65 protein-coding genes (2 of these 65 cut by a window edge) are annotated in these 56,069 nt (G+C 46.2%); 45 read left to right on the top strand and 20 right to left on the bottom strand.

Annotated elements, in window-relative coordinates; translation table 11 throughout:
• The 7 genes in view from L3Q72_RS19745 to L3Q72_RS19775 are tightly spaced (at most 18 nt apart) and all read right to left on the bottom strand, a layout consistent with a single transcriptional unit that may run on beyond the window.
• On the bottom strand, positions 1-50 hold the 5' end (the start) of the coding sequence (locus L3Q72_RS19745; protein ID WP_275133759.1) for a nuclear transport factor 2 family protein. Its footprint begins 895 nt before the window's first position; the window shows 50 of its 945 coding nt (coding positions 1-50); it begins with the start codon at positions 48-50; its stop codon lies off the left edge, out of view.
• A gap of 17 nt (positions 51-67) precedes the next feature.
• Positions 68-1,087, bottom strand: coding sequence for an ester cyclase (locus tag L3Q72_RS19750; RefSeq protein ID WP_275132266.1), 1,020 nt, complete (start codon positions 1,085-1,087; stop codon positions 68-70).
• The gene (locus L3Q72_RS19755; RefSeq protein WP_275132267.1) at positions 1,084-1,617 is read right to left on the bottom strand and encodes an ester cyclase; all 534 of its coding nucleotides are present in this window, start codon (positions 1,615-1,617) and stop codon (positions 1,084-1,086) included. Before L3Q72_RS19755 ends, L3Q72_RS19750 begins: the two co-directional genes overlap by 4 nt.
• A gap of 18 nt (positions 1,618-1,635) precedes the next feature.
• A complete protein-coding gene (locus L3Q72_RS19760; protein WP_275132268.1) occupies positions 1,636-2,466 on the bottom strand; it encodes a carbohydrate ABC transporter permease in 831 nt (276 codons plus the stop codon).
• A complete protein-coding gene (locus tag L3Q72_RS19765) occupies positions 2,463-3,323 on the bottom strand; it encodes a sugar ABC transporter permease (RefSeq protein WP_275132269.1) in 861 nt (286 codons plus the stop codon). The genes L3Q72_RS19760 and L3Q72_RS19765 overlap by 4 nt, the downstream gene beginning before the upstream one ends.
• A 5-nt stretch (positions 3,324-3,328) precedes the next feature.
• Positions 3,329-4,609 carry an extracellular solute-binding protein gene (locus L3Q72_RS19770; RefSeq protein WP_275132270.1) on the bottom strand — a complete coding sequence of 427 codons (1,281 nt, stop codon included), beginning with the start codon at positions 4,607-4,609 and terminating at the stop codon, positions 3,329-3,331.
• A 15-nt stretch (positions 4,610-4,624) separates the two neighbouring features.
• Positions 4,625-5,713: an ABC transporter ATP-binding protein gene (locus L3Q72_RS19775; protein WP_275132271.1), complete on the bottom strand. Its 1,089-nt coding sequence runs from the start codon at positions 5,711-5,713 to the stop codon at positions 4,625-4,627.
• A 470-nt stretch (positions 5,714-6,183) separates the two neighbouring features.
• On the opposite strand from L3Q72_RS19775, the gene L3Q72_RS19780 reads away from it, so the two are divergent.
• A complete protein-coding gene (locus L3Q72_RS19780; protein WP_275132272.1) occupies positions 6,184-7,170 on the top strand; it encodes a LacI family DNA-binding transcriptional regulator in 987 nt (328 codons plus the stop codon).
• 42 nt (positions 7,171-7,212) lie between these two features.
• Here the strand turns inward: L3Q72_RS19780 and lpdA are convergent, their stop codons facing one another.
• A complete protein-coding gene (gene lpdA / locus L3Q72_RS19785) occupies positions 7,213-8,622 on the bottom strand; it encodes a dihydrolipoyl dehydrogenase (RefSeq protein WP_275132273.1) in 1,410 nt (469 codons plus the stop codon).
• A gap of 654 nt (positions 8,623-9,276) precedes the next feature.
• Here lpdA and L3Q72_RS19790 point away from each other — a divergent pair.
• Positions 9,277-11,139, top strand: coding sequence for an ABC transporter ATP-binding protein (locus L3Q72_RS19790; RefSeq protein WP_275132274.1), 1,863 nt, complete (start codon positions 9,277-9,279; stop codon positions 11,137-11,139).
• Positions 11,140-11,237: 98 nt separating this feature from the next.
• Here the strand turns inward: L3Q72_RS19790 and L3Q72_RS19795 are convergent, their stop codons facing one another.
• From L3Q72_RS19795 to L3Q72_RS19805, 3 genes are all read right to left on the bottom strand, one after another.
• A complete protein-coding gene (locus L3Q72_RS19795; protein ID WP_275132275.1) occupies positions 11,238-12,266 on the bottom strand; it encodes a tyrosine-type recombinase/integrase in 1,029 nt (342 codons plus the stop codon).
• A complete protein-coding gene (locus L3Q72_RS19800) occupies positions 12,266-13,096 on the bottom strand; it encodes an ion transporter (RefSeq protein ID WP_275132276.1) in 831 nt (276 codons plus the stop codon). The genes L3Q72_RS19795 and L3Q72_RS19800 overlap by 1 nt, the downstream gene beginning before the upstream one ends.
• Before the next feature lie 109 nt (positions 13,097-13,205).
• Positions 13,206-13,841: a phage repressor protein CI gene (locus L3Q72_RS19805; protein WP_275132277.1), complete on the bottom strand. Its 636-nt coding sequence runs from the start codon at positions 13,839-13,841 to the stop codon at positions 13,206-13,208.
• Positions 13,842-13,998: 157 nt separating this feature from the next.
• Here L3Q72_RS19805 and L3Q72_RS19810 point away from each other — a divergent pair, with 157 nt between their 5' ends.
• The 27 genes from L3Q72_RS19810 to L3Q72_RS19940 all read left to right on the top strand — a co-directional run bounded on the left by L3Q72_RS19810 (position 13,999) and on the right by L3Q72_RS19940 (position 31,416).
• A complete protein-coding gene (locus tag L3Q72_RS19810) occupies positions 13,999-14,211 on the top strand; it encodes a hypothetical protein (protein ID WP_275132278.1) in 213 nt (70 codons plus the stop codon).
• 124 nt (positions 14,212-14,335) lie between these two features.
• Positions 14,336-14,878: a phage regulatory CII family protein gene (locus L3Q72_RS19815; RefSeq protein ID WP_275132279.1), complete on the top strand. Its 543-nt coding sequence runs from the start codon at positions 14,336-14,338 to the stop codon at positions 14,876-14,878.
• Between the two features lie 10 nt (positions 14,879-14,888).
• Positions 14,889-15,230 carry a hypothetical protein gene (locus L3Q72_RS19820; RefSeq protein WP_275132280.1) on the top strand — a complete coding sequence of 114 codons (342 nt, stop codon included), beginning with the start codon at positions 14,889-14,891 and terminating at the stop codon, positions 15,228-15,230.
• Between the two features lie 89 nt (positions 15,231-15,319).
• Positions 15,320-15,853, top strand: a complete 534-nt coding sequence (locus tag L3Q72_RS19825) for a hypothetical protein (protein ID WP_275132281.1) — start codon at positions 15,320-15,322, stop codon at positions 15,851-15,853.
• Positions 15,850-16,455, top strand: a complete 606-nt coding sequence (locus tag L3Q72_RS19830; RefSeq protein ID WP_275132282.1) for a 3'-5' exonuclease — start codon at positions 15,850-15,852, stop codon at positions 16,453-16,455. The genes L3Q72_RS19825 and L3Q72_RS19830 overlap by 4 nt, the downstream gene beginning before the upstream one ends.
• Positions 16,452-16,691, top strand: a complete 240-nt coding sequence (locus L3Q72_RS19835; protein WP_275132283.1) for a hypothetical protein — start codon at positions 16,452-16,454, stop codon at positions 16,689-16,691. The genes L3Q72_RS19830 and L3Q72_RS19835 overlap by 4 nt, the downstream gene beginning before the upstream one ends.
• Positions 16,688-16,915 carry a hypothetical protein gene (locus L3Q72_RS19840; RefSeq protein ID WP_275132284.1) on the top strand — a complete coding sequence of 76 codons (228 nt, stop codon included), beginning with the start codon at positions 16,688-16,690 and terminating at the stop codon, positions 16,913-16,915. Before L3Q72_RS19835 ends, L3Q72_RS19840 begins: the two co-directional genes overlap by 4 nt.
• Positions 16,912-17,352 (top strand): helix-turn-helix transcriptional regulator, encoded by a 441-nt coding sequence (locus L3Q72_RS19845; protein WP_275132285.1) that lies wholly within the window; start codon positions 16,912-16,914, stop codon positions 17,350-17,352. The genes L3Q72_RS19840 and L3Q72_RS19845 overlap by 4 nt, the downstream gene beginning before the upstream one ends.
• A gap of 8 nt (positions 17,353-17,360) precedes the next feature.
• Positions 17,361-17,684 (top strand): hypothetical protein, encoded by a 324-nt coding sequence (locus L3Q72_RS19850; protein WP_275132286.1) that lies wholly within the window; start codon positions 17,361-17,363, stop codon positions 17,682-17,684.
• On the top strand, positions 17,684-20,359 hold the full coding sequence (locus L3Q72_RS19855; RefSeq protein ID WP_275132287.1) for a replication endonuclease: 2,676 nt from the start codon (positions 17,684-17,686) through the stop codon (positions 20,357-20,359). Before L3Q72_RS19850 ends, L3Q72_RS19855 begins: the two co-directional genes overlap by 1 nt.
• A gap of 13 nt (positions 20,360-20,372) precedes the next feature.
• Positions 20,373-20,618: an ogr/Delta-like zinc finger family protein gene (locus L3Q72_RS19860; RefSeq protein WP_275132288.1), complete on the top strand. Its 246-nt coding sequence runs from the start codon at positions 20,373-20,375 to the stop codon at positions 20,616-20,618.
• Between the two features lie 120 nt (positions 20,619-20,738).
• The gene (locus L3Q72_RS19865; RefSeq protein ID WP_275132289.1) at positions 20,739-21,353 is read left to right on the top strand and encodes a hypothetical protein; all 615 of its coding nucleotides are present in this window, start codon (positions 20,739-20,741) and stop codon (positions 21,351-21,353) included.
• A gap of 278 nt (positions 21,354-21,631) precedes the next feature.
• Positions 21,632-22,819 carry a DNA circularization N-terminal domain-containing protein gene (locus L3Q72_RS19870; protein ID WP_275132290.1) on the top strand — a complete coding sequence of 396 codons (1,188 nt, stop codon included), beginning with the start codon at positions 21,632-21,634 and terminating at the stop codon, positions 22,817-22,819.
• The gene (locus tag L3Q72_RS19875) at positions 22,819-23,757 is read left to right on the top strand and encodes a phage tail protein (RefSeq protein WP_275132291.1); all 939 of its coding nucleotides are present in this window, start codon (positions 22,819-22,821) and stop codon (positions 23,755-23,757) included. The genes L3Q72_RS19870 and L3Q72_RS19875 overlap by 1 nt, the downstream gene beginning before the upstream one ends.
• On the top strand, positions 23,750-24,274 hold the full coding sequence (locus L3Q72_RS19880) for a phage baseplate assembly protein (RefSeq protein ID WP_275132292.1): 525 nt from the start codon (positions 23,750-23,752) through the stop codon (positions 24,272-24,274). The genes L3Q72_RS19875 and L3Q72_RS19880 overlap by 8 nt, the downstream gene beginning before the upstream one ends.
• Positions 24,274-24,471, top strand: coding sequence for a hypothetical protein (locus L3Q72_RS19885; protein ID WP_275132293.1), 198 nt, complete (start codon positions 24,274-24,276; stop codon positions 24,469-24,471). The genes L3Q72_RS19880 and L3Q72_RS19885 overlap by 1 nt, the downstream gene beginning before the upstream one ends.
• Complete coding sequence (locus tag L3Q72_RS19890) at positions 24,468-24,854, top strand: phage GP46 family protein (protein ID WP_275132294.1); 387 nt, start codon at positions 24,468-24,470, stop codon at positions 24,852-24,854. The genes L3Q72_RS19885 and L3Q72_RS19890 overlap by 4 nt, the downstream gene beginning before the upstream one ends.
• Positions 24,851-25,897, top strand: a complete 1,047-nt coding sequence (locus L3Q72_RS19895; RefSeq protein ID WP_275132295.1) for a baseplate J/gp47 family protein — start codon at positions 24,851-24,853, stop codon at positions 25,895-25,897. Before L3Q72_RS19890 ends, L3Q72_RS19895 begins: the two co-directional genes overlap by 4 nt.
• Positions 25,879-26,358, top strand: coding sequence for a hypothetical protein (locus L3Q72_RS19900; protein WP_275132296.1), 480 nt, complete (start codon positions 25,879-25,881; stop codon positions 26,356-26,358). Before L3Q72_RS19895 ends, L3Q72_RS19900 begins: the two co-directional genes overlap by 19 nt.
• Positions 26,355-27,461, top strand: a complete 1,107-nt coding sequence (locus L3Q72_RS19905; RefSeq protein ID WP_275132297.1) for a tail fiber protein — start codon at positions 26,355-26,357, stop codon at positions 27,459-27,461. The genes L3Q72_RS19900 and L3Q72_RS19905 overlap by 4 nt, the downstream gene beginning before the upstream one ends.
• Positions 27,462-28,343 carry a hypothetical protein gene (locus L3Q72_RS19910; protein WP_275132298.1) on the top strand — a complete coding sequence of 294 codons (882 nt, stop codon included), beginning with the start codon at positions 27,462-27,464 and terminating at the stop codon, positions 28,341-28,343.
• A gap of 122 nt (positions 28,344-28,465) precedes the next feature.
• Complete coding sequence (locus L3Q72_RS19915; protein ID WP_275132299.1) at positions 28,466-28,699, top strand: hypothetical protein; 234 nt, start codon at positions 28,466-28,468, stop codon at positions 28,697-28,699.
• A gap of 21 nt (positions 28,700-28,720) precedes the next feature.
• Positions 28,721-29,149 carry a DUF5675 family protein gene (locus tag L3Q72_RS19920; RefSeq protein ID WP_275132300.1) on the top strand — a complete coding sequence of 143 codons (429 nt, stop codon included), beginning with the start codon at positions 28,721-28,723 and terminating at the stop codon, positions 29,147-29,149.
• A 4-nt stretch (positions 29,150-29,153) separates the two neighbouring features.
• Positions 29,154-29,384: a hypothetical protein gene (locus tag L3Q72_RS19925; protein WP_275132301.1), complete on the top strand. Its 231-nt coding sequence runs from the start codon at positions 29,154-29,156 to the stop codon at positions 29,382-29,384.
• Positions 29,385-29,562: 178 nt separating this feature from the next.
• A complete protein-coding gene (locus L3Q72_RS19930) occupies positions 29,563-30,666 on the top strand; it encodes a hypothetical protein (protein ID WP_275132302.1) in 1,104 nt (367 codons plus the stop codon).
• The gene (locus L3Q72_RS19935; RefSeq protein ID WP_275132303.1) at positions 30,663-30,980 is read left to right on the top strand and encodes an STAS-like domain-containing protein; all 318 of its coding nucleotides are present in this window, start codon (positions 30,663-30,665) and stop codon (positions 30,978-30,980) included. Before L3Q72_RS19930 ends, L3Q72_RS19935 begins: the two co-directional genes overlap by 4 nt.
• On the top strand, positions 30,961-31,416 hold the full coding sequence (locus L3Q72_RS19940; protein WP_275132304.1) for a hypothetical protein: 456 nt from the start codon (positions 30,961-30,963) through the stop codon (positions 31,414-31,416). Before L3Q72_RS19935 ends, L3Q72_RS19940 begins: the two co-directional genes overlap by 20 nt.
• Before the next feature lie 39 nt (positions 31,417-31,455).
• Here the strand turns inward: L3Q72_RS19940 and L3Q72_RS19945 are convergent, their stop codons facing one another.
• On the bottom strand, positions 31,456-32,430 hold the full coding sequence (locus L3Q72_RS19945; RefSeq protein WP_275132305.1) for a phage portal protein: 975 nt from the start codon (positions 32,428-32,430) through the stop codon (positions 31,456-31,458).
• Between the two features lie 11 nt (positions 32,431-32,441).
• Entirely contained in the window at positions 32,442-34,199 is a 1,758-nt protein-coding gene (locus L3Q72_RS19950; protein WP_275132306.1) for a terminase family protein, read from the bottom strand.
• 134 nt (positions 34,200-34,333) lie between these two features.
• Here L3Q72_RS19950 and L3Q72_RS19955 point away from each other — a divergent pair, with 134 nt between their 5' ends.
• The 14 genes from L3Q72_RS19955 (at position 34,334) to L3Q72_RS20020 (ending at position 43,577) form a co-directional block, all read left to right on the top strand.
• The gene (locus L3Q72_RS19955) at positions 34,334-35,176 is read left to right on the top strand and encodes a GPO family capsid scaffolding protein (RefSeq protein WP_275132307.1); all 843 of its coding nucleotides are present in this window, start codon (positions 34,334-34,336) and stop codon (positions 35,174-35,176) included.
• Between the two features lie 39 nt (positions 35,177-35,215).
• A complete protein-coding gene (locus tag L3Q72_RS19960; protein WP_275132308.1) occupies positions 35,216-36,250 on the top strand; it encodes a phage major capsid protein, P2 family in 1,035 nt (344 codons plus the stop codon).
• A gap of 111 nt (positions 36,251-36,361) precedes the next feature.
• The gene (locus tag L3Q72_RS19965) at positions 36,362-36,811 is read left to right on the top strand and encodes a head completion/stabilization protein (RefSeq protein WP_275132309.1); all 450 of its coding nucleotides are present in this window, start codon (positions 36,362-36,364) and stop codon (positions 36,809-36,811) included.
• Positions 36,811-37,281, top strand: a complete 471-nt coding sequence (locus L3Q72_RS19970) for a phage tail protein (protein WP_275132310.1) — start codon at positions 36,811-36,813, stop codon at positions 37,279-37,281. Before L3Q72_RS19965 ends, L3Q72_RS19970 begins: the two co-directional genes overlap by 1 nt.
• Positions 37,272-37,802 (top strand): phage virion morphogenesis protein, encoded by a 531-nt coding sequence (locus tag L3Q72_RS19975; protein ID WP_275132311.1) that lies wholly within the window; start codon positions 37,272-37,274, stop codon positions 37,800-37,802. Before L3Q72_RS19970 ends, L3Q72_RS19975 begins: the two co-directional genes overlap by 10 nt.
• Positions 37,802-37,987: a DUF2635 domain-containing protein gene (locus tag L3Q72_RS19980; protein ID WP_275132312.1), complete on the top strand. Its 186-nt coding sequence runs from the start codon at positions 37,802-37,804 to the stop codon at positions 37,985-37,987. Before L3Q72_RS19975 ends, L3Q72_RS19980 begins: the two co-directional genes overlap by 1 nt.
• Positions 37,984-39,117, top strand: a complete 1,134-nt coding sequence (locus L3Q72_RS19985) for a phage tail sheath subtilisin-like domain-containing protein (RefSeq protein ID WP_275132313.1) — start codon at positions 37,984-37,986, stop codon at positions 39,115-39,117. The genes L3Q72_RS19980 and L3Q72_RS19985 overlap by 4 nt, the downstream gene beginning before the upstream one ends.
• A gap of 3 nt (positions 39,118-39,120) precedes the next feature.
• Entirely contained in the window at positions 39,121-39,486 is a 366-nt protein-coding gene (locus tag L3Q72_RS19990; RefSeq protein ID WP_275132314.1) for a phage tail tube protein, read from the top strand.
• Positions 39,487-39,495: 9 nt separating this feature from the next.
• A complete protein-coding gene (gene gpM / locus L3Q72_RS19995; protein WP_275132315.1) occupies positions 39,496-40,206 on the top strand; it encodes a phage terminase small subunit in 711 nt (236 codons plus the stop codon).
• Complete coding sequence (locus L3Q72_RS20000) at positions 40,190-40,477, top strand: phage tail assembly protein (RefSeq protein WP_275132316.1); 288 nt, start codon at positions 40,190-40,192, stop codon at positions 40,475-40,477. Before gpM ends, L3Q72_RS20000 begins: the two co-directional genes overlap by 17 nt.
• A 38-nt stretch (positions 40,478-40,515) precedes the next feature.
• The gene (locus tag L3Q72_RS20005) at positions 40,516-40,623 is read left to right on the top strand and encodes a GpE family phage tail protein (protein ID WP_275132317.1); all 108 of its coding nucleotides are present in this window, start codon (positions 40,516-40,518) and stop codon (positions 40,621-40,623) included.
• A gap of 35 nt (positions 40,624-40,658) precedes the next feature.
• Complete coding sequence (locus L3Q72_RS20010) at positions 40,659-42,554, top strand: hypothetical protein (protein ID WP_275132318.1); 1,896 nt, start codon at positions 40,659-40,661, stop codon at positions 42,552-42,554.
• Positions 42,555-42,681: 127 nt separating this feature from the next.
• The gene (locus tag L3Q72_RS20015; protein ID WP_275132319.1) at positions 42,682-42,903 is read left to right on the top strand and encodes a hypothetical protein; all 222 of its coding nucleotides are present in this window, start codon (positions 42,682-42,684) and stop codon (positions 42,901-42,903) included.
• Between the two features lie 107 nt (positions 42,904-43,010).
• Positions 43,011-43,577 carry an SOS response-associated peptidase gene (locus L3Q72_RS20020; protein WP_275132320.1) on the top strand — a complete coding sequence of 189 codons (567 nt, stop codon included), beginning with the start codon at positions 43,011-43,013 and terminating at the stop codon, positions 43,575-43,577.
• A gap of 8 nt (positions 43,578-43,585) precedes the next feature.
• Here L3Q72_RS20020 and L3Q72_RS20025 read toward each other — a convergent pair whose 3' ends face one another.
• The 4 genes from L3Q72_RS20025 to L3Q72_RS20040 all read right to left on the bottom strand — a co-directional run bounded on the left by L3Q72_RS20025 (position 43,586) and on the right by L3Q72_RS20040 (position 47,861).
• On the bottom strand, positions 43,586-44,437 hold the full coding sequence (locus L3Q72_RS20025) for an HNH endonuclease (protein WP_275132321.1): 852 nt from the start codon (positions 44,435-44,437) through the stop codon (positions 43,586-43,588).
• Positions 44,438-44,470: 33 nt separating this feature from the next.
• Positions 44,471-44,998: a hypothetical protein gene (locus L3Q72_RS20030; RefSeq protein ID WP_275132322.1), complete on the bottom strand. Its 528-nt coding sequence runs from the start codon at positions 44,996-44,998 to the stop codon at positions 44,471-44,473.
• Between the two features lie 366 nt (positions 44,999-45,364).
• Complete coding sequence (locus L3Q72_RS20035) at positions 45,365-46,765, bottom strand: Fic family protein (protein WP_275132323.1); 1,401 nt, start codon at positions 46,763-46,765, stop codon at positions 45,365-45,367.
• Between the two features lie 109 nt (positions 46,766-46,874).
• Positions 46,875-47,861 carry a PstS family phosphate ABC transporter substrate-binding protein gene (locus L3Q72_RS20040; protein ID WP_275132324.1) on the bottom strand — a complete coding sequence of 329 codons (987 nt, stop codon included), beginning with the start codon at positions 47,859-47,861 and terminating at the stop codon, positions 46,875-46,877.
• Positions 47,862-48,083: 222 nt separating this feature from the next.
• On the opposite strand from L3Q72_RS20040, the gene L3Q72_RS20045 reads away from it, so the two are divergent.
• The gene (locus L3Q72_RS20045) at positions 48,084-50,099 is read left to right on the top strand and encodes an EAL domain-containing protein (protein ID WP_275132325.1); all 2,016 of its coding nucleotides are present in this window, start codon (positions 48,084-48,086) and stop codon (positions 50,097-50,099) included.
• A gap of 50 nt (positions 50,100-50,149) precedes the next feature.
• Here L3Q72_RS20045 and L3Q72_RS20050 read toward each other — a convergent pair whose 3' ends face one another.
• The gene (locus L3Q72_RS20050; protein ID WP_275132326.1) at positions 50,150-52,300 is read right to left on the bottom strand and encodes a heparinase II/III family protein; all 2,151 of its coding nucleotides are present in this window, start codon (positions 52,298-52,300) and stop codon (positions 50,150-50,152) included.
• Complete coding sequence (locus tag L3Q72_RS20055) at positions 52,300-54,453, bottom strand: heparinase II/III family protein (RefSeq protein WP_275132327.1); 2,154 nt, start codon at positions 54,451-54,453, stop codon at positions 52,300-52,302. Before L3Q72_RS20055 ends, L3Q72_RS20050 begins: the two co-directional genes overlap by 1 nt.
• Positions 54,454-54,730: 277 nt before the next feature.
• On the opposite strand from L3Q72_RS20055, the gene L3Q72_RS20060 reads away from it, so the two are divergent.
• The gene (locus L3Q72_RS20060) at positions 54,731-55,066 is read left to right on the top strand and encodes a cupin domain-containing protein (RefSeq protein ID WP_275132328.1); all 336 of its coding nucleotides are present in this window, start codon (positions 54,731-54,733) and stop codon (positions 55,064-55,066) included.
• A 32-nt stretch (positions 55,067-55,098) separates the two neighbouring features.
• Here the strand turns inward: L3Q72_RS20060 and L3Q72_RS20065 are convergent, their stop codons facing one another.
• Positions 55,099-56,069 carry the 3' portion of a diguanylate cyclase gene (locus L3Q72_RS20065; RefSeq protein ID WP_275132329.1) on the bottom strand. It continues 874 nt past the right edge of the window, so the window shows 971 of its 1,845 coding nt (coding positions 875-1,845); its start codon lies off the right edge, out of view; the stop codon is at positions 55,099-55,101.

The following is a 56,069-nucleotide window of genomic DNA, read 5'->3' on the forward strand; positions in this document are numbered from 1 at the left end:
CCCAGAATATAATCGGGGAAATCTTTCCACTTTTCATCGAATCCTTTCATCATTTCTCTTTTCCTTACTACTTCTCAAACTGACGATAGCGGGCCTTGTTCAGCTCACGCATACGGGCAAGAACATCCACTCCAAGCTGGGCATAGGCGTGAAGAATGTCCACCAGCACCCAGTTTTCACGAATCATTCCCTTTTCACAGCGCCAGAAGTCCAGACTTCTCAGAGTAATTTCCTTATCAGATGGCGCAATACCCAGCCAGCCGTCGTTAGAAAGTGTCATTGCCATACCCGGCCAGCCGGTAAAGGCAACATAGTTCTGATCCGCAAACAGATAACCGTTATCTTCAATGGTTCTGCGGTTTGGCATCGCCTTTAAGAAGGGGATCTGATGCCAGTTCCGGAAACCGCTTATCCCCCGGCAGGTGCCTATTCCGGAAGGGCCATACCAGCTACATCTTGGGTGCCAGCGTTTCTCCAGCTCCATCGCCTCAACACCGCCTTCTGCAAATCGTGACAGGCCGGTAAGCATATCTTCAACCAGAGTCAGGCTCTGCTGCGCGGTCTCACTGTTGTAGCTCCGGGTAATATTGCCGTCACAGGTTGCCGGGGCCGGCGGGTTCCATTCACGGCCAAGGCTCGGAGCCATAGGCCAGGCGTTCGCCTGCATCATCAGCTCAGGAATATCCCATAATGCCTGCATTTCGGTAATACGACCGTTCTCTATCTTGTAGAACTCATGAAAACGCATGGAGACCTGATGGCCGGTTGGAGGGATATCCAGCCAACTATACATAAAGCCACCTGTGTAATAACCAGCGCAACCAACCCAATCGGCACCATTAGCACTGCCTGCCATGGTGATATAAGTACGCTTTTCCAGATCCGGCATCGCATTACTTAACAGCGCATACACCTCATCCCATAATGCAGAGACACAAGAAAGCGTTTCAAAAGGATAGGCCAGATGAATAGTGGCATCCGGCGCAAACAACTCTTCAACCAGAGCGCGGACTGTATCTGATTCAAAGTCGTACATCGCAGTATTCAGACGGCGAATCAACTCCCGGTTTGATTCGTGAACACTCATTTCATCACCTCTTCGGTGTGCATCAGAGGCCCCTGCTCACTGTCCATTTTCTCCCAACCGTGTCCACCGAACGGGTCAACGCCTAACTGCATCATAATGCTTGGAAAATCCACTGTGACATAATTATCCACGATTTTGCCGTCCACCACTTTCCAGAAATCCATATAACGGATAGTCACCTTCTTTCCCGTCGGCTCAATGCCCATAAACGGACCAGAGTGAATCGCTTCCTGACGACCAAATGCCGCACACCACTGACCCTGAGTCAGGCGGGCCTCATCGATGCAAACCTTATCTGAAAATGCGGCCTGAAATGGCCTTTGCCAGTGCTCCTGAAACTCCTTAAGACCATTTTTAAACCCACAACCTGCATTACCCATCCAGCGGAATGAATCAGCAAAGAAGCGGCCCATATTTTCAATATCATGGTCATTAAGGCCATCCACCATTGAGTCGATCACTGTTAAGGTTTCATCAGTTTTCGACAGATCATTGTCCTTAGTTAAAATTGCCTGTTCCGGACGATTCATAGTAACTCCTGTAAAAAATTATCCCTTCACTGCACCCGCGACTAACCCGGATACGATGCGTTTCTGGAAGACCACAATCAGCGCCACAATCGGCAACGTGATAGAGACTGCTCCTGCGGCACTCATCGACCAGTACTTGATGTCATCGGCACCAAACTGTGAGATGGCTACCGGCATGGTTGAGGCATTGGTTGCCGTCAGGGTCAGCGGGATAAGAAATTCGTTGTAAGCCAACAGGAAAGTAAACAATCCTGTGGTAATAATGCCCGGCCACATCACCGGAACAATTGCCTTGATAAATGATTGGAACTGATTGCAGCCATCCATCATGGCCGACTCTTCCAGTTCCTTCGGAATATTCATGAAGAAGGAGCGCATCATCCAGATGGTGAATGGCTGGTTAATCGCTACCAGAATCATAATCAATACGATATGGGTATCGTACAATCCGACCATACGGGTAAATTCATAGTATGGGATCAGAAATACCGTATGAGGTAACGAACGGAAGACCAGCGCCACCATCAGCAGCCAGAAACCCAGCTTGCCCGGATAACGAGCCAGCGCATAACCGGCAAGGCAACCGATGGAGAGTGAAATCACCACCACGCCAGCCGTCACGATAACCGAGTTCCACAGAAAGGTACTGAAACCAAAATCCAGCCACAGTGCTGCGTAGTTCGCTGCTGTAGGCTCAAAAGTCCAGACCGGCGGTGTTGAAAAAGCGTCTACCGGATTCTTAATGGAGGTCATAATGGTCCAGAAGAACGGGAAAGTGCAGTACACCAGCCAGACCAGCAGCGCAGCGTAAACAAATATCGTTTTTTCCCTCAGCAGTCGTGCAATCATTGGCGAATCCCCTTCTGCTCTTTATAAGTCATGTATAAAAACGGGATCAGAAAGATAAAGATCCCAATCATGGTCAGAACGGAGACCGCACTTCCCTTGGCTACCGCATCCTGAACAATACCGACCCGGTAGTTGTAGTACATCAGGGTTTCAGTGTTATTCAGTCCACCGGTCATAATTGCCACCGCATCAAACAGGCGGTACGCATCCATAATGCAGATCATGGAAACAAACAAGATTAGTGGCTGTATCGCAGGAACCACCACATGTTTGATTTGGTCCCAGCTATGGGCTCCATCAAGCAGAGACGATTCCAGCGTATCCTGCGGAATAGCCTGCAGCCCGGCAAAGAAGACAATGGCGGCGAAAGGCGTTACCTGCCAGATCCCGTAAAGAATAATCAGGGTGCGGGACTCCAGTGTGTCGCTGAACCAGTAAATCTCAATACCCATCAGATTAAGCAGATAGGTAAGGTAGCCAAAATCCTGAAACAGCCAGGAGAAGATCAGCGTCCCCACCACAGGTGTCACCACAAACGGCAGCAGAGTGGCAGCCATAAAGAAGGCGCGGATCCTGCCCTTTAACCGGTTAAGCGCCAGGGCAATAAGAAAGCCGAACACCAGCACACTCAGAGTAACGGTAATGGTATAAACAAAGGTAAATTCAAATGCCAGCCAGAACTCAGGATCCGTAAGAATATCAATATAGTTGTCCAGCCCAACCCAACGCAGATTCCCTTTAAAGTTAAACCGGTACATAGAGAGATAAATGGTCATAATCAGTGGTGCTGTCATCAGCAGCACCATTGAAAAGATGGAGGGACCAGAGAAAGCCAGAAAGCTTCGTAACTTCATCATAAGCCTTACTCCAGGAAGCCCTGTGCCTGCGCTTCTTTGTAATACGCTTTAGCAGCATCATTCAGCACAAGCTTGATTTCCTTCTTACCTCTAAGCGCATCCGGAAGCTTACTGCCAATCTCATTATGTGCCAGAGTAAAGTATGGCTGACTCGGGAACGCCTTCGCACCATTAGCAACCATAGTGCGCATCGCATCCAGATAACGGTACTTTTCACCCTCTACAGAACTTGCTGAATCACGGGTCAAAAATGCCAAGTGACTCGCGCCCTTCATAGAGTCTTTTTTCAGCATTTCCATCAGCACTTTGAAAATAAGTTCACGGTCTTCTTCAACGCGCTTAGGCATTACGTAGCCATCCCAGAAAATACTGGTTGAAGGAATGCTGACAGCACTGGTAGCAGCAGGTGCAGCGGCATATTGAATTTTGCCCACAACCTTTGAGACTTCAGCATTGTCCATCTCTGCGGCACGGGTTGCCCACACATTACCCATCACGGCTTTTTCCTGCTGGAAATTCACCATCACAAGGTCATTTGACATAGAAAGCGCATTAGGAGACATGTACGAAAGCAGTGACTTCAGAATTTCAGCAGCCTTCACACCTTTCTCGCTGTTAAACAGGGGCTTGCCTTGCGCATCAAAGTACTCACCACCCAGTGACAAATAGATATTGGTAAACTCTGTCGCCAGATTCCAGCCCTTACCCATCGCCTGGGAAATAGGATACTTAAATCCTGCTTCCTGCAGTTTTTCTGCATTTGCTAATACATCGGCATAGGTCTTTGGCACACTCAGCGAGTACTTATCCAGAATGTCCTGACGATAGAAGAACTGTTGCATGTTCATTTGCAGGGGAACCGCATAGATTTCACCATCTACGGTTGCCAGATCCCACACTTCCTTTGGAATGTCGCTTAGCTTATATTCATCCCAGTATTTTTTTACCAGATCCGTAATAGGCTGAAGCTGCTCTTTAGCCTGGAACTCATGGAAACTGCTTGCTGAGACCTGGATCAGATCATAAGGCGAGTTACCACGGCGGCTGGAAAGAATAATACGAGCCTGCTCCTGTACTGCACTGCCACTAACCAGTTTGTTCTTCACCTTTAGTGAATCAGATTCACACTCAGCCATCTTGTCAGAGAAGTATTTAAGTACCGGATAGCTGTTGGAAAGCAGTGAAAGTTCACCTTTGGCCTCTACACCAGAAAGGTCACAATTGGCTGCAGCACCGCCAACAAACGCCAGAGAAGTAATCATTGCCAGAAATTGCTTTTTCATCATTTAGTCCCTTAAATGTTAAGCTGTTAATTCAGCCAGCTCAGGAGCAAGCATAAAGTCAATTCGCTGCTCCGATTTCGTGTTAAACAGATAGGTGTGTTCCAGGTTGAACTTGAATCCAATGGGGTCACCGATCTCTGCTTCATAATTTTTATCTGCACGGGCCACCACCAGATTTCCGTTCACCTCCAGAGTGATCAGTGTTGATTCCCCGGTCATTTCTATGGAGTAGACTTTCCCGGTCAGGTTCGCATCATCCAGCGGACACACTTCAATATCTTCCGGACGAACCCCTAAAGTCACCATGGCATTAGAAACGTTGCCCAGCCCCTTTACCTTGCAGTTCTGGCTGCTGAACTTGCCATGATTTACCGAGCCCTCAATAAAGTTCATCGACGGTGAGCCGATAAAACCAGCCACAAACAGGTTGCGCGGGTTGTTATAGATATTCTTTGGCGTGTCCAGTTGCTGGATCTTCCCCTGATAAAGTACTGCAACCCGGTCAGCCAGAGTCATAGCTTCAATCTGGTCGTGGGTAACATAAACTGTGGTACGCTGAAATTCATGGTGCAGGTTTTTCAGCAGAGCACGCATGGAAACACGAAGTTTAGCGTCAAGATTAGATAAAGGTTCATCCATCAGAAACAGGCTTGGCTCACGCACAATTGCACGGGCAAGCGCGACACGTTGTCTCTGACCACCGGAAAGTTGTGACGGCTTGCGCTCAAGCAGATGATCCAGCTCTACACGTTTAGCCGCTTTAATCACCCGTGCATGCAATTCGTCCTTCTCCACCTTCTTCATTTGAAGTGGAAAGGCGATATTTCCATATACTGTTTTTTGCGGGTACAGGCCGTAGTTCTGGAATACCATAGCGATATCCCGATCTCTTGGGTGTGTATCATTCACCCGGCTCCCGTCTATCTCCACATCACCTTCTGTCGGGGTATCCAGACCCGCGATCATTCTCATTGTGGTGGTTTTTCCGCAGCCTGAAGGCCCGAGCAGTACCAGAAACTCTTTGTCTTTAATTTCCAGATTTAGGTCTTCAATAACCTTTGTGCTACCCCAGGTCTTATCAATATTGCGTAATAATATTGATGCCATGTGTGCTCCCTCTACATTTCGCAAATTACTCATCCATGAACTGACTCAGAAACACTCCGGACCGGGTATCAAAACAAGTCATACGATTCGGTGTCACTTCATCGATATACGCCGCCTCTGGCTTTTGCATTCGCATGCAAAACAAAAGCAAACCCTCTACAAGCCTAAGAGCAAGTTGCATACCAATTTAGAGTTAGAGCGACTAAACAGGTACAGTTGTAGCAATAAATCAATCAGTTACGAACTGCAAGCTGAGCCAAAACATTAAGCTGAGAGACTCCGTTTTGCATACGTATGCAAAAATTTATTTGCGTGCACCAGATGAAAGCGTACTTGTTCCGAATTGATGCAAGATTGACCACTTTTTTATGTTCAGCGCACCAAACAGCCCAGCCGGTAAGAAAATCCGCGTCTGGTACTACTCTTGCTATATACCTGCAGATACAAAGAAAACGCTTAACGGAATAATAATGCGACAAGGAAAGATCACTTCGACAGATGTAGCCCGCATGCTGGGTGTATCCCAGTCCATGGTTTCAAGGGCTTTTAATCCCAATGCCAGCATTTCTGATAAGAAAAGAAAGCTGGTGATTGAAGGGGCGCAGAAACTGGGCTATACCCCCAACGCTATGGCCCGAAGCCTGACCTCAAAGCGCTCAGGACTGGTTGCAATAGTGACCGACAGTGAAACGAATCCCATTTATGATGAGATGATCCGTAAACTCTCCTACACCATTCAGGCGAAAGGAGGACAACCTGTGCTCTGTATGGCAGATAACCACAATATGAATACTGCGGTAAATAAAGCCATAGAGTATCAGGTGGACGGACTGATTATCGCCACCAGCCGGATTAAAAACGGGTTGCTGGAGAAATGCCTGGATTACGGTATTCAACTGACCTTTATCAACCAATACCTGAACGGCACAGAAGCAAGCTGCTTCTGTACCGATAACCGGCTAGCCGGTGAACAGATCGCAGATTACCTAACAGAAACCGGCTGCCAGCGAATTGCTTATCTGGCCGGAGACAAAGGCAGCATGGTTAACGAGCAAAGGTGGGAAGGCTTCCGGGACCGCCTTCTTCATCACGGAACCATACCGCCACTTTATATTCCCGGCACCTTCTCTTTTCAGTCTGGCCTAGATACTGCAGCTAAACTGACGGATTACTACAAAGATATTGATGCGGTATTCTGCGCCAACGATATTATTGCTATCGGCCTTCTGGAAGGAATGCGCGGACTCGCTTTAAAACAGCAGCCCGCCGTTATCGGTGTGGATGATATTCCTATGGCCGCATGGCCTACATTCCAACTAACCAGTTACCGTCAACCATTGGAACAGCTTATCGACGAAGCGATAGACCAGCTACTTCACAGGATAGAACTTGAGACGCCGGCAGATATGCAATACCACTATTACACTGGTGAGCTGATTGTGCGGGATACTGCATAAAAGAAGATAGTCAGGGGGTAGGTTCCCCCCTGACGTTAGCGCTTACCTTCTGCGCTGAGGAAGCATATCCGTAACAGAGCCTTCAACCAACTCGGCACCAAAGGCTATCGTTTCTGCCAGCGTCGGATGTGCGTGAATTGTATTAGCAATATCCTTCGCTGTGGCCCCCGTTTCAATGGCTACAGCAACTTCATGGATAAGTTCACCGGCATTTGCTCCGCAAATTCCAGCGCCCAGTACTTTTCCGCTCTCCTTGTCGAACAGCAGCTTAGTCACTCCGTTAGAAGCACCCGCACTTTGTGCCCGTCCGCTCACTATCCACGGCACCTTACCCGTGTCGTAAACAACTCCGGCTGCTTTCGCCTCTTTCTCTGTCAAGCCAACCCAGGCGATCTCCGGACTGGTATAGGCAACTGAAGGAATCGCCGGCGAACCAAAGCCCGCCTCATGCCCGGATATGACCTCTGCTGCGATTTTCGCTTCATGGCTGGCTTTGTGTGCCAGCATAGGACCAGCTACGATATCACCGATAGCAAATATGTTCGCAAGCTTAGTCTGCATCTGATCATTTACCGGAATCAATCCTTTGTCATCGGTTTCAATACCCAGCTCCTCCAGACCGATCTCAAGCGTATTTGGCCTGCGTCCAACCGCCACCAGCACAGCATCATAAATTTCAGGATCAGGCGCTTTTTTCCCTTCCATCGCAACCTTGACCCCTTCTTCTGTTGAAAGCATCTCTGTTACCGAGGTTCTGGTGAAAATGCGGTACTCTTTTTTTAGCTTTTTCACCAACGGCTGAACCACATCCTTATCTGCCGAAGGAATAATCTGATCCAGAGCCTCAACAATAGTGATCTCTGAACCGAGCGCGGAATAGACCTGAGCCATCTCAAGCCCGATGATCCCGCCTCCGACAATAAGCATTTTCTCTGGTACACGGTTAAGTGCTAAAGCATCGGTTGAGTTCCAGATACGCGGATCTTGCGGAGCTATTGGCAGTGAAACTGGCCTGGATCCGGTTGCTATTATTGCGTGATTAAAGGTGACAAGCTGACCGTTCGTTCCTTCAATTCGCAGTGTATTCTGGTCCTGGAAAAATCCCTGCCCATTCACCCGGATAATTTTGCGAGCTTTACACAAGCTGTCCAGTCCGCCGGTCAGGTTACTGATGGTGTTATTTTTGTAGTCACGCAACTTATTCAGATCAACACCAGGCTGAGCAAAACTGATCCCCATCTCTGCCGCTTCACGGGCCTCTTCAAGGATCGCGGCACCATGCAACAGGGTCTTGGAAGGAATACAGCCGACGTTGACACAAACGCCCCCCAGTGTATTTCGTTTCTCAATAAGACAAACTGATAATCCCAGATCTGCTGCACGAAAAGCGGCGGTATAACCTCCCGGCCCACCACCCAGGATAGCCAGATCGACATTGATATTTTCTTTCATTAAATTCTCCGTATTATTGCGGACCTGTTGCTTTACGCTTTGCTCCACCGCACTGGAGTCCCCAGCCTTATGCCCGAAGTGACCATAGTGGTGATGCCAAGATTCCATTTAATCCTTGAGTGGATACCACTACTCTTTATCTGATTCAGCACAGTGAACCAGATAATATGAGCAATTAACGGACTATTTCGCTTCACTATACTTATCAGCCATTGCACGATCAAGAGAAAGTTTCCTATTGGAAACTTAATGTCATTGTGACATTAAACGACGCACCAAAATAGCTCATTCGCACCAACATCGCCTTAACCCTTTACTGTAATTTCATGCAATCACACTAACTCACAAAGCGATATTTCCTATTGGAAACGTAATAAAATCCATCTCAATAGTACAGCTGAAAAATGACGCCTAATCTGGCACATACTCTCTGCGTTTTACGGCTACCTGGAAGTGCAACTGAAGCCATTAGTGATTGTGGGCAAATAACCCATGGATATTTTCTGTTTCGAGCTATGTCTTTTTTGAGAAGATTACGCTAGTGTTTACCCCATATCTGTCCCATCTCACTTCTCTCGCAACCTCCGTCACTTCTTTCAGTGCAGGTGATAAGAATAATATTAATCCGGGGACAGACAGAGTCAGGATCGAACTATGTTATTTAAGTTATTTGAAGGCTTTACCAAAGCCTTCCCGGATCAGGAGCCTACTCAGCCTCCAAAAGGGATTTATGCCTTCTGTCGTCACTACACCAAAGGGTTTGAAATTCCTTTGCTTGTGATGGCGGTAGTCGCCACTATCGCCGCCATTGTTGAAGTGGCACTTTTTGGTTTTATGGGGCAAATTGTCGATCTGTTATCGACCAGTGATCCAAAAACCTTCTTTGCGGAAAACAGCTCAACATTGTGGGGATACGGCATCCTTCTGCTGGTTGTTATGCCGGTTTTGATCACCATCTACTCGCTGACAATTCACCAGAGTCTTCTGGGTAACTATCCGATGTCTGTCCGCTGGATGGCACACCGATACCTGCTGAAACAGAGCCTCTCTTTTTATCAGGATGACTTTGCCGGACGTGTCGCTACCAAGGTGATGCAGACATCACTGGCGGTTCGTGAAACTGTGATGAAGATGCTGGACGTTTTTGTGTATGTAAGTGTTTACTTCACTGCAATCATTGTCATGCTGGCGCAGGCAGACTGGCGATTAATGGCCCCTATGCTTATCTGGCTATTTGCTTATGTGGGTATCCAGATTTACTTTGTTCCTAAATTAAAGCAGGTTTCATCTGAGCAGGCAGAGGCTCGCTCCATGATGACCGGGCGTATCGTGGACAGTTATACCAATATCGCCACGGTAAAACTCTTCTCCCACAGTAAGCGCGAAACCGAGTATGCCGAAGAGGGAATGAACGAGTTTTTAAAAACCGTACACCGCCAGATGAGGCTGGTCACCGGTTTTAATATCAGTGTAGAAATTGCTAACTACCTGCTGGTATTTAGTATCGCCGGTATTTCGATTTTCCTTTGGATGGATAGCCTGATTACTGTCGGCGCTATTGCAATCGCAGTCAGCCTGGCGCTGCGACTTAACGGTATGTCCAAATGGATCATGTGGGAAGTTGGCGGCCTGTTTGAAAATATGGGTACGGTTGTTGACGGTATATCGACCCTGTCCAAACCAGTCAGCATTGAAGACAAACCTGACGCTAAACCAATTGTGGTTGATCAGGGCGCTATCGAGTTCGATAACGTCAGCTTCCATTACGGAGAAAAAGAGAAAGGTGTGCTCAGCAACCTGAACCTGAAGATTAAGCCAGGTGAAAAAGTCGGTCTGGTCGGCCGTTCAGGGGCTGGTAAGTCGACGCTGGTCAACCTTCTGCTTAGATTTCATGACGTAGAAGGCGGACAGGTGAAAATTGACGGGCAGGTGATTTCCGACGTTACTCAGGACTCCCTGAGAAGCAAGATAGGCATGGTAACGCAGGATACTTCCCTGCTGCACCGCTCTATCCGTGAAAACATCCTGTACGGCAAGCCGGATGCAACGGAGGAAGAACTCCTGAAAGCCACCAGACAAGCTCAGGCTCACGAGTTTATTGAAACCCTGTCTGACCCACACGGCAACATTGGCTACGACGCTCAGGTAGGTGAGCGCGGCGTGAAACTTTCCGGAGGCCAACGCCAGCGTATCGCTATTTCCCGCGTTCTGCTAAAAGATGCCCCGCTTCTGATCCTTGATGAAGCCACTTCAGCCCTGGACTCAGAAGTAGAAGCCGCCATTCAGGAAAGTCTGTATGAACTGATGGAAGGTAAAACCGTAATCGCCATCGCGCACCGCTTATCAACTATCGCCGCTATGGACAGACTGATTGTTCTGGACAAAGGCCAGGTAGTGGAAGAAGGTACTCATCAGGAACTGATTAAGGGCGACGGTATTTATGCGCAGTTGTGGGCGCATCAGACGGGAGGTTTTATATCCGAGGAGACAGAAGAAACACAAAAGCCTGTTTTATAAGTACTTTTTAATTTTCAGTTTTTCAAAAAAGCCGAATAAAGGCGACAAAAACCGAGTAAAACCGAGCTTTGTCGCCACTTTGTCGCCATTGATCATGGTTAGTTTTCTAGAGGATTCAGCTCTACTGCCTGGATAAGATGTTCAGGAGCAAAGTGTGCGTAAGCCATTGTCTGTTCAATTTTGCTATGGCCTAAGATTCGTTGAAGAACCAGAATATCGCCACCATTCATCATAAAATGACTTGCAAATGTATGACGTAAAATATGAGTTGCCTGCCCCGATGGTAAGAACTCAGGTAGTGCACGTTTTACGCATTGCCATGCAGCATAATACCGGACATTAAAAACAGCATGACCAGACACAGCCACATTCAGTATTTCATCATGCAGTGCTTTGGATATAGGAACGCTTCTGTTTCTCTTACCTTTGGTATCAGTAAAAGTTAGTTTCTTTGAAGTGATATGGCTTCGTTTAAGGGCTAACGCCTCCCCTACCCGCGCACCAGTTGCCAGGCATATTTTGCAGGCTATCAGTATCTGCTCTGCTTTCGGACTATTGTCCGCTGCAACCTTTTTCAAGAACGGCTTAATTTTATCTTTAGTAAGATAAGCCAGTTCACGTTCAGAAGCTTTGATAAGCTCGATACCAGCAACTGGATTTGGCTGCTTCCATTCACCATATTTAATGAGTGTGTTGAACATAGCCCTAAATGTTTTCAACTCAATATTATGAGTGGCCGGAGAGATCACGATATCTTTCCTGGTTGGGTGATGACTAACCCGGTTAGCCCGGTAGTTCAGATAGTCCTGTGTGGTAAATAACGAAGCAATTGGATTTCCCAACATCTCTACCGTTTTCTTAAGAACTACGTAAGTATTACTGCCGGTTTTAACTGTCTTTCCATGAATAACCCACCAACGCTCAAGCAGTTCTGAAAGCCTGCGATGATCTGGTTTAGCACCTAACCAAGGTTTATCATCAATCTCTTTCATTAAATAACGTTCGAAGGCTACAGCTTCACCCTTGGTAGCAAAGCGTTTTCTTACTCGCTTGCCACTGCGGCCATTTGGGTAGCATTCGCATAGCCATGGCAGTTTAGAACCGTCTTTGAGATTTCGGATAGACATTATCGACTACCCTTTTCGTTATTGCTTTCTTCCACCAACTTCTGTAGCAGTTGTATATCGGTTCGCAACTCTTGCAGTTTCTGGACTTCGTTTCGTAGTTCTTCAACCTCATCTTTTAGATTAGTGATGATATGTTTACTGCGGTCTTCTTCATCCTCTTCAAGGAACCAAGAAGCGACAAACCCGGTAAAAGTACCAAATAGCCCAACACCCGCCGTCATAAGAATGGATGCTATGATCCTACCTTCGTAGGTCACTGGGAAATAATCACCATAACCCACAGTAGTAATTGTCACGAATGCCCACCAAAGGGCATCACTAGCGGAATTGATATTCGCACCATCAACACCCTTTTCCAGTAACAGAATTGCAATAGCACCGAAGATAGTAAGAATGATGGATACCAGAGAGACAAGTGCAAAGGTACCTTCCATTCTTTTCTTGAAGACGAATGAAATAATCACTTTAGTTGAGCGAACAGCCCGAAGTAGCCTGAGAACGCGTACTACTCTGACAATACGACCATATCGAAGCACATCAACCATAGGTATACTGGATAGCAAATCTATCCAGCCCCATTTCATAAACTGGCGTTTGCTTTTGGCGTGCTTTAACCGGATAAAAAAGTCAGCCAGGAAGAATAAACAGATAAAATTATCCGCTTTATTCAATATTTCGTTTATGTCTTTAGGTAGGTCCACAGCAAGTTGGACAAATAGTGCTAACAACACATAAACCGATAGGAACAGAGTAAAGATCTGAAATGGCCCGACTGCATCACCGTCAGTGTTCTTCATCGGTTCATTTGTTCGCTTTGTTGCTTGATTCAACGTTATTACCTCAATTATTTAGGATAAAACTCAGCCTACCCGCACTAATTATTTCAGTGCAGGTACGCATTGACGTTTGGCTCAAGCGAAGAGGTTTAAATCGTAGTTATTATTTTTTATTGATATCCAAAACTACCTTACCAACAACCTTTACACTTAACTCATCCACAGTAAGAGTGGAATTATTAAACGCGATAGCCAGCTGCTTGCCTGGTAGTCTTTGGATTTCGTTTAAAGACAGCAAACCGTCCATATCTATCAGATAAGTACCGCTTACTGCTTGGTTAATTTCTTTATCGATGATAGCGGTAAAGTCTTCAGTGGTGATAGCCATCGGACTGCGAACGCCCTGATCGTTAAGTAGAGTCAGGTCAAAAACCAATGCTTCCTTAGAAACAAGCTTTCCATTATCTAATTTAAAACTTTGAACGCGACAACTCTGTTCTTTACTAGCTTGTTCTAGTGCAACTACTGCATCTTTATCTTTAGAACTGTGGGAAATGAATACTTTCGCCCTATCCTCTTTTGATAAAGCCATCTCTTCAATAGGAATTCCATGAGCTAGATGAAGGCGAACCATAAGCTCATGAGATGTACGATCATGGAGCCGCCATGCGCTAAAAGTAGCCTTAGGGATTCCAAACGTGTCCGACATCTCCAAAAATGTTTTCATCCCAGTAAGCTCTTTGAGTCTTTCCGTAAACTCTTCACCTTTTAAGTAATCAAAGGGGGGCGTCTTTTCCACTTTTATTCACCTGCATAAATAAAAAGCGATATAGATCGCCATTTATGTCTTGATAAAACACTTTTGTCGATCTAATATCTTTCCTGTAGACGAACTTCAAGCCGACCAAAGCCTAAGAAGTCCGAAGAAATAAATCCTAGCGAGGGAGCATAACACTATGTTTTCATTTAATACACCGCCTCTAGTGCCCTTTATGAGGTATGACGAATTCTCTCGCCTTTCTGGTGAGCCCATCGGCACCATTAAGCAAAAGGTTGCCGATGGTATCTACATCGTCAAAAAGAAAGAAAAGACCCGTGAAAAACCTCTGCTGAACATGTATGCCATGCACGAAATGGCTGCGCGTGAAGCTCTTGAGATTCTGGGATAAATCATGCGTCTTCGTCCTTTTCGCCGATTCAGAAAGCATTTCCGTTTCTATATTGAGTCTGTTGCTCTGATAGCCGTCAGTGTCTTTCTGATGATTGTTTAATGTATGAGATTGAGTATTGCGTATGGATAAAAATGACTCAATGTGCGAATTGCGCGAGCTCAAACAGCAATCTTACGATGCTGTTTGTTGTGATTTCGCACTCAACCACAACATGGAAAAACTCGCTCCCCTGATTGGCATCAAAAGCGGAACTATGCTGCGCAACAAGTTAAACCCAGCGCAACCGCATAAGTTAGACCCGATTGATTTGGCACTTTTATGTAAAGCGTCTGGGGATTTCACCATTCTTAATGCGTTATTTGCTGATCTGGGCGTTGTGACGGTACCAATCCCTGAAAAGGGTGACGAAAAAGACCTTTTAGAGAGGGTTCTCTTAAATAGTTCTTACTCTGGAGAGCTCTCTGTCGGTGCACTGGATATGTGCACTACGAAGAATTTACCGCGAAGCCAGAAACGTAAAACTCTGGCGAAGGCACAGGCCGCGTTAGGCAACCTTGTGCTTCTTATCAACGATATCGAAAACCGCACGTCTGGCGCAACTCCATTATTAGGTATGGGTTTGGATTTTCTCGCCAATGGTGCATCTATTCCAGGCATTTCCTAAGGGGATAATTATGACTCAGTTGGCAAGGCAATTAGATAATCAAATACAAGAAACCACACCCAGCGCAGCAGATAGCATTCAGGCAATGCGTTCTCTGTTTGACGGCAGTGCAACACGCAAGGCTATTAAGAAGTTTTATGACTCGCAACCAGATAAAACCCGCGGCCTGATCCTGATTGCAGGCGGTTTGTCCCCCAAGGATTTTCAGCGTTCTTTTGATGATTTTACTGATCTGGAACTGCACAAAATCCGCAAAGGTATGCATTACCTGAAAGATGTCGTTATCAAGTTTGACCGTAAGTTTGGTGATGTTCGCAAGCTGCGTCATTACCAGTTCAGCAGTACCCACTAAATCCCAATGACGTTGTATTGACCTCTTTGGTCACGCCCTCGAAAGGGGGCGGTTTTTTACATCCTGAATTCATGTGTAGGAGCATAAATATGGAAACTAAAACCAACTTAGAGCAGGCAAAAGCCTATTTCGAAAAGGCAGAGCAATGCCTGGATAAAGTCCGTGAAGTTCACGACCATACACTAGCCAGTCAGCGCAAGATTGCCTTTGCTATGAGCTCACTGATCGGTAAGCCAGTCCAGCTACCGGAAGGAAGCTTTGCAGAAGATGTTGTTCAGGCCGTTGAAGAGACCGAAGAGCAGATTCGTCAGCGTCAGGAGATAGAGGTGATGAACACTCTGATGAGTCTGGCACTGATGAATAGAGATGTATTGGAAATTGCTGTCCAGTACACCGCACATGTTCAGTGGTTTGAAGTAGAAGTTCATGAGCTTGTAGAGCCTGAGGTTCGCTTTAGTGAGAGGCATTCCCCTCTGCTTTTAGAACGTATCCGACTGAATGATGAGTTTGCAGATACCCATGGTTCAGCGCTGGATAACCTCTTGATGGTTGAAGACAAACTGATTGATCTGATTGCTGAAGCCCGCGATAAGCAAGAGCAGGAAGGCGAGGTGGCAGCATGAGCATACATGTAATGTTAGATCTTGAAACCATGGGTAACGGCAGCAATGCAGCGATTGTTTCTATTGGTGCGGTGGTATTTAACCCTTTTACGGGTGAACTAGGTGCTGATTTTGAGGAAGTTGTAAACCTAAACAGCTCTGCTTATTACAGCGATATAGACGCTTCAACCGTCACTTGGTGGTTAACACAAAGTGAAGAAGCACGAGCGATATTCCAACGTGATACCAAGAAGTCTTCACTGAAAGATGCACTGTTAGAACTAAACCAGTGGTTTGCTGATTTAGGCGAGTCAAAAGAAATTCAGGTTTGGGGTAACGGTAGCGGCTTCGATAACGTGATCCTGAATAACGCTTTTAAAGCAGTTCGTATTCGTCCTCATATCTCCCACTGGAATGACCGTGATGTAAGAACCATCGTTGAGATGGGCCGCTCCATTCTGACTATCGACCCTAAAACAACCCTTACCCGTGAAGGTACCCACCACTCTGCACTGGATGATGCAATGTTTCAGGCTAAGTACGTTTCGTATATATGGCAGGCGTTGGTCGCAGCAGCTCAGCCAATTCGTATTTTAAATACTGAGGAGCTAGCAGAAGCATGATCAAACATGAATACAACGGCTTGATTGGAGTTGCTGCAATCGCAAAGGCGTATAACTTAAACCAAAACACGCTACAAACCAGACTAAGTAAGGGCTGGAGTTACGAAGATGCTGTAAGGCCAGTTACTCGTAAACTCAAAAAGAAAAATCAGCCTGCGACAACGGAAGTTACAGGGATTCGTTTTCCTGATCGTATGTCTGACAGCTGGCGCATGGCGTTGGGGATGACTGCATGATGTATTCCGCCGTCCGTCTTTGTCCCGATGGCGGAGTTATCCGCCATGAAGAAACTCAGGAAGTCGCCAACGAATTGCTTGGCGATTTCGAATCAATGGATGAGGCCATAACTCAGGCCTGCCAATCTCTGAATTGTACTCACCTACACAACGGCGTGATCTCTAAAGGTCAGTTTAAGGGTGGGTATCTTATTGTCACTACTCAGGAACTGGAGGCCGTATGAAAATAACAACCAAAACCGTAGATAGACTCGGTGAAAAACTCCACCTTGAATACGGGCACATGAACAACCTGGATGGTGTTCTGGTAAAAACTACTCATATTTCACTGTTTGATGATCAGGGTTGGGGATACACCAAAATCATGACGGTTTGCTCAGCAGAAGACTTTTTGGAGGATGAAGTTGAGTTAAATGCATTCATCCAGAAAGCCCGGTTCGCTTTGGGTTTACCTGCTACATGTGTGAACACGCTTACTCGCCGTGAAATTCACGTCCTTAATGCCCTGAGAGCCAGAGCTTCAAATAGTGAAATTGCTGATGTGCTATGCGTCTGTGAATACACGGTTAAAGCTCACCTATACAAAATCTACAAAAAGCTCAACGTTAAGAATCGTGCTCAGGCTATTGAGTGGGCTGAACTAAATCTCCAGGCTGCGTAGGGGGAACTATGACTAAACCAAAATTCTCTCTAAACAAAAAAGAGCTTCTTGCAATTGAAGATCTAGAGAAGGTACTGAAGGCAGTAAAAACAGGCGGTCATCACTATTTAAGTGAAGGCCAGGTTAACAATATCCATTCAGTTCTGGGGATAGACTTATGGGGCTGTACCATCAAAGGTGGTGATGTCGCTTGCTTTATCAGAAACAAAGGGAAAAGGCTCTTTCAAATAACGTTTCGTGCAGGTGGTGGGGCTTATCAGGCTCGCAAAGATGCCTACTTCCCATTTCAGGTGAAGGAACGCAAGCCTTCTAAGGCTAAAGGTCGCCCTTAGTGATCAAGGCTGGCTACCAACACCAACCAACCGAAATAGAACCTTCAGAGCTTCATTTCGAACAAGCGGAAAAACTGGCACTACTTTGGGCTCAGGGGGAATTACCTCAGGCTGAGGTAGAGCCTGATTCCGCTTTTGTTGCTCGCCGCTATAACGAGCTAGTTGAACCAGAAGAAATGACCATCCAAGAGCGTAAGCTATTCGAAGCTAACCCTCTGGATTTCGATTGGTATCAAAAGAAGTTTAAGCCCCTGCCTGCTTACCTCACAAGGTACTTCGTTAACCGTTATATCTCTATTTTTAACAAGAGTGGCCGACATGCGGCTAACACATTCCTGCGTGACAAAATGAAACCTGCAGAGGTGCGTGTTCGAATGGTTATGGATAAGTATAAGCGCCTTCCAAATACCCACAAAATGGCTTTGCTCAGAGAAGATGATGACTCTGAGCAAAGTGATTTTAAGTCGAACCAGCAGATGAAGTTCGATTTTGAAAGAATGGAAGATAACGCCAAGCCTGCTAAAGCTAAGGTTCTGGCAGAGCTGGAAGTTGATGAGCTGAAGGATATGGCTTTCAGGCTGTCTGTTCTTGCCAATAAAAAACTGGATCTGCTGGCAGAAGAATACGCCTGTGAAAATGATGATGAACTGGAAGAAGTAATACCGGAGGTTTACGAAGAGCTTGCTGATTTTGTTATGCAATTCGGCCTTATCCCTCCCCGTAAGTACAAAAAGCAAAATGCCGAAAGTGCATCCACCGACATCCTGAAAATCCGTGATGAAAAGTGGTGGCTAAGAAGGCTGAAAAAAGTCCGCAAAATCATGAGAGAACACTTGGCTATCGCTATGGGCCAGGTCTCTTCCAAAGCATCACCATACTGTTCTTGGGACTGCGTTCGTGAGCATAAAGCCCAGCAGAAAGAGAACTGGGAAGCGATCCTGAATATGGTGCTTTGGGACGAATTAACAGACGAAGAGTTTGAACTTAAAGACATGGTTCTGAAGAGTCAGGCTAACCCGGCTATTCGCCGTCATGAGCTTATGGTCAGAACCAGAGGTTGTGAAGATATCGCTAATGCAATGGGATTGCAGGGGCTTTTTCTGACTCTGACTGCACCGTCTAAATATCACAACACCTACAAAAGAGGCGGTTTTATTCCTCACTGGAACGGTGCCAGTCCTGCTGATACTCAGCGTTATCTTAACCATGTATGGCAGCTTATCAGAACAAAGCTAAGCAATGAGGACTTGCGCTGGTTTGGCGTTCGTGTTGCGGAGCCACACCATGACGGTACACCGCACTGGCATTTGCTGATCTGGGTAAAACCTGAAGAAGTAGACCAGGTTCGAGATATCTTTATTTCTTATGCGACAACTGAAGACAGAGCAGAGCTTCACCCTGAGTATGAAAAGGAAAAGAAGAAGCCTTTTCGTAAGTGTCAGTATGTTGGCCCTATGGATTACCGCCCACGTTGTGATGTGGGTTTCATTGATCCTAAAAAGGGTACGGCTACCGGCTACATTGCGAAATACATCTCCAAGAATATTGATGGCTATGCCATGGATGATGAGGTTTCTGACGAAACAGGCAAGCCGGTTAAAGATATGGCAAAACATGTTTCAGCATGGAAAAGCCGCTGGAACCTTCGCCAGTTTCAGTTCTTCGGTGGTGCACCGGTTACCACTTACCGGGAGCTACGCCGCTATGCCAATCTGGATAAAGCATCATTCCTGAATTATCTGACCATGCTGAAGCGTGATCAGATGCTGAACATTTATGAAGAGCTGGAAGTTAAGACTGGCCGTGACCTGATTGGCCCGCCTATTCCTGTCGAAATCATCAACTCAAGCAAAAAGTACGATTCAAAGTACCTGTTTATTTTGCTAAGCCAGGTTTATCAGCCAAGTATCGAATCTAATAACGGTGACGTAGTGAAAACCATGCAGGCTGCTGATACAGGCAATTGGCATGACTACATCATGGGTCAAGGAGGTCCATTCGTTAAGCGTAAAGACCTGCTTATCAGGAATGTGTATGAAACCCTCGAATATGCCAGCCCTCACGGTGAAGACATTAAGAAACTGCAGGGCTTTGAAGCATTCGGAGAAGAATACAAAACCCGCACTAGGGTTTGGACTATCTTGCCTAGATCGGGTGCTAAACCTGAGCACAAGAAAGAAGTTACCTACGAATTCGACAAACCAACCGATGACCCATCCACATGGAAATTCACCAAGCGCGTTGTGACGTTCAATAAGAATGATGATGTGAACGCGCCAGCCAATGGGAGCGAAGCGACCGAAATTGGAGCCTCTGGCTCCTCTCGGAGTTCTGTCAATAACTGTACGGAGGAGCTCCGAGAACAGGTCACCAGTCAGGTATCCAGGTTAACCATCCCTTATGAAAAATGGTTAGAAAATCCACCGGATTATGATGACCCGGCAATAGATGCCTTTATAAAAGGCAGCAGTTTGAAGTTAGAAGATGGTTCCAGTATCCAAATCCGCCCTGCGGAGCTGGACGAGCACGGAAATATCAGGCCAGCGCAGCTTATCGAGGTTAAAGAGTCTGAAGATAACCTGAGCTGGTTGGAGTTTGAGAGTTGGGATGAGCTATTCGACCAGCCAGAACCTGAAGAAGATGAATACCAACAGCCAGAACTAAGTCTGTTTTAAGGAGTAGATAAAGATGTTGATTACCTGCCCTAAGTGCGAAAGCAAAGCCCGGATTGCTACATCCAGGGCGATGAGTAAAGAAACCCGTGAGGCTTATTGCCAGTGTTTGAACCTGAATTGCGGTCTGGTGTTCACCACCCTGACCACAGTAAATAAGATTATTGAGCCTACTGGGCTTAAGCCTGATCCCAAGCTTCAGCCAGAGCTTTGTAAGGGGGATTTGAATCAGATGGATATTTTTGATGAAGTTACTGCGTAGCTTCATGACGAAAAAGAGAATAAGTTGTGGTTTCTCAAATATAAAACGATTTGTCCACCATAATGTTATATGCCAAATACTACAACTCATATTCAAAAGGCATGGAGGCTAGGTATTCCAATGAAAAAATCTGTAATTAGCATTTTTGTGTTTGTACTTTCGTTGTCTTTCTCATTTTATCATCTGAATAAGCACAGCTTCTTTTCAAGCTTGTTTATTCAAAAGGAAACAATTACAGCTGGCAGCAGTGATAGCACAAAAAAAATCGAAGAAATTAAGAAAATTGAACGTGATATTGAAAATGCTACAAACAGATATAGTGTAGAGCAACAGACCTTAGCCAAACTAAGGAAGCAGCCTACATACAATCCCTCTGGGGCTGAACGATTTAAGATCAAAATACCAAGCCAACAACTTGGCATAAAATCTGCTCATAATAGTTCACCAAGTACAAGTGAACTATTAAAGAAACTTAGTAATCAACAAACTGAGCTAAAATTACTTGAAAAAGAAATAAAAGAGCTTGAAAAAGCCTTGGATGGACTTATTACTGAACTGCCGAATGAACTAGAAAAAGAGAGAAAAGAGTACACGGCCCAACTGCAAAGTGCAAATGACGAAAATACAAGTCTGACGATGTCCATTTTAGGGCTGTTGGTAGCTGTATTTTCTGCTATCCCTGCATGGGTGCAATTGTTCAGAGATAAAAAAGAACACGAGGTTCAACACGCTTAACTATTGAAAGATCACTTTTTCAATAAAAACGCACAAAAACGATCTTCAACGATCTCTATATCTCAAATCTAAAACAGCCCTTGATTCAGTTCCCACAAGGGCTGTGCTCAAATAAACCTACCGAAATTAACTGCGCCTCAGATTGCGCAAAATTGCAGTGCTGAATTTTAGTGTGGAGGGAGGGGTGAGCCCGAGCGAGGTCTGCGCGCCTGTATCCCGCTATTAAATTTCTGATTCAGTCTGGTATGACTTTTTCTTAGTGTTTGAGAGATATTCTGATGTGGGAACGACAGTACGAGCATGGGCGGTGGAACGGGCATAGGCTCAACATCCTCAGCACCTCTATTGATGGTGGTAAGCGTCTGCACGTTAGTGAAATTCCTTATGGTGAACTGCCGCATATCAGAGTGATGGGCAGCAAGGCTCGCAATATTAACCTTGAGGTTATCTTTGTCGGGCCAGCTTCTCTGGCTGATGCCAATGCTTTTATCAGTGATCTGGAAGAGACGCCTGAAGGAGAGCTGGAGCATCCATGGTTGGGTGAGTTACCTCTTACATTTGAAAGCTTCTCTCAAAGTATCAGCACTAAGCGCGGTGTGGTTACTCTAAGTCTTACGTTTGTCCGGAGCGGTGTATCTCCTACTATCACCGCTCCGACAATCGTTCGCTCTAAACAGCAGGCCAGAGTTGTAGAAAACGTTTCTGCCAAATCCTTTAGCAAGGATGTTGAAAGCATGAGCGTAGCCGAAGTGAACCAGACTCAGAAGGACTACAAAGAAAGCCTGAATGTCCTGGTCGATATCACCAACCGTTTAAACCTAGCCGATGACGAGCTGAACGACATCAACCACTCAATCAATGAAGCCTCTTCAGCAATAAGCAGCCTGAGTAATCAGCCGGATGAGTTTGCTGATCTGTTCGGTACCGCGGTTGATTCCGTTGCCGATGGAGTGCAGGCAGAGCCGGATTCACCAAGCGAAGCCGTTGATAACTCCCGGAACGCCCAGGCATTAATGCTGAACCAGATGAAAGAAGGTGCACCAAGCGACCATTACAACGTTCAGATGGTCACCGGTGCTGTGAAGATGAGTAAAGATCTTACCAAGCTTGAGCAGTCTGATAGCTTTGATATCACTACAGCAACTAAGCAGCCCACTATCATGGAGAGTGACCTGTCCGCTTTGATGGATGGTCTAGATACCTGTATCAGCGAAACAACCCTGGTTTCCACCATGGAAAGCATGGAGCTGTTTGACTCGCTGACTGACCTGAAAGGCAACCTACAGAGCCAGCACGACAAATTAATAACAGGCTGCATGCCACAACGTTCAGTAGAGTTACCAAAATTCAGACCGGCTCTGGTTATCGCCCACGATGAGTACACAAAAGAGAATGTCCTGACCGCACTCAACTCACTGCAACACCCGCTGTTTATGCGTGGTGATATTGATGTGAGGGACGCATGATGGAAAAGCTGTCTCTGTTAATTAATGGTACCCAGGTTCCTTACTATCAGGCCGATTTGAACTATTCAGTTGAACAACTGGCCCACACATTCAGTTGCACCATTCCCCCGATGAGCATCACCCAGCCATTACCCGTTGAGTTCAGACTGGGAGATAAGCCGGTTCTCATCGGCCAGGTTGATCAGGTCGATACCTCAACCGCGTCCAGTTCGAGCGACATTTCAATCTCTGGCCGTTCGAAAAGTGCCAACATGATTGATTCACGCATCACCATGGACGCACTTTACAACCAGAACCTTGAAAAGCTCCTGCGCCAGCTGGCAAAACCTTTTGGCTTAAATGTAAGAAGCTTGGTTGATGCCATGCAGGTGATCCCCGAGTTCCAGATAAACGCTGAATCACCAGTAGAAAACGTGGCTCAGCTTATCCGCGAACAGGGCTTTATGCTGATCGAGCGCAACGGAGTGCTGACCATTGAGGAAACAGCCCACGCCACCATTCAGGGAATCGGGCTGGAAACCGGGAACAACATAGAAAGCCTGAACATATCCAGAACCTTTAACAAACAGTTTCACCACCTTGAAGTTCAGGGTGCGTGGGACGATGCAAGCGCCGCCATAAAATCACCAGATATCAGTAAACAGCGAACCATGGTGATCATCTGCGACCAGTTACAAAGCGCCGAAGCCTGCTTATCCCGGGCCAAATACGAGCACAACCTAGCGATAGCAGAAAGCCTTACCGCATCAGCCAGTATTGCCGGCATTTTTCAGGTACTCACCATTGACGGCCTGAACCGCGTTATCCGGGTAATCGACAAAGAGCAGAACTTCAATGAAATGCTGGTGATAAAAGCTTTAGGACTATCGGTGTCCGAAAGCTCCGCCATTACATCAGTCGAACTATCACGGCCATTTAAGGAGCAAAGCTATGCCTAAAGAACTACTTCAAAGGCTAATGGCCCGTATAAAAAATCTCGTTGGTACCGGAACAGTTACCGGAGCCACAACCGGAGTATTGCAGATAAAGACGGCCACCGGACGTACCAATGACCGAATCAAACGGGTTCACAACTACGGATTTATGAGCCGCCCTCTGGTTGGGGCCAGAACCTACAACCTGTTTATTGGTGGCGTGACCGCCCGGGGTTTTACCGTCAACGTGGAAGATGAACGCCATCAGATAGATCTGGAGCCAGGCGAAGTCGCCGTTCTGGATGATAAAGGCAATCTGGTCCACTTCACTGAAAACGGTATCAAGGTTAACTCTATGGCAAAGATTGAAGTAACCGCAAAGCAGGATATCACGGTAAATACATCAGCCAACATCCTGCAGAACGGCAGCAACATCAAACTTAATAATGGTGCTGGCGTCATCACCTGCGAAAGCGTCTGCCCGTTCACCGGAACGCCTCACGCAGATGGTTCTGCAGTAGTAACCGCGGGGAAAAACTAATGGCACTCAGCAACAGCTCACTTAAGCAGAAGATCATCACCGAAATGGAAAGCAAAGGCTTTGTTACCACAGGCCAGTTCGCCAAAACCGCCGATATGGCCGAAGCCATCGCCAAAGCGGTAGTTGATGAAATTACCCAGAACGGCCAGGTCATTGTCAATAAAGGCAGCAGTGCCGGGAGTTATAACATCACATGAGTAACTTCAACCTTAGTGCCCTTACCGCGCCTGTTGTAACAAAGGAAGGAATGACCCATGCCATTCTTCAGAGCATTTATAACCATAGTGAGTCAACCCAGAATGACCGCTCCCGGATGAAAGAAGACGAACGCGGCGGCAGCTGGAGTAATGAACTTTTAACCATAGTCGGCTCCCGTGACTGGACACTTAAGCGTGAAAAAGTCACTCCCCAAACACTTAGTCTGGCAAAACGTTTTTATGAGGAAGCCTTAGCCTGGTTAATTAGCGAGGGCCACGCCAAAGCAATAGAAGTTTCCGTATGGGAAGAAAAGCCAAACCAGATGGGACGTAATGTCACCATCACCTTAGTAGATGGCTCGAAATTTGAGGTACCGCTATGAGCACACAACGCAGCCTGCAGGAGCTGTTAGACAGAGCAAAATCCACGCTCATCGACAAAACAGGCCAGAACAATCCGGCCATTGATGCCATTGCCAGCGCAATAGCGGGTATCAGTTACGGACAATACGGCTATCAGGATCAGCTATTCAGAGAGCTGCACCCTGAAACCTGTTCTGAGCCCTGGCTGTACCTGCATGCAAACAGACACGACACACCGCGCCTTCTGCCAACCTTCGCCCGCGGTTATGTTCAGTTTGTCCAGCTGGGCGGTGCAGTAGTTATTCCTAAGGGGACACGGCTTACCCATGTCACCGGCAATGAATACGAAACAGTAAAAGAGCAATACAGTGATTCACCCGTTGAAGTTATTGCACTGGCTTCGGGTGTAAACAGTAACCTGCCAGCAGGAAGTACGTTAACACTGACTGAAGGGTTGAGCGGCGTCGATCCAACCAATATCCAGTGTCTTGGTATCGATGGCGGCGCTGATATTGAAGAGCTGGAACACTGGCGAGCCCGCGTCGTAGCAGCGTTTGAGAAAAACGACCTGATTGGTAAAGCTGAAGATTATGAAATCTGGGCAGTCTCCGCTCATGCTGATGTGGATTACGCCTGGGCACTGGATAACACCCCGGAACGCGGCATGGTAGAGGTCTACATTGGTGCCCGTGAAAACGACCCGACCCTGAGCAATGAAGTGGTCAACCTTGTTCAGGAGAACTTTGAAAAAAACCGTCTGGCAGGCTGTCACCCCAGAGCACTCTTACCTGTTCATGCTCTGTTGGATATCGAGATTCAGGGGATTGAAGACCAGATAATTCGTGATGATGTGGTCAAGGCCCTGGAAGAGATGGTGAAAAATAAAATGGGCAAGATTGATGAAGTAACTGAAAAACCGGAATCCATCACCCCCACGGAAATAGTTCTGGCAATCTCAACTGTCACCAACAACTTTATTGTCCGGTCACCAACTGAAGAAGTGTCTATTGAAAGCAACCAGATCCACGTATTAGGAGCCGTAACATGGACACCGCCGACTTAATTATTGATTACACGGAAGCTGATTTCGCAGACGCAATCAGAGCCCTGCTTCCTGAAGGTGAGTACTGGCAGGAAGCGGAGAACCAGGAACTCACCAACCTGATAGATGGTATGGCAATTGATTTCAAAACGACTCATGACGAAATTGAGCTTTCATTGCTTACCGATTTTGACGACAAGCTTTTTGGCTGGAAGCTTAGTGATTACCAGGCGCTGCTATTCCGGGTTGCCGGTGACAATAGCGGTCAGGTCTTTGATAGCCCTGAAACCCCGAACCTGATTTATGTATCACTCACTGAGTCAGCCAGAAACAACAGTAAGCAGGCATGGATTGAATTTGAAAAACGGCGCCTGCCTCATACTGAAATCACATGGATTTATAACTCAAAGGTGGATTACCACCATCAAATAGCGAACTACAGGCATATCCGGAACCTGCATAAATACGAGGTAACACAATGAGCTTATTGATCACTAATGCGGGCATTGCAGCCTCTATTCAGGCGGGCAATCTGGGCATTAGCTATAAAATTACTCATGTCAGTATCGGTACCGAAGGTTATATACCAGCAGCTGACCAAACCGCCCTCATTAACGAGGTTCAGAGAAAACCCATTACCAGAGGCGAACTTGTTGGCCTGGGTCAACTGCATTTTGAAACGGTCTGGGATGGAGCTGAAGAGTTTGAAGGCAAAGAACTCGGCTACTGGCTGGAAGATGGCACCCTGTTCGCAGTAGACAGCCGCGGCGGTGACGTTATTACCTTCAAGCGGAAAGACACGGTAGTAACAGAAGCTTGTGAGTTAAACCTTGAAGCATCTTCTATCGAGAACATAACCGTAGAGTTACTGGGTACGCCTTATGCCACTGAGCAAGTTGCCGGGATAGCGAAGATAGCAACAAATGAGCAGGTAAACGCGGGCACTGATGATGAGTCGTTCCTGACTGTTAAAAAGCTGGTTTATGCGCTGGGTGTGCCGCATGTGATAGATAAGTTGGTAAGCAATCTTTGGCTGAAACTGGCTGCAAGGATATTTCCTGTCGGTGCACCGATACCATGGCCTACAGATATTGCTCCTGAAGGGTTTGCCATTATGAAAGGCCAAGCATTCGATACTGAGGTATATACCGAACTAGTAAAAGTGTATCCAACTGGCATTATTGAGGATATGCGAGGGCTCGCTATAGTCGGTAAAGAAGATCATGAACTCATCCTTGCATACGAAGAAGGCCAGGTTCAAGAGCATGGTCACCCAGGCTCAACTATAAGCTCGACAGACTTAGGAGCCAAAAACACCAATACCACTGGCAACCATTCCCACACATTATCCTCAACTGGTTCGGATGGTTACACCCATTACGGCGCTAATAAATTCTATACGGTGTCTTCTAGTGGTGGCTGGTCGTATGTAAATAACATGAGAGGGAGCATGAACAGCGCAGGTAATCACGCTCACTCTGTATCTGTAGGATCTCATGCTCACACCGTTGCTATCGCTTTGTATGGTGCGCTTAAGAACACCATTAATCACCGTAAATTTAACTGGATTGTAAGGATGGCTTAAATGAAGCAGACATTTCAAAATAAAGACGTAGTGCTTTGTGTCTCCCGGTTCAATGAAAATGGATGGTGGCTCGGTAATCAGAATGAACACGTAGCGAAAGGGACGGCACTAGGCAATGAGTTTACCGAAAACATTTATGAACCTTCGTCAGAAAAAATGATTGGTAAATACGACATAACCACAGGCACATGGACAGAGATTATAAACAATGCACTGACCGAGTATTGGAGTGAAACTGGTGAAAAGTTCATTATTGGACAGCCAGACGGAGAGGTTCCCGAATGGGGTGTGCTGGATGCTCCCCCGGAATTCGACAAGAACAAAGAAACGGTTCTGTATAATGAAGGTAGCTGGAAGGTTTACCCAATCGAACTGGGCAAACTCTACTGGGATAAAGAAGCCAGTGAATTCACAGTTTCTGATTTCTATTTTACTTTGCCTGCAGAATGTACATATAAAAAACCTCCTGCCGCAAATGAAGGCTATGTTGTCAGGTTGGTTGATGGTGAGTGGGAACAAATTGAAGATTACAGAGATAAGACGGTTTACTGTAAATCTAACTGCCAGCTTTCAGAAGTTGTACAGGATATAGGTCCGGTAAAGGACGGGTATACTTTGTCAGAGCCTGCAACCAGTTCAGATGAATGGGTAAACGGAGAGTGGGTAACCAATGCTCAGACGTTGTATGAGGCAGAATTCGCCCAGGTAGACTCAACCCGAAAGAGCCTGTATAGCCAACATGTAGATCCTAAAATTGCGGAGTCTCAGATAAAACACCTGCAAGGCAATGCAACCGAAGCTGCTGAACTGGAGCAGCAGGCTCTGGCAGAACGAAAGCGAATCCAAGCCGAAAACCCATGGCCTGAACCTCCTGCTAACTAAACCGGCACTAAACAAACCCAGCCCTGCGCTGGGTTTTCTACATCTTCCATTTAGAACCCCCACCAATATCCGCCCATAAATCAGAACGATAAACTAAAACAAATCCACCAATTGAGAGCGTTATGTCAGCCCAGGATATAGCACGAATAGATGCCACCATGAGCAACTTGGTGGAACTGACTCGTGAACAAAACACCACCCTGAAAGAGATGGTGAAAATACAAGCAGAAACCCGCGAGGCGCAAAAATCGCACTCCAAGCGAATTGACCGACTGGAAGCGGATAAAACGTGGCTGGTCAGAACCATCTTCGCAATCATTCTGGCGGGATTAGCCGCCGCATATAAGGTGATGTAAGCACCTAAACAGGAGATAACTGTGAAGCACTATGTTATGAAACGCCGCTATTTCGAACACGGCACCTATTCCTATCTGTACCGCCAGGACGGCAGCAAAGTATGCTGCATGGTTGAGCCTGCCTGGAAAAATAACAAACCATTCGAATCCTGTGTGCCTGAAGGGGATTACGACTGGTTACCGCATCAAAGCCCTAAGTACGGTGACTGCTACGTTCTGAGTGCTCCGACTCTGGGTGTAACCGTATATGAAGAGCCTAAAAGCATTCGCACAGCCTGCCTGACTCATATCGCAAACAAACCGTCCCAGTTAGTGGGCTGCAATGCTCCTGGTCTGGACTTTGGTTTTGTCGGTGGTGAGTGGGCTGTAATTAATTCTGGTGACGCCTTCCGCATGCTGATGCGTGAGCTGGATGGTGAACCAGTCCGTCTAACCATTATGAAGGACTAATACTATGAGCTTTTTAACCGGAATTTTCGGAAAAACCCTCTGGGAAGTTGCCAAAGGTCTGTTCCTGCAGATCACCTGGAAAGTCATACTGGAGCGCTTCGCTACCCGGCTGGTAATCTGGGGGCTAGAGAAATTGAAAGAACTCGGTACCAATGAAGTAGTGCAGGATACTGTTGACGACATTATTCTATCGTTAAGAGGGAAACGACTGAAAGAAATTGAACAATTAAAGTGATTTTTTTGGCAGGTTTCATTAGAAGCCTGCTATTACCAATGCTTTTGCTCACAATAAGTTAGTTAATTGTGACGTTTGTCATCCTTTCTGCTTTTACTAACAGCCCCTACCTTACTTTTGTAGACATAACTTAATTCACAGCTTTACTATAAAAGGACGTGTCAAGAAATGAATAAAAATGAAGCATTTAACAAAAAAAAAGCAGAGATACTGGTCTAAACTATCTAGGATACGTTTCTTCAAAAAGCTGAGACGCAGATACAAAAAATCGCAAAGTAAGAAAGCTCATTCTATCAAAGCAAGTAATAATGAATTTTCAGCTATTGCTCCGGCAAAAATTGACTTGTACAAGTCTAAGCTTCATACCGAGTTCATTGAATTTAAGCATGATTTAGAAGCAAAAGCTGATGCAGCTAGCCAATCAAATTACTCAAAGAGTCTAAGAATTTGCTTCCGTAATACGACCCATATTACTGCGGCTGCCGGTCTACTATTAGTTGCCACTGTAGACAATATCATTGCAAAACATCCTGGCCTTTCTTTTAAGGTTACAAGGCCACCAAACCAAAGAACAGACCCTGGAACCCAAACAGAAAACTTAGTCGATAGCGTATTAGCTCATCTAGGCTTCTACAAGCTGATCGGGCACGGGGATATTAAACGAAGATGCGACGCCAAAACTGTAACCTGCTGGCAATACGCTTATGGTGATGATGCTAGTGGTGAGATAGCAGCGACTCTCATTCAGAAGTTAGCGTCATATGGAGTACAAACCAACAAGCTATATCGCAGCTGCTTCGAAGCAGTAGCAAATGCGACCGAACATGCATATACCGACAAGATAACCCCTTCTGCTCCTTTTAATTTAAAACGTTGGTGGTTCTTTGTTGGCGTATTAAATGATAAGATAACTGTGCTTATTTGTGATCAGGGTCACGGCATTCCAAATACGTTAGAAGTTACTCAGTCGGAAAGCATGTTGACTAGGTTATGGAAAAAACTGAATTTTTCATCAAGACCAACCAACGATTGTGAACTAATTCGTGCTTCAACCATCGTAAAAGAAACCAGAACCAAGGAAGATTATCGAGGGAAAGGTGGTACTGACATAAAAACCTTTGTTGATCAGACAGAAGATAGTTCTATGCTCATTTTTTCTAATCATGGTTTTTATAAGTACTCAGGCGCAAATAAACCAGCAATAGCTCTTGATAATAAGATGTCTGTTGGTGGAACTATAATCCAATGGACAATTCCATATTTGGACTCGGAAGAAAAATGACACTATATGTAAAAGAGTTTACTAAGTTCCCAGGGGCTAGATATAAAAACCTAGGCCCTTTTAGCGGAGAAGAGTTTCGAGAAGAGATACTCATTCCTGCTATTGAACAAAATGGCAAAGAGCTAATCGTTAACCTAGATGGAGTTTTTGGTTATGGCTCTTCTTTTCTAGAGGAAATTTTCGGAGGATGCATCAGGAAAGGTGTTGATCCGGAAGTCATGATAGCAATAGTAAATAATCTTGTTAGCGAAGATGACAAAGATCTGATTGAAGAAATTAGGGAGTATGTAGAAGATGCCATCTCAGCTCGCTAATTGTGTGATAGAGGTAGGTCAGTGCTCTCAGTCTCAAGATTATGCAGGATGGTTTAGCTTAGCTATCACAGTCTTTGGTTGGCCAATCGTGTACTACCTTGGACTAAGAACCAACCGAAAAGTAGAAATAAATAAGTCCATCGATCAACTTGACGATGCCGTAGAGAACCTTCGGAAGTTTGCAGGCACGTTAGAATCTAAACAGTTCCTTAATTCCGATTATCAAACTATGGTTGCCTATTTCAATCGTGTTAGAAGCATTTGCATTCGAATAGAGCAACTAGATAAAAAAATACAAAGACCAGTTGATGTTTTACGTGAGTTAAAGAAAATCTCTACCGACGAATTATTTCACTCTGATCAAAAGCATACTGCTCTTTCAAAGATCCTAAGAGTTGAAATGGCTTTAGTAGACCATTACAAGAAATCTATGTAAATCAGACCATCTTCCCCACGGCCTGAAGGTGACTCAGCATCACTGAGTCACCATAGTCTCCAGAGCTTCATACTCATTAACCTTAATCACCTCCATCCCCACAAACTCATTCAACTCCATCATAGAATCAACCAGTGGCAGCAACTCATTCTTGTGAAATATCCGGTCCACTTTATTGAGATCATTACTGGTACTAAAACCTTCACGCTGAATACTCATCAGCTCAAGCGGTACCCGGTGAACCGAAAGCACATCATTGGTGGTGCTGTTCTTAATATCTTTAAACGCATCTTTAGCTTCCACCTGCCCGATAGGTTTCAGCTCCGGGGCTTTGGAATCCTTACCCTTGCCATTTACAAACAGGTTCTTAAAGGCCATTCCTTCTTTGGCCGTCAGCTTATCCCTAATTGCCTGCTCCTGTTTTTCCGTCATGGTCGGTTCGTTCAGATACAGCAGGTAACCAGCGTGGGATCCATTGCGGTAATACTGGCGGCGGAACAGGGTGGCATCATCGCTCAGCCAGATAGAGGTTAGCCCACTGATATGTTGCGGCAGACCGTAAATCTCCTGAGCAACATCATATTCCGCCAGGTGGAATATTTGCCCGTCCCTGTAATCAATCCGGCCATCATCGTCATAGGCTTTTGGCTTATAGGTGTACCCAAGGTCTTCACGCCTTCGCATATAAAGCGCCGGGATATGTTTGATCTGAACCACAGCACCAAACAGATTACGCACTATCTGAAAGTAGCCGTTCCCGAAGGTAAGAAAGTCCTGAATAAAGCGTTTGAGTTCACCTTTGCTCAGAACTGGGGCCAGCGAAACCGAATAAGCCAGCGTATTGCGTTTAAATTCAATGGCACTGGAATGCATCGGGTTTGCCCGTAAAGCTTTTGCCAGGGTATCAAACGGAATAGGCGGCTCGTAAAGCCCGTCAATCAAAGCCACTTCCATATAGCTGAGAATATCGCTGTTCATTACGCTAGTCGGATCTGAAAACTCAATCTCAATCAAAATTGCCTCTCTTAGAAGAACTCAACGACCGTCGAGTCATCATTGTGAATATCAATCGGCTCCCAGCGCATAATGTGCATTGAAGCCCAGGCAAGGTCGGCATGAGAGCCAACCTTGCTGCGGTTAGAAATAAAGGTCACCTGATTACTGGCCTTGGTGGTGTGCTGGCGAATCATCAGGAAGGAGTGAACCAGGTCGTCCCATTCACCATCAAACTGCAATCGGCCATCGTTAATAATCTCTCTGGCCTTGTAGACCATCATGCGTTTCATTTCAGGTGAGTAGTCCAGCTCGACCAGAGCCGGGTAGAATTTGCGTACCAGTTCGGCAACGGCAGAGCCCACACCGCTCACATCCATTGCCATATAAACCACGTTGTATTTTTCGGTAATGCCTTTAATCGCTGCGGCCTGATCTTCATAGCTGGAGCCCTTAAGTCTCACCCGTTCAATAAGCCGGAATACCCCACCTTTGAATTTAGGTTTCAGGGCTACCACTAAGCCTGCATCGTCTGAGCCTTCACCCTGTCCGCCACCTCTTGGATCATAACCGACCAAAACCTCTGCATTCCCGACAGGCCGGGCTTTATCATGGTCAACATCCTTCCAGAGCGAGGTGTCTGTTTTACAGGCCAGTAGCGCTTTAAGTGCGAAGATAGAAGCCGAGTCATCCAGGAACACACAACGAAGCAGGTTATTAAATACCGTTTTATCCGGGTACTTGCGGTGCAGCTTCTCCATATTGAAGAAGGTCGCACCCTTATCAATCGCATCATCAATGGTGATGATTTGACGATATATCCCATCAACTCCCAGAGCACCGTTCTTAAGGGCGGTATGACTGATATCAATCTTATGCTCTTTCTTGCCCTGCCATTTCGGATAAGCTTCATGGGCAACGGTTGACGGTGTGGACAGGTAGGTTGTCCGGTATTTGGCATGAATCGACATACCGCCCGCGTAGTCGTCCAGCTCTCCGAACTTAGGGATCCAGAACACCTCGTCAAAATACACATGACCGTTAAAACCCTGAGAGGTCCGGGCATTGGTGGATAGGAAATACAACGTTGCGCCGTTGCTAAGCTGAAGCTCATCTTTGCCTTTCAGGTCAACATCACCAATCTCAAGCGCAAATCGGCGGATATAGTTCTTAAATATCTCCGACTGCTTGCGGGAAGCGGAAAGAAATACCTGGTTATCACCGTTCAGAACCGCATCTTCAAACGCTTCATAGGCAAAGTAGTAGGTCAAACCTATCTGGCGTGACTTCAGGTAAAAACGGAATTCGTTTAGCTCATCGTTACACTTATGGCCGTGGATCTCTTTCTGGTATTCGAAGAAGGTTTTCTCGCGAAATTCATCCAGCACATCCTTCGTGATATGCGAAATATCATTCTTAACCTTGTTCGGCTTTCTGCCACGCTTCTTCTGTGAGTCTCCGCCAAAGCTGCCGGTTCTCTTATTGTCTGCCTCATCCCGTTTGCGTTTTTGCTCAAGCAGCATCTCCAGCTCCTTGAGTTGCTCCTCATGTTTGCGATCAATCCACATCAGATAAGCGATTCGCTGACGTAGCATCAGCTCTACGGGCGCATCGTCCCGCATCTTCTTCCAGTCAAATTTTGAAATCCACTGCTGAATCGTCCGGGTTGCCACACCAACTTTCTCCGCAACCTCTTGCGGTTTGTACTGGCGCAGGTATAGCCCCAGCGCCTGAGTCTGGGCTGGCGTGTATAACGGTTGGTTCAGCTCGGTAGCAATATTCGTATCCATGTTTGCATAGTGCTACAGACAACCCCGGCACTCAGCAAAAGCCCTTTCTAAATCAGGCATCTAGAACCGAGACAAATACAAAAGGACAACGTCTTTGGTTAGATTGGAATCATCAAATTCAGGAGAGTTCAGGCATGTTCCAATCAGAGCCAATTTGTATTTTGCAGGCAGGCAATACTGTCGATGGCCGCAAGGTAGATCAGAAAGTTATTGATGATATTGCGGAAACCTACAGCACCGATGTGTATACCGCCCGAATCAATGAAGACCACTACAAGTACAGCTATAAGTTCGGCTCAGTACTTTCGGTTGAAAAGCGTGATGACAAACTCTTTGCCGTTCTAAAACCAAACTCGTACCTGCTAAATATGGTCGAACGTGGTCAGCTCCTGCATACATCCTGTGAGTTTATGGAAGATTTTGCTGGTACTGGTAAAGCCTACCTGACTGGCCTGGCACTTACTGATGATCCTGCTTCTCTGGCGACGACTCAGATTCATTTGTCAGCAAAAAATGGCAACTCAGATAAAACCTATGCCACTACTGGCAACACCATTGAAGCCAGGCATTTTTCAAATGAAACCGATGAGAAAGACAGTGAAGGCTCTCTCATTAAGAGATTTATTAACCTGCTCAAAAGCGCCCCTGATGCCACTGATGAGCAGCTTTCCAGACAAGAGGAACCGGAAGAGATGAGTAAAGAAACCGAAGAGCTGCTTAAGCAGAGCATTGAACAGAACAAAGAGCTGAACAGCAACCTTGGCAAGCTGGTTGAAAAGCTGTCGGCAGGTGATACGCCTGAAGAGGAAGAAACGCCGAACGAGCCAGAGCCAAATCAGGAAGTCTCTGAACTGAAAGGCCAGGTTAAAGAGCTCTCTTCTCAGATGACAGAGCTAACCGAGAAGCTCAGCAAAATTACTGACGATAACGGCCGCACTTTGGCAGGTCAGGACGCAGAAGAAGAGCCGTACCTGTAAGCGCTCTTACTTGGCTAAACCAAATTAATAGGTAATAAGATGCAAGAGAATACCAAAAAGAAACTTAACCAATACGTTGAAGCCGTTGCCAAGCAAAACGGCGTCAGCAACGCAACAGAGATGTTCAATGTTACTCCGAACGGTACTCAGCGCATTATTGCCGCTATCCGTGAAAGTAACTGGTTCCTGAAGCGTATCAACATCATCTCAGTTAAAAACCAGTCCGGTGAGGCAATTGGTTTAGGTGTGACGGGCATGATTGCCAGCCGTACCGATACCAGCGGCACTGGTGAACGTAAACCAAAAGACTACAGCGGTATGAGCGCCATGCCTTATATGTGTGAGCAGACCAACTTTGATACCGCGCTTCGCTACGCCAAGCTTGATGCCTGGGCGCATATGAAGAACTTCAGCAAAATCATTTCTTCTCAGACCCGTGAGCAGATTGATGCTAACAAAATTACCATCGGCTGGTACGGCGAATCCGTTGCTAAAGACACAGATCCAGTAGCAAATCCAAATGGTGAGGACGTCAACAAAGGCTGGTATCAGGCCATGCGAACCAACAACGGTGACCGCCTGATTAAGCAAGGTGGGACACCAGGAGAAATCCGCATTGGCGAAGCCGGTGACTTTATTAACCTGGATAGCGCTGTACTGAACGTAAAGAACCTGCTGCATCCGGCCTGTGAAAACGATGCAAACCTTATCGCCATTATCGGCTCTGATCTGCTCGGTTATGAAAAGGCGAAGTTCTACGAAGCGCACGGCAACACACCAAGCGAAAAGAGCAAGGTAGAAGAAAAGCAAGTTATCGGTACCTATGGCGGTCTGCCTGCGGTTAGCGTTCCAGGCTTCCCGCCTACCGGCATTATGGTAACCAGCTACGACAACCTGTCTATCTACATTCAGGAAGATTCTATCCGCCGCTCTGTGGGTAAGAAAAATGACGCCAAAGATCAGGTTGAAAACTTCGAATCCATGAACATGGCCTACGTTATCGAGAAGCTGGAGAAGGTCGCGGCCATCGAGTTTAAGAACGTAAAACTCTGGATTAACGGTGCTTGGGTATAACCACGGCTAATTAACACCCCCCCAATGCAGGCACTATCGCTTTATCAGGAAAGCCCCGGCTTTGACTGTTATTAGCGTTTGGATGCCTGCATTCCCCCTAAGGTGAAGTGAATGGAATTTGTCGGTAATAAAAGCGAAGTCTATACCTCAGAGCTGCCAGCTACAGACAAGTACCCGGCACTCAAGCTTTCAGAGTTTCAGTCTCTGTTTAATTTCCTCAGCAATGAGACAGAGGCAGGCATTCTGCAACAGGCCAGAGTATCGCGCATCAAGGTTCACAAAGAGCTGAAAGAAACAATGAGCGACTATCCGGACTTAACCGCACTGTCCCTGGACAAATTCGAAGATGAAGAAGCCGGAAACGTGCTTTACACCCAGGCGGTATTTGCATTAACCGCCAGTGAGCTTCTGGGTATTCAGATTAGTACCGATGCCACTGCAGAAGCTGCGGACAGACAAGAAGCCCTGAATGAGAAAAGACAACGCTGCGATGTTCAGTACCGTCAGGCGGTTGATCTGCTGCTTAACGGTGAAGAAACCTACTGTTTTGAGGTGGTCTGATGAAAGCACTGCAAAGTATCACTGATTTGTTTAAAGCACAGGTTGTAGATGCCAAAAGCTTTGATGTATGGGCGGAAGACGGCGCCATGTTTTGTGGGCAGGGGCCACTGGTTGACGGCTACGAACTGGAGTACACCGCCATTATCTTTATCCAGAACGTCAGCCTTGAGCCTCATGTGCTGTTTATGCATCTGGTCAACTGGCTGAACAAATACGACCCATACAGGCAGGAAAAGGGACTGGCGTTCCCGACCTTCGCGGTTGAGCTGCTTGATAAGGGCAAGTGCGACATAAAAATTAAAATCGACCTGAGAGAAAGCTACATCCTGCAAGAAAACGCAAATGGTAACTGGATGCAGGGAGACGTTCGCTATGAGTGCGCCAGTGAATTCGAACCGGTTGTGGATCCGGATGAACTTGGAGAGCTGATTTACTTTGTGGGTCACCTGGAAGACTTGCCATGCAGTTAACCAGCCCCGACCAACTGACCCAGCTTGTTGAAAGTCTGGTATTAACCGCCTCTGAAAAGTTCGATTTAAACCGCCGGATGGCGAATCGGGCAAGGCAGTTCTTCAGACAGCAAATCCGGGCACAGAGAGATATTGATAACAACCCATATCAGAGCCGGACACGCAGAAAGAAGGTTGCCCTGACAAACAACCGGGAAGCTCAGCATACGGTTAACAACAAAAATATGCTGATGGGATTTTCCAGATCACTCCGAACGCGGGTAACTGAAGATGATTTTGAAGTCGGGCTGAAAGGTGTCGCTGGTCTAGTAGCCAGAGAGCACAACGAAGGCTCTCAGATTTCATTTACTCCCAGGATGAAAGGCTTTTTCAACAGTAAAGCCGGACGGTGGGAAGGCGGCACGCTTACCAAGCGTAACTACCGAATGCCCAAACGTACTTTTATCGGCTGGACCCCAGCCCTGGAACGAGAGCTTATTGCAATGGCTGCAGAACATTTTGAACTACAGGAAGCTGCTTAATGAAGACTTTCAAAGTGAAACCAAAAAAAGGGTTACTGGTTCGTGACCCACAAACCAGAGAGCCACTTAAGGCTACTGGGGAAACTAAACCACGTAACACCTACTGGCTGCGCCGAATTCAGGATGAGTCCGTAACTGAGGTGAAAGTGAAAACCGCAACACCAAGCAAGGAGACTGACAAATGAGTATCAGCTTCTCAGAAGTCCCGAACAATGCCCGTGTACCGGGTGTTTATATTGAAATTGATAACAGCCTGGCAAACAGTGCAGAAGAGCTGCAAATCGTTCTGGTGATCGGTAATGCAGTAACTGGTGCAACAGTTGGCCCGAACATCGTTAAATTGTGCATGGATGAAACTGAAGCTGCTAAGCATTTTGGTGATTCTGATATCGTTGAAATGGTGGAGTTCTTCCGCAAGCAGGATGAAACCATGCCTGTTTACGCCATCAGTGTTGAAGCTGCCGATACCATTTCAGCACTGGCTGCTCTGGGTGATACCCAGTATGACCATATTATCTGTTCGCTGAACGATGATACGACTATCCGGGATTTAGGTGAGTTTCTGGAAAAGCGTTATGACGCACTAAACCAGATCCCCGGTCTGGCTTATATCCCAAAACAGGGCACGCATGCTGAACTGGTGACCTTTGGCACGAAAAGCAACTGCCCACTAATCAGCTTTATGTCCATCGACAGCCTGGGCAACTCAGCCAATGAAGCCTTATCTGATGCCGCCGCCGTTGCTGCATGGGCGGGACAAATCGCGCCTTCACTGGCAAACGATCCATGCCGCCCCCTGCAAACACTTAAGTTAAGTGGTGTTTACTCGCTATCGGCCAGTGAATTTGACTGGGCAGAGCGTAACCTGCTGCTTTATGAAGGCATGGGAACTTACACGGTAACCGCGGCCAAAGAGGTACAGGTAGAAAGACCTGTTACCGCTTATACCGAAAATGCGTCCGGCGTAGCGGACAACAGCTATCTGGATATTATGACTCCGGCGACTGCTATGTTTTTCCGCCAGAAACAGCGTTCGCGCATCTTAAGCAAGTACGGCCGCCATAAGGTTGCAAAAGACGGTACCCGCTTTGCACCTGGTCAGGTCATCGTGACCCCTAGCATGTTCAAAAGCGAACTGCTGGCTCTTTACAAAGAGCTGGAATATCAGGGCATCGTGCAGGACTTTGACGGCTATAAAAAGTCGCTCATCGTTGAGCTGGATGAAACCAACAAACAGCGCATTAACTATCAGGACTCTCCACAGTTCGTGAACGGCCTGATCATTACTGCAGGTAAGATTCAATTCAGGAAATAAGCTATGAGTACAAAAATTACCAGCCGTGGATTTTTAGATGCCGGCTCTCTGGGACGCCTGCCAACCAAAGAAGGCGCAACCATTAACTTTGGCAATGCAAAGCGTGAAGCCGTCATGGGTGATGAAGGTGTGTTAGGGCATGGTGAAGTCTTTGAGGCGGCTCCTTCCATCAAGGTAACCATTGCGCATGCGAAGAGTACCGATGAAGACGCGCTCAGAGACTTCTCAGGTGAAAACCTCACTTACCAGACCAACAGCGGAAAGACATACACACTAATGAATGCCTGGACTGCTGACCCTATCGAGCTCACCGTTAAAGACGGCCAGATTGAAGTGCTGTTCAACGGTACCGAGCTGATCTCTCAGTAAGGAGTCAATATGTTATCCATATTACTTAAGCGACAGGCACAGACCAAAGCAACAGCTCTGGCTGAGCGGCTTAGCATGCCAGAGCCAGAAATACATGAGGAAGGCGATACTACCCGCCCAACTCTGGCTGATAAGCCCTGGGACGAAACACAAAATATCCTTAAACAGGATTTAGCCTACCTGCGTACTCTGGCGGGCTCTCAGGAAAAAGAACCCTATAAACAGCAACTGGTTGAAAAGTACCAACCTCTGGTAGCGAAACTGCTAACCACACACAAAAGCCTCGAAGGTCTGGATGTTGTGTGGTGGTTCTATCAGTGGCAGGTGGATTTAGGGAAACTTCCCCAGGTACACGAATGCTTAAGGGCTGCTGTGGCAATGGGGCTGGATACCCCGAACGGCTGGAAGTCGAACGGCCAGACCGCTTACTGCGATATCGTTTTTAAATACTCGCATTCTGCGTACACAGAGAAAGCGGAATTTAACCGCGAGTATCTGATGAAAGCAGTACTGGACATACTGGAAGGCAACCTTGCTACCAATGCACCGCTGAAGGTGAAAATGTTCCGTCTGGTTGGAGACTGGCACTATGAGAAAGGCGAATCGGAAAAAGCGTATATCCTCTTTGAGCAGGTTATGGCACTGGACCCGAACAAAGGCGGACGTAAAACCAAACTTAACGAACTGAAGGAAGAACTGGGCTATGGCGACAGCAATTAAAAATCAGGCACAAACGAGAAAAGTAACCTTGCCGGTTCCTATGGAAAAAGACGGCAACACAGTCTCTGAAGTTGAGATCAGCAAACCTCACTCCGGCCAGTTGCGCGGACTAAGCCTGATTGACGTATGTGAAATGAAGTTTGAAGCAGGTGAAACGCTTCTTCCCCGAATCTCATGCCTGAATGAGCGCGATCTGCTAAACATGCCCCCGGAGAACTGGGCGCCACTGCTAACAACCATCGCCTCTTTTTTCGTGGACATGGAACATTAATAGAGCGGGTTGAAGACTATTACGCTGATATCGCCGTCGTGTTCCACTGGCAACCCAGCGAGATAGACCAACTCAGCTATGACGACCTGTTACTGTTCCGGGAGCTGGCAAGACAAAGGCAAGAACAAGAAGAGAGCGATGAATAGCTCTCTTTTTTTGTACCTGCAAAAGGATATCCGTTATGAAAATGAATTTATCTGTGGTGATGGGCATTGTAGACAAGACCACCGCACCGCTTAAAGGTATGGCAAGCGAGTCTGATCATTACGCCAAAGCCATCAAGAAAGTGCAGAAAGCACAGGCTGATGATACTGCGGCCATGGGAATGATTGACTCCTTTAAGGGCTCAAAAAAGGCCATGGATAAAAACACCATCGCCATTGCTGCTACCAGTGAAAAACTGGAAGAACTGAAAGCCAAAGCCTCTGCCGCTGAAAGCCCAAGCGCAGCCCTTACAGAAAAGATTATTAAGCAACAGGAGAAGCTGGATAAGCTCAATGGTGAGCAGGATGACTACAAAGCGCACCTGACTAAACTGGATAAGCAGCTTAAAAAGACAGGGGTAAATACCACAAATCTGGATAGCGAATACAGCCGCCTGAATAAAAGCTACAAAAAGCATGGTGATGAAATTACCAAACTCAGCAAGCGGTATACCCGGCTTCAGGGAGCAATGAAGCCCATTCAAAAACTCAACAGCAAAATAAAATTCCCTAAAGTGGCGAACGCAGCTGTGGGTAAAGGTGCTGCTCTGCTTGGAGGAATTAGCCTCGCTGGACTTGTCTCAGAGGTAAATAGTGCAGCCGCAGAAATGGACAGCCTGGCGAAGTCTGCCGGTAACCTTAATATGCCCATTGAAGAGCTTCAGGCAATGCAGTCCCAGGCTGAGCATGCTGGCGTTAGTTCAGACGCTCTGGCAGGTTCAATGTCCCGTTTTACCAAGCGGCTTGGCGTACTTCAAAGCACCGGCTCTGGTGCTCTGGGTTCATTCCTGAAGAAAAGCGGTAACAGCCTTCACCGGGATCTTCAGGGGGCTACCGATACCCAACAGGCTTATGAGATGTTGCTTGAGTCCTTTTCCAAACTGAAAACCACTCAGGAGCAAATGGCCTTTGCTGATGCAGCATTTGGTCAGGACGGGCGAAAGATGCTCATTATGATGCGGGAAGGAACAGAAGGACTAACTGCTGCCCGTGACGAACTCAACGCTCTGGGTGGAGGCGCAAAGGCAGAAGATGCAGCCAAGGCGGAAGCTTACAACGATGCTCTGCAGAAGATTCAGGAAAGTATCCGTTCAATTAAGTTCGCAGCTTTAGCTCCGGTAATGGAAAAGGCCACCAAGATGTTCACCGCTTTCTCTGACAAGTTCAAAAATGCTGAGTGGCGGACGGACTTTATTGAGAAAATCATTAGGTTCGTTGATGGCCTGTACCGTGGGTTGATGTTCTTAGGTAAAGGGCTGATCTGGGTATCCCAGAATTTCAAAGGCATTATTGCAGCCGTGGCGATTTTCAAAGTCGCTTTGATTGGCCTGAACGCAGTGATCATGGCTAACCCTATCGGAATGATGGTTGCAGCCATCGGTGCGGCAGTTATCGCTATTACCTACCTGGTCGATAAGTTCATTGGCCTGGATAAAATCATCAAGTGGATTGGTGAAGGCATTGGCTGGTTATGGGACAAATTCAAACGCCTGATCAATAAACTCCCAGATGCACTTATTCCGGATGGCTGGAAAATTGATGCGGATGAGGCCGGAAAGGACGTCGATAATTTAGCTAACAAACTGGATAACATCAAAGATAAAAACGCCAAGCTGGGTATTACCACCAATGAAACCCGTAACCAGACTGAGCGAACCCGGACGGAGCAAACATATAACGCCTATCAAGCTGGCGGGCTCACCGCTATGAAAACGCATAATCCGTATCAGCCATTAACCAACCAGGCTGTAAAGAGTAAGTCGGAAGTTGCTTTGACCATTAAGTCAGAGAAGCCGGTTACTGTTGATCAGGCTAAGAGTGAGAAAGGGACGGATTTGAATCTGGATGTGGGGAATATGAGTTTTAGTTACTAGACCTATAACACATTAGAAAACAATAAGAATTTCTAATGATCGACCGAAATCAAAAACATGAAAATACCTGTATGAACAACCAGAAAAATACTGTACATTCATACAGGTAGCTATAAAGAGGTTAGGTATGTCACTAAAAGAAAAAGATATTTTTCAGCAGGCGTTAGAGTTAATCATTGATGGTGTTGCCCAGAGCCGGATAGAGGAAGGAAAGGTACAGGCCGCGGTTTATCTTGCCGGATTGGCTATCGCAGATAACAAAGGCAGGCTGGATGCTGATAAAACAAAAGCTATTTTAAGCCTGGTCGAGATGGCTGGTGAGGTAGGAACGTCAGATGTATTTAGTTAAGACATAACAGAAAATCTATTTGTATCTATACTGTAGTTAGGCTTGAGGTATAGGGAGTATGTTTGCGAACGACTCCCTTTTTTTGTTTTGGGTGATAGGGAAATACTATGTGTGGAAGGCTAAACATAACTGACGATCCATTCTCGCGTTTAGTCAGCGAAATTGCAGGAGTTCAGTTTTCTGCCGTACCCAATAACGACCTGCGGCCAACCGAAAATATATCCGTGATCGGTGGCCTTAACCATGCTCTGGTTCAGCAGGAACTGAGTTGGGGAATCAAACCAGATTGGGCGAAGCGAATAATCATCAATGCCCAGGCAGAAACCGTAGCAGTAAAACCAACCTTCAAAGCAGCCTTTCACAATAGTCGCGTTATCGTTCCTTGCTCCGGCTGGTATGAGTGGAAGGGTGAGAAAGGAAATAAACAAAAGTACCTATTTGCTAACCCAGACGAAAGGCCATTATTCATGGCCGGGATAGCGCTTGGAGATAAACTGGTAACGCTTACTACCAGTCCAAACCCACAATATGAAGAATATCATCATAGGATGCCATTGCTTTTACCCGATGATGTTTTGGAACTGTGGGTATTTGGGGATGCAACCAAAATCAGCTCGCTGCTAATTACTTCCACACATCAAAGTCTTGATGTACAAAGGTGTTTGTCTCTTTAATTAAATTATTATTTCTTTTTGATTAACTCTTTTAAACTAGCCATATCTAACCATGGCCTACGCCTGTGAAGCATTCTATGGCAGTTCGAACAAACCAGTGCAATATCTTCTTTACGAGTTTTATCCCCTTCTGGCATCAGTTCGCTGACAGGTTTTGTATGGTGAGCCTCCATGAAACCTTTCCCTAAATCACCAAATTGCTTTTCGAAATCAAACCCACAACATTGGCATAGTAATCGCCCATCTCTTGCCAGAGCATCATTCTTTACTTCTTTAATTAAATTTGAGTTCCGTTCTCTGCTTTTGTGAAGCCTTTCCTTATGTTTCCCTTCTGGAAAACCATCTCTTTGTTCTGGAGTATTTGGATCTAAAACATCAGCTTTTACTCGATTCTCAGCAAGAACTACCAGTTCATTTAGAAAGTCACTAACTTGGTCAACAGACTGAGGTATTGCGATTTCCACATTTAGAGATAAAAAGTGTTTTTCAAAGTAAGACTTTCTTTCATCATTTCTGCCATCTCTTTTTTTAGGCGTATATCGCCAAGTCAAAGATGGCTCTGATGAATCGTAGTTGCTTTCATGGATCTCTGCTATCGGCCCTGCTTTGTTTTCTGGGAATAAAACAACATAGTATCCATGATCACTTTCCCCGTTCCAATCAATTAGCAGAACCCATGTATTGAAGCCGGAATTATTTGATACTAAATATCCGCCTTGGAACTCTTTTCCATCTGCCCAATGATGAAATCCAGATAGAGGCTCAGCATCAAGCTGCTCAATAGTCTTTGGGGAAAAGTCATTCTTCTTATGGTATTTTTTAAGTAACTTTCTTATGCCTATAGCTACGCTTTTATCCATATCTTTCACTATTTTTCAATATGTAAAGCACCATCATAGCTTTCTGGGATAGGAAGGTTCCTTTCTATAGCAATCGTATTGGACATTTGTTGTCTCTGACTTTAATGTGATTTTGTCGTACAAAAAATCAATTACTTCAGCAGATTCACTAGTGTTTGTTGCAAAAAGCTCTTGTAGGTCAGGCACTCCAATCACACCCGGGTGAGAAATATTTACTATTTTCATCTCATCTGTATTAACAACCAGGAACTTGTCCATAAACTCCCATGAGCCCGCACTGGACACTGAATACTCAATAGCTGGTAATGAACTTGATAATGGATTTGTGAGAGTCAAAAGGCCATAGCTATTCATCCTGCCATTACGAATATAAGAGTCTTCCGTTTTTATATGCATATGGATTTTTTTAGATAAGGTCAAACCAACTTCACATTTCCATGTCCCAATCATTGCTTGCGTGTAAGTTAGAGGTTGATCTTCAGCAGCCTGCGGGTGTTCCTCTGTTGCGCAGCCTGTTAGAGCAATAGCGGGGACGAGACAATACAAATAATATGATTTCATTTATAGATTCCTTAGCCAAAAGGGTTGTTATTAGCCAATACTTAAAAATGCTAACTATCCAATAAACATAGCAGTAATAAATCTATACCAAGTGAGGGAGGTCACTACTTGGAGAAGGAGACGCATGAAGCAAGTTTTTGCTAAACGCAGTGTCGCCACACTAAAGAAAATGGCGACGGCCTGAAAATCTGTCGCCACTTTGTCGCCACTCACGACAAGGCACACCTGTAACTTACTGTATTTAAATGGGTATTTTTAGAAGAGAATAAAACGGGAGGTTTTATATCTGATGGCGAGGAAGAAGCAAACGTTATTAATTCATAGCTAAACTTGTTCTTCATTAAAATATTGACGCTACTTAGCATATTACTTAGTAGCGTCAAACCTCTCCTTCCAGGCAACAAACATCTTCTCTGTCCCCCCCAAAGACACTAACGCCCCACTGTGCAACTTCTCAAGTTGGACGCTAGCAATGGAGATAAACTTATCCGCATTTGGAATCTGGTTTTCAGTACAAAACCGCTCCAGGTAAGCTTGTATCTCTTCACCCACAATCATTTCCCTGATGATTTGCCCTATAGCCTGTTTGCGTTCACTGCGATATCTGATTCGATAAGAGTCAATCACACCGATAGATTTCTCTACAACCTCATACTGATGACTGGAGCGCTCATACGCCCAGGCAAAAACTTCCAGTGCAGGAATATGATCACCAGTCTCGTAGAAATAGATCAACGACTTAACATAATCCTCTTTAGGCACGTCGACAAAGCTTAGCGGACAAAGATTTTCCTGGATAAAAGGCAGGTTGCAGCTTAAACGCGCCGTTCGTTTATTTACGTCTTCAAACGCCTGCAGATAGGACAGATGCATAAGCAGAAAAAAAGATTGCTCGAAAGGATCTTCTATTTTTACAGCCTTTCTCAGCAGCAGGGTAAACAGCTCTTCAAGTTGCTGTGACGCATTTAACGGCATATAAGATGTTTTCGTAATCTTGACCTCTATCTGCCTTATCTGACCGCAGGAAGAGTTGTCGGGAAGTAAGTCCTGAGAAAGCAACTGGTGCAGGTTTCTGACCACAAAAGGAGTTATAGAGAGCTCTTCGGCGTTTTCAATTAAAAACAGGATGGCTTCCTTATGATTTAGGATCATCACGGTTTCTTCATCGAACTTGCCATCAGCAGCTTCACCAACTTGCAGCAACTTTTCGGTATCCAGGATCGAATAGGTATTTCCTTCCAGGCGACTGGAGTTAAACGACAAATCGATAAGAAGCCTCTGGGCGATGTTCTTAGCATAAGTTCCGGCAGCTAGTTTTTTGTTAAAGCGTTTACCCAATTTCCTTAGCTTTATTGCCATGCCTTCAGGTACATAACGCGTTTTATTCGGGATATAGTTTTCAAGAAGAGCCAGGTTATAAGAAACCTTAATACGTGCATAAGAAGGGGTTTCAAGGCGCTCAAGCTTGTTTAAAGACTCCTGAGACAACAGGATACCAGTGTGATAGGTAGCCTCAGTTTCGGCAACTTTCAGGCCAGTGTCCTTAAGCCAAACTAAGGACAGGTATCTTAGGCCACTTCTTTGTCCTTTAGTGACAATGCGCGACTCATCTACAAGTTTTTTCAGGCGTCTCTGAAGTGTTTTTTCTGAGATATCAATAGGCAGGGCTTTATGTATATCACTTCTTGAAAGTGGCATTTCCGCCCTATTGACGGTACGTTCAATCAGATCCAGTTCTTGCTTAATAGTGGTAGAGCTCTGTTTCATTGTCTGCTAATGGCTGCTATTGTCCTTAATAGAAGCAATCTAGCACCACTAAGGACAACCCACAAACACTAAGGACAAACTTAAGGACAACCTCACATTTTAAGAACACTCACTCAGGCACGCGCTCCATAAGCTCCTCGATCCCAAGGCCTATTTCCGGGCCGTTAAACCTTGAGCCGGTTTGCCTCTCTTCAAATCCGTTTTTCAGCGCCTTATAAATCTCATCCGGCAGAGGGACATAGCCGGCATGTTTGATAATTTTCGGCACCCGGTTTACGTTTAAGTAGAGATTGATAAACCGCCTGACATAAGCGAACTTATCTGCCGACTTCTTATTTACGTAAATAAAAATAGGTCTTGAAAGCGGCTGATATACGCCTGACTTTGTGGTCTCCAGCGTCGCTTCAACCGCAGGCTTGCCCTTCCAGGAAACCGATACCGCTTTTAGCTTGTCCTTGTTTTCTTCATAGTAAGCCATACCAAAAAACGCCATTGAGTTGATGTCTTTTGCAACACCCGCAGCAATTACATTGTCATCTTCGTTGGCATGATAGTCTTTACGGCTGGCTCCGCCTTCACCCACAATGGCCTCGGTAAAGTAGTCGTATGTACCGGAATCTTCTCCCGGACCATACAGGGTTAATAATGAAGGAGGAAAATCAGAATTAATCTGCTGCCACTTATTTATCACGCCTTCGCTTTTCGGCTGCCAGATAGTTTTCAGCTCTTCCACCGACAGTGAGTCAGCCCAGTTGTTTTCTTTGTTCACCACAACGGTAACCGCATCAAGAGCGATGGGAAGCTCGATAAACTCAACACCATTGGACTCACACAAACGCTTTTCTTTGTCTTTAATTGGCCTGGATGCATTTGCAATATCCTGCGTACCCCGGCAGAACTTTTTAAAGCCTCCTCCGGTACCAGTGATACCGACCAGCACTTTTGTCTGGCCCTTTTCTTCGTACTCGAACTCTTTAGCGATGGCTGAAGTTATAGGAAAAACGGTACTGGAACCATCAATCAGAATCAGATCCTGAGCGAAAGCCGGAAGTGTGGTGAACAACGCACCAAATAAAGGTGCTACCCATTTTCTCATCTGTACAACCCCATAACACAGTCTGCCTCTTGGTTCAAAGAAGCAAAGGCCCCTTAATTACACCAGAAGAAGACTACATTAATTTTACACTCAATGCTCATAAAACAAGCTTAATGATACTTTAATAATTAGAGTGTACAATCCAATCTTTGTACTTCTTGCCAGCTTTTCTCAGGAAAGGTTATTATCTGAGCAACTTAACTTTAAGCCGAGCTATTTGTCGTGTTTATAAGCAATGTATCTTTTACCGCCAAGCGAATGTACGGGCTGACCGCTTCGCTGGCTATTACTGTAATTACCCTGGCAATACTTCTGTTTTACCAGGGCAACAGGCTATTGGTTGAAAAAACACCAATGATCGAAGCCGCTGAAGAAATAAAAGTGAACGGCGCGATGGCACACCTTTGGTTTGAAGAAGTACTTTCAGGTGACACCACTCAATCCATCCAGGAGGTCTGGTACTATCTTGATCTTTCCGACTGGTATGCTCTTGCTCTGCTTGAAGGTGGCCGCAGTATCAGAGGCGACTTTAAACCCATTGAAGATCTTGAGCTGCGTAAAATTGTTGTCTCTATGCGTGAAACACTGGCCGATATCAGGGCATACGACAAACTCCGCTACGCCAACAGTGCAGTATCCAGCCCTGGCTCAGAAATCGATATCATCACAGACAGGATGTTCCTGAACTTTATCCAGCAGGCCGATGATGTTGAACGCGCAATCAAACAGCATCTGGATGATGGTATTAGTCGGTATCAGTACATCAGCCTGACATTAATTGCGGCAGCTATTATCGTTGCCATTATTATTAACGTTCATCTATACAAAGCGGAAGAGAATAAACGCAAACTATTTAAGTCATTAGAAAAAGCCAATAAGGCCATCGAGTCTAAAAACCGCCAGTTACATAAGCAGGCACATTATGATTCACTTACATCGCTTCCAAACCGGACTCTGTTCTCTGACAGGCTGGATAAAGCGATCATTAACTCTGAGCGCCTGAACCTGGCGTTTGCCCTGCTCTTTATCGATCTGGACCACTTTAAGGCCGTAAACGATGAGTACGGTCATGAGGTAGGTGATAAACTGCTGTTGGAGATTGCGAAACGAATTCAACGCTGTATCCGGGTTTCCGATACTGCTGCGCGTATCAGTGGTGACGAGTTTGTTGTGGTTCTGGAACACCAGAAAAGCATCGCCAGCACCATACACACAGCAAACAAGATTGCAGCTGAACTTATCGATGAACTGCAAAAGCCGGTTCAGATTGGTGATATCTCTGCGTATGTTTCTGCAAGTATTGGCGTGTCCGTTTATCCCACCGATGGCAAAAGCCGCGAGCCACTTCTGCGCTATGCCGATAATGCTATGTACCATGCAAAGGCTCAGGGCAAAAATAATTTCCAGTTCTATTCTGACGAGTTAAACCAGCTGTCTATCGCTCAGTATGAAACTGAACGTGACCTGAAAGTGGCCATCAAAGAGGATCAGTTTGAGCTCCATTACCTGCCTATTTGGGATCTGAAAACAGATGAGGTATTAGGCACTGAAGCCCTGGTTCGCTGGCAGCATCCGAAGAAAGGCATGGTTTACCCTGACGCGTTTATTCCGGTAGCAGAAACCGGCTCTCTGATCTCAAAGCTAGATCTCGTGGTCGTCCGGAGCGCCATTAAACAGAAAAAACAGTGGCTCAGCAAAGGGATAGAAACCGGTAAGATGTGCGTTAATATTTCAGCCCGCAGCCTAAAACGGCGTGAGTTTTTCCAGGAACTGAAGCAGTTAATTATTGATTCAAGCCTTAAAGGCAATGAGCTAGAGCTGGAAATCACCGAAAGTGTATTGGTTGAAAACAACCGGTACGCTCAGAGTATTTTCAAGGAACTAAAAGCCATGGGTATCAGCATTGCGCTGGACGACTTTGGTACCGGATACTCATCACTCTCTTATCTGAAGCACTTCGAGTTTGACACTCTGAAAATAGATCGCAGCTTTGTGCTTGAGTATGGAGAAGATCAGACTTCAGCTGCACTACTGAAAAACATTCTGCAACTTGGAAAAGACCTGGATCTGGATGTGATTGCTGAAGGTGTAGAAACCATTGAGCAGCAGAACATGCTGGTAAAACTTGGCTGCTCTATCGGTCAGGGTTACCTGAAGTCTAAGCCTGTGGATGCAGACAAATTAGTCCAGGTACTGTTTGGCAACTCAAACTCAAATGTTGTCAATCTGAACATTTAAAAAAAGGCCGGTGATAACACCGGCCAACACGAGAGGAGCAACTTTTCTTATTATAAAATTGCGAATGGCCCAGACCACTCGCAAACACAGTCTGCCAGTGAAACGCTGTGCAGCTCGTTCTGCGCAGCCTCTTCCCTGTTTGAAATAGCCACCTTGTACTGCTTGCCGCTTTCCAGAGAAATTGTAACTACCGTTCCCTGTTCATTCTGTCCCAGCACCTCTACAGAGCGAACCAGACCACGCGCACCAACAGAAGCCTCGGTGGACTCATTAAAGTAGCCGTGCGTCTCTAAAACAGAAGCAAATACGTGATTCTGACCTGACTGGCGCATAATAAACACAGGTTCGCTGCGCAGGTTAAAGTCAGGATCATTTGCACCAGTGCGGGCAAAAATCACTTCAGAGTCCGGGGCTGCGCTCGTCACCAGTGAGTAGTAGCTTGAGTCGTGCAGCCAACTCACCAGAGCGCTTCCCTGTACCGTTCCGGAGCCAATATTCCACAGGTGCTGATAACCAAACTCTGCACCCAGCGGTTTCAGCCTGCTTTCTGTTCTGTAGTCAAAATCCGTGCGGATAATCTGACCTGAATAGTGGAAAGGCAGATCATAGCTGTGCTCTTTATCCGCCGTAATGCGGTACACATCAATAACCAGAGGTTTTTCGAACTCCTCCAGATCCGCAAGAAGGACAGTGCGCTGCATCTCAGTGCCCGGATAGTAATCGGCAACACGAGCACTCATACCCTGCAGTTTCTGGTTATCAGCCACAAAGAAGTGCTTCTGACCAAAGCGGGATTCAGCGGTTGCGGTATCAAAGTCATTTTGTGTCTTCTGATCTACGGTCACTGTGTTATGACAAACCGTCTGCTTACAGTAAGACTTATTTTCCGGGATATAGCGGCCGCCAAATTTCGGCTCCACATTGACCCAGCGGCCAAAGCCGTAATCGTGCAGAACTTCGTGTCCACGGTTAAATACGCTCAGGTGCAGGCCGTCATAGTGTCCGTGGTCCAGAGCAGAGTGATACTGGTGGTCCGAGCCATGCTGACCAAACCAGATCAGCGCCATGGTATCGTCATCTTTGCTGTCACGGTGGCGCAGAATGGAAACACCACCCTTATCGCCTTCAGGGCCATCGGAAACAAACAGGCTGCCCCAGTTAAACGGCTTGATATCGGATGTGTTCGCCACCGCCTCAGAAAGATCCTGTCCGGAAATATGTACCCAGACATCCTTCTGGTGATTCGCCATGCTGATCAGTGTGTCGCTCTTTTCGTAGCGATGGAAGCAGACACTGGTCGCAATAATCACACCTTCATCATTAATGCTGATGGTTTTGGAAGAGTCGTTCAGCGCAGGCAGAGTACCATCCGGGAATGCCGTACACATTACCGCATAAGTGGTGGTCTTAATCACCTGATCATTAAACTGATAGATCTCCAGCTCAGGCTGACGACGCTCTATGGCCTCTGCAAACAGATAAATAGGACGAAGGGAAAAGCGATGGTAGTAAGGCCCCTCCATATAATATCCGTCTGGTGAGAAAAGCTGATCCAGCTGGGCCAGAAAGCCTCCGCTGACTTTGTCCAGCTTAAGGCCATACAGCGCCTTATCCACGGTTTCCTGATCATTGATTGCATAACCACAGATACCAACCGCAGCAACAGCCCACAAGCCATGGTTATGCACTATGTCGAAGTCGTGGGCATAAGTCACCACAAACATCTCAATCATAGGCTTAAACAGATTGGTCTCTATGAAATCTTTCTGCTCTGCAGTCAGCGTGTGATAAACACAGCTGTACGCGCAGGAAGCATACAGCATCCACATGTTTTCATTCAGTGTCTGGTGAAACAGCTTACCCGGAGGGTTGGTATCCTTACTGATATTACTCTCCAGAGTAGGATACACACTCGCGTAAGCGGTCAGCATATCCACAATGTACTGACCATACTTGTCTTCTGCGGTGATCAGGAAAAGCCTGCCTGCAATATCCATATGGATGTAGTTCTGCTTGTGACGGTTATGCTCATAACCGCCGGCTTCGCCATGTCCCGGTACTTCAATACCGATCTGATCCATATACTGCTCAAGCTGTCTGATATCACGGCTTAGTGTTCTGCCCAGAATCGTCTCTTTGCCCAGGTCTTCACGTAGTTTTTTCGCTTCTTCAAAGCTAAGCAACAAAGGCTGATAGTTCATTATTTCGTCTCCTGGCTGATAGCCTTTGTTTCAATCGCAAACGGGCCATTCCATACATAAGTTGTGTTATCTGCCACCACTTCATTTCTGGCGTTCTGATCAACCTCTTTCCGGTTGCTGACCATCATGGTGATTTCAGATTTTTCCGTGGTAATTTCAACCACAGAGCCGTTATCATCATGGGCAATAACCGCAATATTTTTCACCTTACCGCGCGCAGAAACAGACTGTTCAAACTCTTCGTTGAAATAACCGTGAGTTTCCAGCACAGAAGCAAACAGAGTGCTTTCACCGTGAGAGCGCAGCATAAACGCCGGCTCACTGCGCAGGTTAAACTGCGGGTCATTGGCACCAGAGCGGACAAAAATCATCTCATCGCCACTGTTAGAACTGGTTCCCAGCCAGGTGTAATAGGTATTGCTCTGCAGCCAGCTCACCAGCGCAGTATCACCGGCTCTGCCCCGGGCCACTTCCCACAGGTGCTGGTAGCCATCTTTGTCACCCAGGGTATCCAGTTCCACATGACTGCTATAACCGAAGTTAGTACGTACTATCTGCCCTTCATACTGATGCGAGTAGTCATACTGATGTTTTCCTTCGCCCGTGAGGCGGTACAAATCAACCAGAAGCGGAGCCTCCAGCTCGTCAAGCTCAACTAAGAACACACTGCGCTGCTGCTTTACGCCATCAAAATGGTGGTTAGCAAAGGCGCTCATTCCGCGAGCCGTATCCTTGTCAACGCTAAAGAAATGAGGTTCACCGTGAACAGAGTCTGCCCTCTCCACATCAAAATAGTTCTGGCAGGTTTCGTCAATCGTCACTGCGTTGTGAGCAATGGTCTGACGGGCATATGACTTGTTTTCGTCCAGGTAACGGCCGCCAAACTTAGGTTCAACGTTAACCCAGCGCCCGAAGCCATATTCACGCAGCACTTCCTGACGACGGTTAAAGTAGCTGATCCCGAGCGTATCAAAGTGACCATGCCCCATCCCATGCTGACCGTAGTTCATCACAAGCTGGAACACATCCTTGTTTTTATCCGGCATACGGATAAAGCCCTGGGCCCCCTTATCGCCTTCAGGACCTTCGCACAGCTCAACACTCGGCCAGCATGGCAGGTCAATATCACTTTCATTTTCAAATGCCTGTGACAGTGAAAGGCCACAGGCATGCATCCAGACCTGCTGCTGAATATTTGCCATACCCAGCAGGTTGTGATCCAAGCCGTAATGACTGGCATACATGGAAACGGCAACCTGAACACCTGCATCGGTAATTCCCATAGTACGGGAAGCATCGTTCATCGCAGGGAACTCGCCATTCGGGTAAGCCGTTGAAAGCAGGGCTTTTACGGTCGTTCCGATAACGCCGCCTTTGTAATTGAAGATATCCACTTCCGGCATATGACGGTGAATCACCTCAGCAAATACACAAAGCGGACGAATCGCATAACGGTGGTAATACGGGCCTTCCATATAGTAGCCGGACGGTGCAAAAAGCTGAGAAATCTGGGCAAGGAATCCACCCGTTTCGTTACGCTCCTGACCATAAACAGACAACTCCAGATACTCAGGTTTACCGATTGCCAGGCCACAAATACCAACAGCAGCCACCGCCCAGATGCCATGGTTATGGATACGGTCAAAATCATGCGCGTACTTAATGGTGAACATATCCAGCATTGGCTGAAAAACATCCTTGATAATTCTCTCACGCTGCTCTTCTGTCATATAGGAAGCAACGCAGGAGAAAGCCAGGCTGGAATACAACAGCCATACATGCTCATTCAGGATCTGGTGGAACAGGCGGCCTGTCGGGTTCGTATTTTTCTGAACATGGAAATCGAAGCTAAGGTATTTATCTGCATAAATTTCCAGAAGTTCGGTGACAAACTTAGCGTATTTCTCTTCTCCGGTGATGAGATACAGGCGGCCGGCAAGATTCATATACTGATAATTCTGCTTGTGACGATTGTGCTCGTAGCCACCCGCTTCACCGTGTCCGGGAACGTCATATTCCAGAGCCATAAATGCATCAGTGTCTTGTCTGTTTTTAGCGATAGTTTTTCCCATAAGGGTATCCCGGCCAATCTCGCTTCTCAGCTCATTGATTTCTGATGCTGTCAGTAGAATGGGTTGATATTCTGCGTTCACGGACTTCCTCCAATTGGCGAACAAGTTTACTTTTACTAAAATAATACAAATAAACCTTCTCTGCATCTATCAAAAATGTAAATAAAGAGCTACATCACATTTATCAAAATCCGCTACAGGGCTACTAAAGCAAAGAAAATCGCTGCTAAGCCTTGTATATAGCTGGTTTTATTTTGTTGATTTGGCTCTCATTACTATTGATTTATTGTATTACAAATAAATCAAAGTGCGCTAAGATAGAGCACATCTAAACAATAGGCAAAAAAACGGAGACGTTATGAATTCTTTTTTTAAAATTGACGACAATGACTGGGAAGAGCTTGGTGGCGGCATCAAGAGAAAAATTGTCGGTTATACAGACGACCTGATGGCGGTTCACCTTGAATTTGACAAGGGAGCAATTGGTGCGCCTCATGCCCATGATATTCATGATCAGATTGGTTATGTGGTTAAGGGAAGCTTTGAAGCCGAAGTTGACGGTGAAAAATGTGTTCTGACAGCAGGTGATGCTTATATTGCCGCCAAGCACATGGTACACGGCGCTGTAGCACTGGAAGAAGGCAGTATTCTTCTGGATCTTTTCTCTCCGCACAGAGAAGACTTCCTGAAGTAACCGCATTTGGGCTGAACATGCAAAGTAAACACTTACTTAGCTTGTTTAGCCTTGTTTTGTTCACTATTTATAAAGGAGAAAAACTGCTGATCTTCACCGATAAAGTGTCCCATAACCAGCTCTGAAGAAACAAAACTAAACAGCTCTTCCAGAGTAAGCTGAGAATTATTAAATCTTTCGACAAGCTGATGCACCTCATTTAAAAGCGCCATATGCTCTGCTGCATGGGCTAACGTTTCGGAATAGCCCGCATCCTTTAATATTTCCTCTTCGTCCCGGAAGTGCTGCTCCATCTCTTTCAGAAATGCGCTCATCGCTTCTGAAACCAGCAGGCTATCGTCGCTTGAAATAAAGGTTTCCATTAACTTATTAGAAGATTCGAAAATCATTTTATGCTGAAGATCGATAGTCTCATTGCCAGAGCAGTATGAATCCTGCCACTTCAACCGGATAAACTTGCCCTCTGTACTTTTTGCAGCATCCGCTTCTGCTTCAAACTCGGCTCTGTTCCGTCCGGAATTTTTAGCCCTGTACAGAAGCCTGTCAGCCCGGACAACCAGCGCTTCTTCACTCAGTTCATGCACACAGCGTGAAGACACAACACCAATACTGACACTAACCCGCCCCTCCGGTGAGCGTTCATGTGGAATACTGGTATCCTGCAATTGCTGCAGTATTCTACGGGCAACCCTTCTTGCGCCCTTTATTCCCGTTTCAGGCAAGATACAGGCAAACTCCTCACCACCATAACGCGACGCGATATCTGCCGGGAGAACAATGCTATCAGAGATGATCTTAGCAACCTGCCTGAGACATTCATCGCCCTTTACATGACCATAGAAATCGTTAAATGGCTTAAAATAATCGATATCAAGTAAAATCAGAGACAACTTTTCTCCGGAGCGGCAGTGCCTCAGATACTCGCTGGCAAAAACCTCATCAAAGTGTCGCCGGTTAGCAATTCCTGTTAAGCCATCGGTAATGCTCAAAGCCGTAAGCTGGT

Origin of the sequence: Vibrio sp. JC009, from assembly GCF_029016485.1 — a bacterium.
GTDB lineage: Bacteria > Pseudomonadota > Gammaproteobacteria > Enterobacterales > Vibrionaceae > Vibrio.

Excerpts from the sequence above, each read along its gene's own strand:
- L3Q72_RS20020 (WP_275132320.1), top strand. The coding sequence starts at position 43,011 with ATGTGTGGAAGGCTAAACATAACTGACGATCCATTCTCGCGTTTAGTC.
- L3Q72_RS19870 (WP_275132290.1), top strand. The coding sequence starts at position 21,632 with ATGTGGGAACGACAGTACGAGCATGGGCGGTGGAACGGGCATAGGCTC.
- L3Q72_RS20000 (WP_275132316.1), top strand. The coding sequence starts at position 40,190 with ATGGCGACAGCAATTAAAAATCAGGCACAAACGAGAAAAGTAACCTTG.
- L3Q72_RS19975 (WP_275132311.1), top strand. The coding sequence starts at position 37,272 with ATGCAGTTAACCAGCCCCGACCAACTGACCCAGCTTGTTGAAAGTCTG.
- L3Q72_RS19915 (WP_275132299.1), top strand. The coding sequence starts at position 28,466 with ATGTCAGCCCAGGATATAGCACGAATAGATGCCACCATGAGCAACTTG.
- L3Q72_RS20030 (WP_275132322.1), bottom strand. The coding sequence starts at position 44,998 with ATGAAATCATATTATTTGTATTGTCTCGTCCCCGCTATTGCTCTAACA.
- L3Q72_RS19810 (WP_275132278.1), top strand. The coding sequence starts at position 13,999 with ATGTTTTCATTTAATACACCGCCTCTAGTGCCCTTTATGAGGTATGAC.
- L3Q72_RS19830 (WP_275132282.1), top strand. The coding sequence starts at position 15,850 with ATGAGCATACATGTAATGTTAGATCTTGAAACCATGGGTAACGGCAGC.
- L3Q72_RS19925 (WP_275132301.1), top strand. The coding sequence starts at position 29,154 with ATGAGCTTTTTAACCGGAATTTTCGGAAAAACCCTCTGGGAAGTTGCC.
- lpdA (WP_275132273.1), bottom strand. The coding sequence starts at position 8,622 with ATGAAAGAAAATATCAATGTCGATCTGGCTATCCTGGGTGGTGGGCCG.
- L3Q72_RS19955 (WP_275132307.1), top strand. The coding sequence starts at position 34,334 with ATGTTCCAATCAGAGCCAATTTGTATTTTGCAGGCAGGCAATACTGTC.
- L3Q72_RS19750 (WP_275132266.1), bottom strand. The coding sequence starts at position 1,087 with ATGAGTGTTCACGAATCAAACCGGGAGTTGATTCGCCGTCTGAATACT.
- L3Q72_RS19960 (WP_275132308.1), top strand. The coding sequence starts at position 35,216 with ATGCAAGAGAATACCAAAAAGAAACTTAACCAATACGTTGAAGCCGTT.
- L3Q72_RS19875 (WP_275132291.1), top strand. The coding sequence starts at position 22,819 with ATGGAAAAGCTGTCTCTGTTAATTAATGGTACCCAGGTTCCTTACTAT.
- L3Q72_RS19835 (WP_275132283.1), top strand. The coding sequence starts at position 16,452 with ATGATCAAACATGAATACAACGGCTTGATTGGAGTTGCTGCAATCGCA.
- L3Q72_RS19820 (WP_275132280.1), top strand. The coding sequence starts at position 14,889 with ATGACTCAGTTGGCAAGGCAATTAGATAATCAAATACAAGAAACCACA.
- L3Q72_RS19865 (WP_275132289.1), top strand. The coding sequence starts at position 20,739 with ATGAAAAAATCTGTAATTAGCATTTTTGTGTTTGTACTTTCGTTGTCT.
- L3Q72_RS19815 (WP_275132279.1), top strand. The coding sequence starts at position 14,336 with ATGGATAAAAATGACTCAATGTGCGAATTGCGCGAGCTCAAACAGCAA.
- L3Q72_RS19890 (WP_275132294.1), top strand. The coding sequence starts at position 24,468 with ATGAGTAACTTCAACCTTAGTGCCCTTACCGCGCCTGTTGTAACAAAG.
- L3Q72_RS19930 (WP_275132302.1), top strand. The coding sequence starts at position 29,563 with ATGAAGCATTTAACAAAAAAAAAGCAGAGATACTGGTCTAAACTATCT.
- L3Q72_RS19765 (WP_275132269.1), bottom strand. The coding sequence starts at position 3,323 with ATGATGAAGTTACGAAGCTTTCTGGCTTTCTCTGGTCCCTCCATCTTT.
- L3Q72_RS19850 (WP_275132286.1), top strand. The coding sequence starts at position 17,361 with ATGACTAAACCAAAATTCTCTCTAAACAAAAAAGAGCTTCTTGCAATT.
- L3Q72_RS19885 (WP_275132293.1), top strand. The coding sequence starts at position 24,274 with ATGGCACTCAGCAACAGCTCACTTAAGCAGAAGATCATCACCGAAATG.
- L3Q72_RS19790 (WP_275132274.1), top strand. The coding sequence starts at position 9,277 with ATGTTATTTAAGTTATTTGAAGGCTTTACCAAAGCCTTCCCGGATCAG.
- L3Q72_RS20050 (WP_275132326.1), bottom strand. The coding sequence starts at position 52,300 with ATGAACTATCAGCCTTTGTTGCTTAGCTTTGAAGAAGCGAAAAAACTA.
- L3Q72_RS19780 (WP_275132272.1), top strand. The coding sequence starts at position 6,184 with ATGCGACAAGGAAAGATCACTTCGACAGATGTAGCCCGCATGCTGGGT.
- L3Q72_RS19950 (WP_275132306.1), bottom strand. The coding sequence starts at position 34,199 with ATGGATACGAATATTGCTACCGAGCTGAACCAACCGTTATACACGCCA.
- L3Q72_RS19880 (WP_275132292.1), top strand. The coding sequence starts at position 23,750 with ATGCCTAAAGAACTACTTCAAAGGCTAATGGCCCGTATAAAAAATCTC.
- L3Q72_RS19910 (WP_275132298.1), top strand. The coding sequence starts at position 27,462 with ATGAAGCAGACATTTCAAAATAAAGACGTAGTGCTTTGTGTCTCCCGG.
- L3Q72_RS19900 (WP_275132296.1), top strand. The coding sequence starts at position 25,879 with ATGGACACCGCCGACTTAATTATTGATTACACGGAAGCTGATTTCGCA.
- L3Q72_RS19860 (WP_275132288.1), top strand. The coding sequence starts at position 20,373 with ATGTTGATTACCTGCCCTAAGTGCGAAAGCAAAGCCCGGATTGCTACA.
- L3Q72_RS19970 (WP_275132310.1), top strand. The coding sequence starts at position 36,811 with ATGAAAGCACTGCAAAGTATCACTGATTTGTTTAAAGCACAGGTTGTA.
- L3Q72_RS20040 (WP_275132324.1), bottom strand. The coding sequence starts at position 47,861 with ATGAGAAAATGGGTAGCACCTTTATTTGGTGCGTTGTTCACCACACTT.
- L3Q72_RS19965 (WP_275132309.1), top strand. The coding sequence starts at position 36,362 with ATGGAATTTGTCGGTAATAAAAGCGAAGTCTATACCTCAGAGCTGCCA.
- L3Q72_RS19760 (WP_275132268.1), bottom strand. The coding sequence starts at position 2,466 with ATGATTGCACGACTGCTGAGGGAAAAAACGATATTTGTTTACGCTGCG.
- L3Q72_RS20015 (WP_275132319.1), top strand. The coding sequence starts at position 42,682 with ATGTCACTAAAAGAAAAAGATATTTTTCAGCAGGCGTTAGAGTTAATC.
- L3Q72_RS19985 (WP_275132313.1), top strand. The coding sequence starts at position 37,984 with ATGAGTATCAGCTTCTCAGAAGTCCCGAACAATGCCCGTGTACCGGGT.
- L3Q72_RS19845 (WP_275132285.1), top strand. The coding sequence starts at position 16,912 with ATGAAAATAACAACCAAAACCGTAGATAGACTCGGTGAAAAACTCCAC.
- L3Q72_RS20010 (WP_275132318.1), top strand. The coding sequence starts at position 40,659 with ATGAAAATGAATTTATCTGTGGTGATGGGCATTGTAGACAAGACCACC.
- L3Q72_RS19895 (WP_275132295.1), top strand. The coding sequence starts at position 24,851 with ATGAGCACACAACGCAGCCTGCAGGAGCTGTTAGACAGAGCAAAATCC.
- L3Q72_RS19990 (WP_275132314.1), top strand. The coding sequence starts at position 39,121 with ATGAGTACAAAAATTACCAGCCGTGGATTTTTAGATGCCGGCTCTCTG.
- L3Q72_RS19755 (WP_275132267.1), bottom strand. The coding sequence starts at position 1,617 with ATGAATCGTCCGGAACAGGCAATTTTAACTAAGGACAATGATCTGTCG.
- L3Q72_RS19940 (WP_275132304.1), top strand. The coding sequence starts at position 30,961 with ATGCCATCTCAGCTCGCTAATTGTGTGATAGAGGTAGGTCAGTGCTCT.
- L3Q72_RS20035 (WP_275132323.1), bottom strand. The coding sequence starts at position 46,765 with ATGAAACAGAGCTCTACCACTATTAAGCAAGAACTGGATCTGATTGAA.
- L3Q72_RS19840 (WP_275132284.1), top strand. The coding sequence starts at position 16,688 with ATGATGTATTCCGCCGTCCGTCTTTGTCCCGATGGCGGAGTTATCCGC.
- L3Q72_RS19775 (WP_275132271.1), bottom strand. The coding sequence starts at position 5,713 with ATGGCATCAATATTATTACGCAATATTGATAAGACCTGGGGTAGCACA.
- L3Q72_RS19980 (WP_275132312.1), top strand. The coding sequence starts at position 37,802 with ATGAAGACTTTCAAAGTGAAACCAAAAAAAGGGTTACTGGTTCGTGAC.
- L3Q72_RS20060 (WP_275132328.1), top strand. The coding sequence starts at position 54,731 with ATGAATTCTTTTTTTAAAATTGACGACAATGACTGGGAAGAGCTTGGT.
- L3Q72_RS19825 (WP_275132281.1), top strand. The coding sequence starts at position 15,320 with ATGGAAACTAAAACCAACTTAGAGCAGGCAAAAGCCTATTTCGAAAAG.
- L3Q72_RS20025 (WP_275132321.1), bottom strand. The coding sequence starts at position 44,437 with ATGGATAAAAGCGTAGCTATAGGCATAAGAAAGTTACTTAAAAAATAC.
- L3Q72_RS19905 (WP_275132297.1), top strand. The coding sequence starts at position 26,355 with ATGAGCTTATTGATCACTAATGCGGGCATTGCAGCCTCTATTCAGGCG.
- gpM (WP_275132315.1), top strand. The coding sequence starts at position 39,496 with ATGTTATCCATATTACTTAAGCGACAGGCACAGACCAAAGCAACAGCT.
- L3Q72_RS19770 (WP_275132270.1), bottom strand. The coding sequence starts at position 4,609 with ATGATGAAAAAGCAATTTCTGGCAATGATTACTTCTCTGGCGTTTGTT.
- L3Q72_RS19795 (WP_275132275.1), bottom strand. The coding sequence starts at position 12,266 with ATGTCTATCCGAAATCTCAAAGACGGTTCTAAACTGCCATGGCTATGC.
- L3Q72_RS19935 (WP_275132303.1), top strand. The coding sequence starts at position 30,663 with ATGACACTATATGTAAAAGAGTTTACTAAGTTCCCAGGGGCTAGATAT.